Source organism: Gordonia sp. OPL2 (genome assembly GCF_003797825.1).
Classification (GTDB): domain Bacteria; phylum Actinomycetota; class Actinomycetes; order Mycobacteriales; family Mycobacteriaceae; genus Gordonia.
The window spans coordinates 229,644-287,314 of sequence record NZ_RKME01000001.1 but is presented as its reverse complement, the minus strand read 5'-3'; the positions used below and the strand labels follow the sequence as shown (position 1 = coordinate 287,314).

Annotated in this window: 50 protein-coding genes (2 of these 50 cut by a window edge); 20 read left to right on the top strand and 30 right to left on the bottom strand. The window is 68.1% G+C overall.

Annotation, left to right across the window (positions count from 1 at the left end; translation table 11 throughout):
* The 5 genes from EEB19_RS01305 to EEB19_RS01285 form a co-directional block, all read right to left on the bottom strand.
* Window positions 1–278: the beginning of a lipase family protein gene (locus tag EEB19_RS01305; protein ID WP_262365357.1), read on the bottom strand. It extends 877 nt beyond the left edge of the window; only the first 278 of its 1,155 coding nucleotides appear in the window; the start codon lies at window positions 276–278; its stop codon lies beyond the left edge, outside the window.
* A complete protein-coding gene (locus tag EEB19_RS01300) occupies window positions 275–1,669 on the bottom strand; it encodes a hypothetical protein (protein ID WP_187582415.1) in 1,395 nt (464 codons plus the stop codon). The genes EEB19_RS01305 and EEB19_RS01300 overlap by 4 nt, the downstream gene beginning before the upstream one ends.
* A 189-nt stretch (window positions 1,670–1,858) precedes the next feature.
* Window positions 1,859–2,908 carry a methylmalonyl Co-A mutase-associated GTPase MeaB gene (gene meaB, locus EEB19_RS01295; RefSeq protein ID WP_187582413.1) on the bottom strand — a complete coding sequence of 350 codons (1,050 nt, stop codon included), beginning with the start codon at window positions 2,906–2,908 and terminating at the stop codon, window positions 1,859–1,861.
* Complete coding sequence (gene scpA, locus EEB19_RS01290; protein ID WP_187582411.1) at window positions 2,908–5,202, bottom strand: methylmalonyl-CoA mutase; 2,295 nt, start codon at window positions 5,200–5,202, stop codon at window positions 2,908–2,910. The genes meaB and scpA overlap by 1 nt, the downstream gene beginning before the upstream one ends.
* Window positions 5,199–7,118 (bottom strand): methylmalonyl-CoA mutase family protein, encoded by a 1,920-nt coding sequence (locus tag EEB19_RS01285; protein WP_187582409.1) that lies wholly within the window; start codon window positions 7,116–7,118, stop codon window positions 5,199–5,201. Before EEB19_RS01285 ends, scpA begins: the two co-directional genes overlap by 4 nt.
* A 156-nt stretch (window positions 7,119–7,274) precedes the next feature.
* On the opposite strand from EEB19_RS01285, the gene EEB19_RS01280 reads away from it, so the two are divergent.
* From EEB19_RS01280 to EEB19_RS01270, 3 genes are all read left to right on the top strand, one after another.
* A complete protein-coding gene (locus tag EEB19_RS01280) occupies window positions 7,275–7,988 on the top strand; it encodes a TVP38/TMEM64 family protein (protein ID WP_187583059.1) in 714 nt (237 codons plus the stop codon).
* A gap of 124 nt (window positions 7,989–8,112) precedes the next feature.
* Window positions 8,113–8,721, top strand: a complete 609-nt coding sequence (locus EEB19_RS01275) for a hypothetical protein (RefSeq protein ID WP_187582407.1) — start codon at window positions 8,113–8,115, stop codon at window positions 8,719–8,721.
* Window positions 8,718–9,371 carry a hypothetical protein gene (locus tag EEB19_RS01270; protein ID WP_187582405.1) on the top strand — a complete coding sequence of 218 codons (654 nt, stop codon included), beginning with the start codon at window positions 8,718–8,720 and terminating at the stop codon, window positions 9,369–9,371. The genes EEB19_RS01275 and EEB19_RS01270 overlap by 4 nt, the downstream gene beginning before the upstream one ends.
* Before the next feature lie 34 nt (window positions 9,372–9,405).
* Here the strand turns inward: EEB19_RS01270 and EEB19_RS01265 are convergent, their stop codons facing one another.
* Genes EEB19_RS01265 through EEB19_RS01255 form a run of 3 tightly spaced genes read right to left on the bottom strand, consistent with a single transcriptional unit; the run spans window position 9,406 to window position 11,897 of the window.
* Window positions 9,406–10,593 carry an SPFH domain-containing protein gene (locus EEB19_RS01265; protein WP_187582403.1) on the bottom strand — a complete coding sequence of 396 codons (1,188 nt, stop codon included), beginning with the start codon at window positions 10,591–10,593 and terminating at the stop codon, window positions 9,406–9,408.
* Entirely contained in the window at window positions 10,590–11,018 is a 429-nt protein-coding gene (locus EEB19_RS01260; protein WP_187582401.1) for an NfeD family protein, read from the bottom strand. The genes EEB19_RS01265 and EEB19_RS01260 overlap by 4 nt, the downstream gene beginning before the upstream one ends.
* Window positions 11,019–11,066: 48 nt before the next feature.
* Entirely contained in the window at window positions 11,067–11,897 is an 831-nt protein-coding gene (locus EEB19_RS01255) for a DUF3097 domain-containing protein (protein WP_187582399.1), read from the bottom strand.
* 90 nt (window positions 11,898–11,987) lie between these two features.
* Here EEB19_RS01255 and EEB19_RS01250 point away from each other — a divergent pair, with 90 nt between their 5' ends.
* The gene (locus EEB19_RS01250) at window positions 11,988–12,812 is read left to right on the top strand and encodes a hypothetical protein (protein WP_187582397.1); all 825 of its coding nucleotides are present in this window, start codon (window positions 11,988–11,990) and stop codon (window positions 12,810–12,812) included.
* A gap of 45 nt (window positions 12,813–12,857) precedes the next feature.
* Here EEB19_RS01250 and EEB19_RS01245 read toward each other — a convergent pair whose 3' ends face one another.
* From EEB19_RS01245 to EEB19_RS01210, 8 genes are all read right to left on the bottom strand, one after another.
* Window positions 12,858–14,000, bottom strand: coding sequence for a ferrochelatase (locus EEB19_RS01245; protein WP_187582396.1), 1,143 nt, complete (start codon window positions 13,998–14,000; stop codon window positions 12,858–12,860).
* Between the two features lie 5 nt (window positions 14,001–14,005).
* Window positions 14,006–14,845 carry an NADH-dependent enoyl-ACP reductase InhA gene (inhA, locus tag EEB19_RS01240; RefSeq protein ID WP_187582394.1) on the bottom strand — a complete coding sequence of 280 codons (840 nt, stop codon included), beginning with the start codon at window positions 14,843–14,845 and terminating at the stop codon, window positions 14,006–14,008.
* Window positions 14,846–14,900: 55 nt separating this feature from the next.
* Complete coding sequence (fabG1, locus tag EEB19_RS01235) at window positions 14,901–15,632, bottom strand: 3-oxoacyl-ACP reductase FabG1 (RefSeq protein WP_187582392.1); 732 nt, start codon at window positions 15,630–15,632, stop codon at window positions 14,901–14,903.
* Window positions 15,633–15,732: 100 nt separating this feature from the next.
* Window positions 15,733–16,707, bottom strand: a complete 975-nt coding sequence (locus EEB19_RS01230) for a VWA domain-containing protein (protein ID WP_187582389.1) — start codon at window positions 16,705–16,707, stop codon at window positions 15,733–15,735.
* A gap of 6 nt (window positions 16,708–16,713) precedes the next feature.
* Window positions 16,714–17,652: a DUF58 domain-containing protein gene (locus tag EEB19_RS01225; protein WP_187582387.1), complete on the bottom strand. Its 939-nt coding sequence runs from the start codon at window positions 17,650–17,652 to the stop codon at window positions 16,714–16,716.
* Window positions 17,639–18,793: a MoxR family ATPase gene (locus EEB19_RS01220; protein WP_187582385.1), complete on the bottom strand. Its 1,155-nt coding sequence runs from the start codon at window positions 18,791–18,793 to the stop codon at window positions 17,639–17,641. Before EEB19_RS01220 ends, EEB19_RS01225 begins: the two co-directional genes overlap by 14 nt.
* Before the next feature lie 129 nt (window positions 18,794–18,922).
* Complete coding sequence (locus EEB19_RS01215; protein WP_369074055.1) at window positions 18,923–20,437, bottom strand: NlpC/P60 family protein; 1,515 nt, start codon at window positions 20,435–20,437, stop codon at window positions 18,923–18,925.
* Between the two features lie 394 nt (window positions 20,438–20,831).
* Window positions 20,832–21,473, bottom strand: coding sequence for a DUF6676 family protein (locus EEB19_RS01210; RefSeq protein ID WP_222929915.1), 642 nt, complete (start codon window positions 21,471–21,473; stop codon window positions 20,832–20,834).
* A 494-nt stretch (window positions 21,474–21,967) separates the two neighbouring features.
* Between EEB19_RS01210 and EEB19_RS01205 the strand changes: the two genes are divergently transcribed.
* The 8 genes from EEB19_RS01205 (at window position 21,968) to EEB19_RS01170 (ending at window position 33,389) form a co-directional block, all read left to right on the top strand.
* The gene (locus EEB19_RS01205) at window positions 21,968–24,802 is read left to right on the top strand and encodes an aconitate hydratase (protein ID WP_187582383.1); all 2,835 of its coding nucleotides are present in this window, start codon (window positions 21,968–21,970) and stop codon (window positions 24,800–24,802) included.
* Window positions 24,803–24,835: 33 nt separating this feature from the next.
* On the top strand, window positions 24,836–25,402 hold the full coding sequence (locus EEB19_RS01200) for a TetR/AcrR family transcriptional regulator (RefSeq protein ID WP_187582381.1): 567 nt from the start codon (window positions 24,836–24,838) through the stop codon (window positions 25,400–25,402).
* A gap of 58 nt (window positions 25,403–25,460) precedes the next feature.
* Window positions 25,461–27,080 (top strand): GMC oxidoreductase, encoded by a 1,620-nt coding sequence (locus EEB19_RS01195; protein ID WP_187582379.1) that lies wholly within the window; start codon window positions 25,461–25,463, stop codon window positions 27,078–27,080.
* Between the two features lie 104 nt (window positions 27,081–27,184).
* The gene (locus EEB19_RS01190) at window positions 27,185–28,735 is read left to right on the top strand and encodes an acyl-CoA synthetase (RefSeq protein WP_187582377.1); all 1,551 of its coding nucleotides are present in this window, start codon (window positions 27,185–27,187) and stop codon (window positions 28,733–28,735) included.
* 136 nt (window positions 28,736–28,871) lie between these two features.
* Window positions 28,872–30,638 carry a thiamine pyrophosphate-binding protein gene (locus tag EEB19_RS01185; RefSeq protein WP_187582375.1) on the top strand — a complete coding sequence of 589 codons (1,767 nt, stop codon included), beginning with the start codon at window positions 28,872–28,874 and terminating at the stop codon, window positions 30,636–30,638.
* On the top strand, window positions 30,635–31,300 hold the full coding sequence (locus EEB19_RS01180) for an SRPBCC family protein (protein ID WP_187582374.1): 666 nt from the start codon (window positions 30,635–30,637) through the stop codon (window positions 31,298–31,300). Before EEB19_RS01185 ends, EEB19_RS01180 begins: the two co-directional genes overlap by 4 nt.
* A gap of 20 nt (window positions 31,301–31,320) precedes the next feature.
* Window positions 31,321–32,343 carry a 3-oxoacyl-ACP synthase III family protein gene (locus tag EEB19_RS01175; RefSeq protein WP_262365392.1) on the top strand — a complete coding sequence of 341 codons (1,023 nt, stop codon included), beginning with the start codon at window positions 31,321–31,323 and terminating at the stop codon, window positions 32,341–32,343.
* Window positions 32,340–33,389, top strand: coding sequence for an aminotransferase class I/II-fold pyridoxal phosphate-dependent enzyme (locus EEB19_RS01170; RefSeq protein ID WP_262365356.1), 1,050 nt, complete (start codon window positions 32,340–32,342; stop codon window positions 33,387–33,389). Before EEB19_RS01175 ends, EEB19_RS01170 begins: the two co-directional genes overlap by 4 nt.
* Before the next feature lie 30 nt (window positions 33,390–33,419).
* Here the strand turns inward: EEB19_RS01170 and EEB19_RS01165 are convergent, their stop codons facing one another.
* Complete coding sequence (locus EEB19_RS01165) at window positions 33,420–35,048, bottom strand: ABC-F family ATP-binding cassette domain-containing protein (RefSeq protein ID WP_187582370.1); 1,629 nt, start codon at window positions 35,046–35,048, stop codon at window positions 33,420–33,422.
* A gap of 86 nt (window positions 35,049–35,134) precedes the next feature.
* Here EEB19_RS01165 and EEB19_RS01160 point away from each other — a divergent pair, with 86 nt between their 5' ends.
* Window positions 35,135–35,929: an SDR family oxidoreductase gene (locus EEB19_RS01160; protein ID WP_187582368.1), complete on the top strand. Its 795-nt coding sequence runs from the start codon at window positions 35,135–35,137 to the stop codon at window positions 35,927–35,929.
* Entirely contained in the window at window positions 35,926–37,050 is a 1,125-nt protein-coding gene (locus EEB19_RS01155) for a lycopene cyclase family protein (RefSeq protein ID WP_262365355.1), read from the top strand. The genes EEB19_RS01160 and EEB19_RS01155 overlap by 4 nt, the downstream gene beginning before the upstream one ends.
* Before the next feature lie 61 nt (window positions 37,051–37,111).
* On the opposite strand, the gene EEB19_RS01150 is transcribed toward EEB19_RS01155, so the two are convergent.
* From EEB19_RS01150 to EEB19_RS01100, 11 genes are all read right to left on the bottom strand, one after another.
* Window positions 37,112–37,273, bottom strand: a complete 162-nt coding sequence (locus EEB19_RS01150) for a hypothetical protein (RefSeq protein ID WP_187582366.1) — start codon at window positions 37,271–37,273, stop codon at window positions 37,112–37,114.
* Window positions 37,274–37,397: 124 nt separating this feature from the next.
* The gene (locus EEB19_RS01145) at window positions 37,398–40,004 is read right to left on the bottom strand and encodes a polynucleotide kinase-phosphatase (protein ID WP_187582364.1); all 2,607 of its coding nucleotides are present in this window, start codon (window positions 40,002–40,004) and stop codon (window positions 37,398–37,400) included.
* Window positions 40,001–41,383 carry a 3' terminal RNA ribose 2'-O-methyltransferase Hen1 gene (locus tag EEB19_RS01140; protein WP_187583052.1) on the bottom strand — a complete coding sequence of 461 codons (1,383 nt, stop codon included), beginning with the start codon at window positions 41,381–41,383 and terminating at the stop codon, window positions 40,001–40,003. The genes EEB19_RS01145 and EEB19_RS01140 overlap by 4 nt, the downstream gene beginning before the upstream one ends.
* 111 nt (window positions 41,384–41,494) lie before the next feature.
* Window positions 41,495–41,959: a DUF1992 domain-containing protein gene (locus tag EEB19_RS01135; protein ID WP_187582362.1), complete on the bottom strand. Its 465-nt coding sequence runs from the start codon at window positions 41,957–41,959 to the stop codon at window positions 41,495–41,497.
* An 8-nt stretch (window positions 41,960–41,967) separates the two neighbouring features.
* On the bottom strand, window positions 41,968–42,363 hold the full coding sequence (locus EEB19_RS01130; RefSeq protein ID WP_187582360.1) for a metal-sulfur cluster assembly factor: 396 nt from the start codon (window positions 42,361–42,363) through the stop codon (window positions 41,968–41,970).
* Entirely contained in the window at window positions 42,360–42,839 is a 480-nt protein-coding gene (sufU, locus tag EEB19_RS01125; RefSeq protein ID WP_187582358.1) for a Fe-S cluster assembly sulfur transfer protein SufU, read from the bottom strand. Before sufU ends, EEB19_RS01130 begins: the two co-directional genes overlap by 4 nt.
* A 4-nt stretch (window positions 42,840–42,843) precedes the next feature.
* Entirely contained in the window at window positions 42,844–44,139 is a 1,296-nt protein-coding gene (locus EEB19_RS01120) for a cysteine desulfurase (protein ID WP_187582356.1), read from the bottom strand.
* 25 nt (window positions 44,140–44,164) lie between these two features.
* On the bottom strand, window positions 44,165–44,938 hold the full coding sequence (sufC, locus tag EEB19_RS01115; protein WP_187582354.1) for a Fe-S cluster assembly ATPase SufC: 774 nt from the start codon (window positions 44,936–44,938) through the stop codon (window positions 44,165–44,167).
* Window positions 44,939–45,043: 105 nt separating this feature from the next.
* A complete protein-coding gene (gene sufD / locus EEB19_RS01110) occupies window positions 45,044–46,276 on the bottom strand; it encodes a Fe-S cluster assembly protein SufD (protein WP_187582352.1) in 1,233 nt (410 codons plus the stop codon).
* Window positions 46,276–47,757, bottom strand: coding sequence for a Fe-S cluster assembly protein SufB (sufB, locus tag EEB19_RS01105; protein ID WP_262365353.1), 1,482 nt, complete (start codon window positions 47,755–47,757; stop codon window positions 46,276–46,278). Before sufB ends, sufD begins: the two co-directional genes overlap by 1 nt.
* Window positions 47,754–48,572 carry a metalloregulator ArsR/SmtB family transcription factor gene (locus tag EEB19_RS01100; RefSeq protein ID WP_316245453.1) on the bottom strand — a complete coding sequence of 273 codons (819 nt, stop codon included), beginning with the start codon at window positions 48,570–48,572 and terminating at the stop codon, window positions 47,754–47,756. Before EEB19_RS01100 ends, sufB begins: the two co-directional genes overlap by 4 nt.
* 162 nt (window positions 48,573–48,734) lie before the next feature.
* Between EEB19_RS01100 and mptB the strand changes: the two genes are divergently transcribed.
* The 4 genes from mptB (at window position 48,735) to EEB19_RS01080 (ending at window position 53,481) form a co-directional block, all read left to right on the top strand.
* Window positions 48,735–50,570, top strand: a complete 1,836-nt coding sequence (gene mptB, locus EEB19_RS01095) for a polyprenol phosphomannose-dependent alpha 1,6 mannosyltransferase MptB (RefSeq protein ID WP_262365352.1) — start codon at window positions 48,735–48,737, stop codon at window positions 50,568–50,570.
* Window positions 50,571–50,723: 153 nt separating this feature from the next.
* Window positions 50,724–51,665, top strand: coding sequence for an ABC transporter ATP-binding protein (locus EEB19_RS01090; RefSeq protein ID WP_262365351.1), 942 nt, complete (start codon window positions 50,724–50,726; stop codon window positions 51,663–51,665).
* Window positions 51,662–52,453, top strand: coding sequence for an ABC transporter permease (locus EEB19_RS01085; RefSeq protein ID WP_187582349.1), 792 nt, complete (start codon window positions 51,662–51,664; stop codon window positions 52,451–52,453). Before EEB19_RS01090 ends, EEB19_RS01085 begins: the two co-directional genes overlap by 4 nt.
* Complete coding sequence (locus EEB19_RS01080; protein ID WP_187582347.1) at window positions 52,450–53,481, top strand: heme A synthase; 1,032 nt, start codon at window positions 52,450–52,452, stop codon at window positions 53,479–53,481. Before EEB19_RS01085 ends, EEB19_RS01080 begins: the two co-directional genes overlap by 4 nt.
* 57 nt (window positions 53,482–53,538) lie before the next feature.
* On the opposite strand, the gene EEB19_RS01075 is transcribed toward EEB19_RS01080, so the two are convergent.
* Complete coding sequence (locus EEB19_RS01075; RefSeq protein ID WP_187582345.1) at window positions 53,539–53,922, bottom strand: hypothetical protein; 384 nt, start codon at window positions 53,920–53,922, stop codon at window positions 53,539–53,541.
* Between the two features lie 104 nt (window positions 53,923–54,026).
* Here EEB19_RS01075 and EEB19_RS01070 point away from each other — a divergent pair, with 104 nt between their 5' ends.
* Window positions 54,027–54,995 carry a quinone oxidoreductase gene (locus EEB19_RS01070; RefSeq protein WP_187582343.1) on the top strand — a complete coding sequence of 323 codons (969 nt, stop codon included), beginning with the start codon at window positions 54,027–54,029 and terminating at the stop codon, window positions 54,993–54,995.
* A 230-nt stretch (window positions 54,996–55,225) separates the two neighbouring features.
* On the opposite strand, the gene EEB19_RS01065 is transcribed toward EEB19_RS01070, so the two are convergent.
* Window positions 55,226–56,230 carry a heme o synthase gene (locus EEB19_RS01065; protein ID WP_187582341.1) on the bottom strand — a complete coding sequence of 335 codons (1,005 nt, stop codon included), beginning with the start codon at window positions 56,228–56,230 and terminating at the stop codon, window positions 55,226–55,228.
* Between the two features lie 251 nt (window positions 56,231–56,481).
* On the opposite strand from EEB19_RS01065, the gene tkt reads away from it, so the two are divergent.
* A protein-coding gene (gene tkt / locus EEB19_RS01060) for a transketolase (RefSeq protein ID WP_187582339.1) crosses the window boundary here: on the top strand, window positions 56,482–57,671 show its 5' portion. 907 nt of this gene lie beyond the right edge of the window; 1,190 of the gene's 2,097 nt are visible here — the first part of the coding sequence; its start codon is at window positions 56,482–56,484; its stop codon lies beyond the right edge, outside the window.

Here is a 57,671-nt window from a genome sequence, read left to right as displayed (position 1 = left end):
CGCCAGCCACCGGGGCGGGGTGCCTTCGACGGGATCATCACGGTGCCGCGCACCGGGACGAGTCGCCCGTCGGGCGCCTCGGAGAGATAGGTCATGGAGATCACCCGGCCCGCGCCGGCGACCTTGGCATCCGGTCGACCGGTGATGTCCGTCGTACTGAGCACGGTCCCGGCGCCCTGCTGCGGGGCGGCGTGGACGGGTGGCGCCGAGATCAGGCCGATGACCCCGAGGACGATGGCGGCAATGATCGCCACGCTGCGAGTCGGTGTCCGCATCATGCGACCGCGGCCTCCACCTTCTTGTCCTCGGCGAAGCACATCGAGCGCAGGACGTTGTGATACGCGGTGAAACCGAAGTTCAACGGCGCGTAGAACAGTCCGAACGGGCGGGGCACGAGATTGGCGATCCCGGGCAGCGCGATCGGCAGCGCGTTCGCGTAGATGACCTGAGCGACGTAGATGCTGAAGTACATCGTGTAGTACGCCGCGGTCATCGACTTCGTGACCGGGAGGTCCCAGAGCCGGACCTGCGCACCCATGTTCTTGCCCTGATTGAAGTTGTGGACCAGTCCGAGGACGATGTCGAGTGGGGCACCGCCCGTGGCGATTCCGAAACTGTTGTCCCCGATGGTGATCGGGATGTCCGGCGACACGTAGCCACCCAACAGCGAGATGATGCCCTCGATCTGGTTGTAGTCGGCCGGGTCGGCCGGGATGAGATTGACCGGCACCCAGGTGTTGCGCATCCGGTTCTCGACGTCCTTGGAGATGGCGGCGATCGCAGCCCGGGTCGCCGGATCCTTGTTGGCGTCGGTCAGGTACTTCGTCGTGCGGTCGACGATGCGCGACATCGGCTGGTTGCCGATCGGCTCACAGCCCTTCTGATCCGCCAGATCGACCTGTCCGGCGATGTCCTGGATGAACTTCGGCACCGACCCCGAGAACCGCAGATCCTTGATCGGCTTACCCGCCCGGTCACGCTCCTCCTTCGTCATCGACACGAGACAGGAGTTGACCAGTGCACTCGAGATGAACTGGTACACATACCGCGCCCCGTAGATGCCGACGTAGAACGGCAGGGTGACGAGGAAGCGCACATTGATGGGCCCCCAGATCGGCGCGATGTTCGGCACCGCGCTCAGGACGACCGTGAGCGGGATGATGACCGTCGTGTAGATCAGCAACCACGCGGTCTCGACGGCTTGGGCCAAGGTGAGGTTCTCGACCGTGACGGCTTGGAACTGCTTGCCGTGGCGAATGTTCAGCAGCTGCGACACGACGTACAGCGAGATCGGATCGCGGTACTTCATGATGGGGTCACCGCGCTGGGCACCGAGCTGGTTGGGATGGTTCGACACGAGCATGTTCGAGATGCGCAGCCGGTCCATGTCCCGGTGGGTCTGCGCCTTGATCTTGTCCTTGTCGCGCTTCACCTGCGGCGGCAGATACGGCAGGAAGGAATCGAAGATCGCGTCGTAGATCTTGCCGAGTGTGGCGAAATCGGAACCGACACACTGCTTCGCGTTCGGCGAGGACGCGGTCGGCTGAGCCGACGTGGACGGCGGTGAGGCCGGGACCGCGCCGGCCGGCGCCACCAGCGAACCATGACTCTCGGCGAACCCGAAGGTGATGACAGCGGCCAACACGATGATCGTCAGACGGCGTAGCAAGCGCCCAACCTCTCTACCAGAACTTCCCCAGCTCGCCGCCCGCGATCCACATGATCGACCCCCGGCAAGGATCACCTTGATAAGGTGATCCTAAGCAAAGTAACAGGTCGATCTCAGAGCGGCCAAGACTGGTGACCATTTCCACAACAACCGTGTCGCGAAAAGCCCTTCTGGCGGACGACTGTCAGGTCAGGACGGCGAACGACGGTCGAAAGCGTCGACGATGCGCTGCGCCGCCAGGGCAGGTGTGAGGTCGCCGGTGCGTACCTGCTGCTCGACATCCCTGCGGATCGACTTCACCTCCGCGCTGCCCGCCAACCGCGACAACACGATGTCGTCGACCATGGCCCACGTCCAGTCGATCTGCTGCTGATTGCGCCGCGCGGTGAACTGTCCGGCGTCGGACAGGGTCTTCTTGTGCCGCAGGACCGCATCCCAGTACTCGTCGACGCCGGTGTTCTCGATCGCGCTCATCGTCTGCACCGGCGGCACCCACAGCGCATCGTGCGGATAGATGAGCTTGAGAGCGTTGCTCAACTCCCGGGCGGCGCCCTTCGCCTCGTTGAGGTGCTTGCCGTCGGCCTTGTTGACCACGACGACGTCGGCGAGCTCGAGGACGCCTTTCTTGATGCCCTGCAAGGAATCACCGGTCCGCGCGAGCGTGAGGAACGTGAACGTGTCGACCATGTTCGCGACGGCGACCTCCGACTGCCCCACCCCGACCGTCTCGACCAGCACGACGTCGAAGCCGGCCGCCTCGAGCAGCACGATCGACTCACGGGTCGCCTTCGCGACGCCGCCCAGGGTGCCCGACGTCGGGGACGGTCGGATGTAGGCGTCCTTCGACGTGGACAGGCGACCCATCCGCGTCTTGTCGCCCAGGATCGAACCCCCGGTCCGCGTCGACGATGGGTCGACCGCGAGCACAGCCACCTTGTGGCCCTGCTCGATCAGGTACATCCCGAGCGTCTCGATGGTGGTCGACTTACCGACCCCGGGCACGCCGGTGATCCCGACGCGGAACGAGTTCCCCGAGTGCGGGGTCAGCGCCAGCAGCAGTTCCTGCGCGGCCGCGCGATGATCCGGGCGGGTCGACTCGACGAGCGTGATGGCGCGCGCGAGATCGGCGCGCCGATCCTCCAGGACGGCCGCGGCGAGCCCGTCGACGTCGATCGTCCGACGACTCGCCACGGCGTTCGGTCCACCGCCGGGCCCGCCGGCACCGGGTTGATCGGCCATCACTCGGCGGCGACCCCGGTCAGCTCGTGGCCCAGGGTGGCGGCGAGCTTCGAGACCAGTTCCACGGCCGAATCGGCGATCACGGTGCCCGGCGGGAAGATCGCCGAGGCGCCCGCCTCGTACAGGTCGTCGAAGTCACCCGGCGGGATCACGCCGCCGACGACGATCATGATGTCGGGACGCCCGACGTCGGCGAGCGCCTGCTTGAGTGCCGGCACCAGCGTCAGGTGTCCGGCGGCGAGGGAGGAGACGCCGACGACGTGGACGTCGTTGTCCGCGGCCTGCGCGGCCACCTCCTCCGGCGTGGCGAACAGCGGACCCACGTCGACGTCGAAACCGAGGTCGGCGAAGGCGGTGGCGATCACCTTCTGCCCGCGATCGTGCCCGTCCTGCCCCATCTTGGCCACCAGCACGCGGGGACGTCGTCCCTCGGCCTCACCGAACTGTCGGACGATCTCCGTCGCCGCGTCGACGTTGCTCACCTGGCCGGTCTCATGTCGATACACCCCGCTGATGGTCTTGATCTCCGCCTGATGGCGACCATAGACCTTTTCCATCGCATCCGAGATCTCTCCGACCGTGGCCTGATGCCGGGCGGCCTCAATGGCCAGCGCCATCAGGTTGTTCTCCAGCCCGCCCTCGTCGGAGGCCGCGGCACGCGTCAGGTCGGCGAGCGCCGCCTGCACGGCCGTCTCGTCACGTTCGGCACGCAACCGCGCGAGTTTCTCGAGTTGTTCGGTGCGCACCTTCGAGTTCTCGACCTTGAGGACCTCGATCTCCTCGTCGTCGACGACCTGGTACTTGTTCACGCCGACCAGCGGCTGCCGGCCCGAGTCGATCCGCGCCTGCGTGCGTGCCGCCGCCTCCTCGATGCGCAGCTTGGGCAGACCTTCGTTGATCGCCTGCGTCATGCCGCCGGTCTCCTCGACCTCGCGGATGTGTGCACGCGCCTTCTGCGCCAGCTGGTGGGTGAGCCACTCGACGTAGTTCGAACCGGCCCACGGGTCGATCGGCCGGGTGGTACCGGATTCCTGCTGCAGCAGCAGCTGGGTGTTCCGGGCGATACGGGCGGAGAAGTCGGTCGGTAGGGCGATCGCCTCGTCGAGGGCGTTCGTGTGCAGCGACTGGGTATGTCCCTGGGTCGCCGCCATGGCCTCGACGCAGGTGCGGGCGACGTTGTTGAACACGTCCTGAGCGGTCAGCGACCACCCCGAGGTCTGCGAGTGTGTCCGGAGGGACAGCGATTTCGCGTTCGTGGGCTCGAACTGTGCGACCAGTTCGCTCCAGAGCAGCCGCGCGGCACGCAGTTTCGCGACCTCCATGAAGAAGTTCATCCCGATGCCCCAGAAGAACGACAGCCGCGGCGCGAATTTGTCGATGTCGAGACCGGCCTCGAGACCTGCCCGGATGTACTCGACGCCGTCGGCCAGGGTGTAGGCGAGCTCCAGATCGGCGGTCGCACCGGCCTCCTGGATGTGGTAACCCGAGATCGAGATCGAGTTGAACTTCGGCATCTTCTGGCTTGTGTACTCGAAGATGTTCGAGATGATCCGCATCGACGGCTTCGGCGGATAGATGTAGGTGTTACGGACCATGAACTCTTTGAGGATGTCGTTCTGGATGGTCCCCGCCAGCTTCTCGGGCGGCACACCCTGTTCCTCGGCGGCGACGACGTAGAGCGCCAGGATCGGCAACACCGCACCGTTCATCGTCATCGAGACGGACACCGAACCGAGATCGATGCCGTCGAACAGCTGCCGCATGTCGAGGATGGAGTCGATCGCCACGCCCGCCATGCCGACGTCGCCGGCGACCCGCGGGTGGTCGGAGTCGTAGCCACGGTGGGTCGCCAGGTCGAAGGCGACGGACAGACCCTTCTGGCCCGCCGCCAGGTTGCGCCGGTAGAAGGCGTTGGACTCGGCGGCGGTGGAGAAGCCGGCGTACTGACGGATCGTCCACGGCTGGTTGACGTACATCGTCGGGTACGGGCCGCGGACGAACGGCGCCTCGCCCGGGATGGAGTCGAGAGGATACGGATGGTCCCCGTCGCCGGTCACCGCGTCGCGGTCGGCGCGTGTGTAGATCGGCCGGACATCGATCTGTTCCGGTGTCGTCCAGGTGATCTCGTCCGCGCTCTGCCCCTGCGCGCGCGCCAGACGATCGATCGCCGCTGTCGTCGAGCTGCTCGCATCCGGTGCGCCGGTGGCGAGGTCGATTCCGGCGAAGCTGGGCACCGCACCGAACTGTGATTCGTCGTTCGACGCCTGGGCGCTGGTCGGTTCGGTCTGGGTCATGACGTCGCTCCCGCCGGTTCGTGGGTCAGCTTCTCGAGCAGTCCGGTGAGGGTCGCGACGGCGTCGATCCCGACCCGTAGCGAGGCATCCGGCCGGTCGTCGCCGTCGGGCCATTCCTTGTCGGGGCCTGCCAACAGCACCGTCGACAGCCCGGCGGCGCGTGCGGCGGCCAGCGCCGCGGCGCCGTCGTCGGCGTAGCGCTGCTTCGTCCCGCAGACGACCGCGATCGGCGTGCCCGCGTCCGCGACCGCGGCCGCGATGCCGTCGGCCGTCAGCGGGCCCGGGTTGACGGCTGTGATTCCGCCTGCGGCAAGGAGATTGGCGATGAAGGTGGTACGACCGTTGTGCTCGGCCACCGGCCCCAGCGGCAGCATCAGCACGGACGGACGGCGGCCGGTCTGCGCGAGGACCGCGTCGGAGCGGTCGCGCAGTTCCTCATAGGCGCGCCCGACCCGGGCGAGCCTCGGCGAGCCGTGTGGCAGGTCCGTGGTGTCGGCGACGTCGCCGCCGAGGGGGCGTTCGTCGAGATTCGGGAACTCGTTGACACCGGTGACCGAGGTTCGCCGATGGGCGACCGACTCGTCACGTCGAGAGAGCGATGCCCCGACGCGATCGGCGATCCAACCGGACCGGAGTGCCGCGCGATAACCACCGGCGGCCTCGATCTCGGCGAAGACCGTCCACGCGTTCGATGCGAGGTCGTCGGTGAGCGACTCCACGAACCAGGAGCCGCCCGCCGGGTCGAGAACGCGCCCGATGTTCGATTCCTCCAACAGCAGCAATTGGGTGTTCCGTGCGATGCGCCGGGAGAAGGTCGCGCTCGAGGTGCGCCGCTCAGCCGGGATCGCGGCGTCGAAACCGAGCACGGTGACCTGGTCGGCGCCCCCGACCCCGGCACCGAACGCGGCGATCGTGGTGCGGAGCATGTTGACCCACGGGTCGCGCTGGCTCTGCATCGAGAGATCGGTGACGCCGTGGGTGATCGCCGCACCTGCTTCCGGGGCACCGAGCACCTCGGCCACCCGGGCCCAGATCTTGCGCAGCGCACGGAACTTGGCGATGGTGGCGAACTGGTCGTCGTCAGCTGCCACGGCGAAGGTGATCTGGCGCAGGGCATCCGCGGCCGACGAACCGGCAGCGGTGAGGTCCCGGAGATGAGTCACCGCAGCGGCGACGATCAGGGCGATCTCGAGCCCGTTGTCCGCGCCGGCGGTGGCGAAGTCGGTGCCGTCGACGCGGAACGTACGGACCCCGGCAGGGACGTCGACGGCGAGTGCGGTCGCCTCGGCGGCGTCGACGCCCGGCCGCCCGGAGAATGCTGCGGTCAACGGTGACAAGCCGAGCGAGGTGATGGTCGCCGACGTCGACTCGGCCGCTGCGGGTGCGGCCACGGCGTTCGCCCGCGCGGCCAGCAGCGCACGCGCGGCGGTGATGCCGTCTGCTCCTGCTTCGAGGGTGACGGGGATCAGGTCGAGGTAGACGCCGTCGAGGACGGCAGGGAGATCGTCGGCCGAGAGGCCCGCGCCCAGAGACAGCCAGAGGCCACTCGCGCCGTTCGAGAGTGCTTCCAGGAGAGCGTTGTTGACGTCCTCGGCCGGCGTGTCGTCGTCGCCGAAGCGCTCGGTGACCCGCCAGCCGAGGGCGACGTCACGGTCCGGGTCCGCCCCGCGGACGAACGGGAACGCGCCGGGCAGCCCGGACTCGGGCACCTCGTCCTTGCGCGTGTAGAGAGGCCGGATACGTAATCCGTCGGGGGTCGTCGTCGACAGCAATTCCTCGGCACCGGCCGGTAGCTCCTCGACGGTGGATCGCCGGGACTTGGCGAGGACTGCGGCAGCGGCGGACGACCAGGCCTCGTAGGCCTCGTCGAGCGATCGGTCGGACCGATCGGATGTCGACGCAGGGGTCTGCGACATGGGACGTGGCACCTCCGTGATGCTCCGGGTCGAGCGCGTACCCGACTTTAGCCGAACGCTCGCTCGGCCCACACATCCAGGGCATCGTGACCCACACCACCGTTCGCCGGTGAGTACAGTGGGCCGGTGCCTCTCGAGCCCACCACCACCGACGAAATGTCGGATCCGGGCGGCCGGGAGACCCTGGTGACCTCACGCCGGCGGATCGATCGGCGTGTCATCCGGCCCGCACTCACCGCGACCGCGGTCGTCGTGGTGATCCTCCTCGCGTCGTACTTCGTCCCGATGCCGTCCATCTCCAGCGTGCGGTCCTGGGGCGAGGGACTGGGCCCGGCCTTCGTCTGGGTCTTCTTCGGTGCCTACGCGCTGGTGACGATCGCCCCGTTCCCCCGTTCGACATTCACCGTCATGGCGGGCATCTTCTTCGGCCCGGTCGTCGGCTTCACCGGTGCGATCATCGCCTCGACCACGGCCGCGATGCTGTCGTTTGTGCTGGTGCGCAGGCTCGGTCGGGAGCGGGTGCGGCCGTATCTGACCAAACCGGTGGTTCGATCGGTCGAGTACCGGCTCAGTCGCCGGGGCTGGCTGGCCGTCGGCTCGCTTCGACTGATCGCCGCCTGCCCGTTCTCGGTCGCCAACTACTGCTCGGCACTGTCATCGGTTCGCCCCGTCCCCTACATCGTGGCGAGTGTGATCGGCATGGCGCCGGGTACGGCTGCCGTGGTGTTCCTCGGCGATGCGATGGCCGGCCAACGCAATCCCCTCCTGCTGGTCCTGAGTGCGTGCCTGTTCGCGGTCGGCATCCTCGGTCTGATCCTGGACGCACGCCTGCCCGTCGGTGGGTCGACGTCGTCACCGGATCCGGCGTGATCAAGGTGAAGAGCTTGATCACGGAGAATCAAGGCGACGACAAGAGTCAGTAGGAGATAGTCAAGGCTAAGTGCTTGATTTCTCAAGATCAACCCCTTAGGCTTGATCACGGAGGTGATGTCCGGTGTTCGTACTCACCATCGACCAGCGCGGCAGTCGTACCGACATCGACCGGGTCGACGATCTGCTGACCATCGCTGCACGCGAGCCCGGAATGTTCCGTCCGTTCGAACGCACGGCCGGCGACGAGGTCCAGGGCGTCACCGACTCGGCGGCCGTCGCTGCCCGCCTCGCGATCACGCTCGTCGCCGACGGACACTGGAGCGTCGGCATCGGAGTCGGCAGTGTCGATCTGCCCTTGCCGACGTCCACCCGGTCGGGACGTGGTCCGGCATTCGTCGAAGCGCGAGAAGCTGTCGAATCCGCCAAGCGTCGCCGGGTGCCGATCTCGGTCCGGGGCGGTGTGGCACCGTGGACCCGCCATGCCCAGACCGCCGCCCGGTTACTCGCCGACGTCGTGGCCGGTCGCAGCGACCACGGAACCGAGGCGGTCCGGGTGATGCAGACCGGTGTCACCCAGGCCGACGGGGCGGAGATACTCGGCATCACACCGCAAGCGATGTCGCAACGGCTGCGCAGCGCACGCTGGGACATCGACGACGACGGCCACCGACTGGTCACCGAACTCCTGTCCCGGGCCGACGGCGCGACCGATCCGAGAGGCACCGAATGACCGCAGTCGCCATCGTCCTTCTCGTCGCGACCGCCGTGTCCTCGGCGATCCCGGCGGCCCTGCGCGCCCGCGTCGCCCGGCACCGGACCCCACCTCGACGCAATCTGCTCATCGACGTCGTGACCACTGCCGTCGTCACGGCGCTCGCGACGTCGGCGGCGATCGTCGCGGCCGCCGCCGGGCCGGCACACGGCACCGGCCTGGTCATCGCCACCTGTGCCGCGCTGACGGCCGCCGTCACCGGGGGCGGATTCGTCGTCCGGCTCGTCCTTCGGGTCGGCGGGGTCCCGCCCGTCCACGAATCCGTCGACGCCTCGGACATCGTCATCCACGAGCCGGACACCGGCGGACCCGACACCGCCGGACCCGACACCGGGCTCGAAAACACCGACTCCGGGTCCGCCGGAGCCGACACCGCCGGTCCGCTCCGCGGCGGTCGCGTGATCGGCTACCTCGAACGGGGAGCGGTCGCAGCCACTCTCCTCGTCGGATGGCCCGAGGGACTCGCGGTCATCCTCGCGGTCAAGAGTCTCGCCCGTTACCCCGAACTACGTGCACCCCATGCCAGCGAGCAATTCATCATGGGCACCTTCGCATCGGTGCTGTGGGCGGCGGGGATGGCCGGGATCGGATACCTCGTCGGGCACTGACCGTGTCCGGACGAGGCATTCTCCTCGAGGGGCCTCATTCCGCAGGCGGCGTCGACGTCGCCGGGACATCGGCCTGCTGCTGTTGGTACGACAGCTCGCGGGCGGTGCGGGCGGTCACCTCGGGGGCGACGGGCGTCCGCGCCACGGCTTCGGCCTCGGCGACAGCCTGGGCGACCTTGGGATCGGATGCGAGGGAGAACCAGTCCTCGGTCTCGGCCTCGTCGAACTCGCTGGGTTCGTCGTTCGTCGGCTCGTACCGGAACACACCGTCGTCACCCTGGACTCCGAAGGACTTCGCGAAACCCTGTAGCGCAGAACCGAAGTCGGACGGCACCACCCAGACCTTGCTCGCCTCCCCCTTCGCCATCTCGGGAAGTTGCTGCAGGTACTGATAGGCCAGCAGTTCCGGGGTCGGCTTGCTCGCCTTGATGGCGGCGAACGTCTTCTCGACCGCCTTGGCCTCACCCTGCGCCTTCAGATACGTTGCGGCACGGTCACCTTGAGCCCGCAGGATCCGCGACTGCCGCTCTCCCTCGGCACCGAGGATCGCGGCCTGTTTGGCTCCCTCCGCAGCAAGGATCTGGCTCTGCTTGTTGCCCTCGGCGGTCTTGATCGCCGACTCACGCTGACCTTCGGCCGCCAGGATCGTCGCCCGCTTCTCGCGGTCGGCCTTCATCTGCTTCTCCATGGACTCCTGGATGGAGGGCGGCGGCATGATGCTCTTGAGTTCCACCCGGGCCACCCGCAGCCCCCAACGCCCGGTCGCCTCATCGAGGACACCGCGCAACTGACCATTGATCGAGTCGCGGGACGTCAGGGTCTCCTCGAGGGTCATCCCGCCGACCACGTTGCGCAGGGTGGTGATCGTGAGTTGCTCGACACCGGCGATGTAGTCGTCGATCTCGTACACCGCCGACTGCGGATTGGTCACCTGGAAATACACCACGGTGTCGATCGAGAGCGTGAGATTGTCCTCGGTGATGACCGGCTGCGGCGGGAAGGACACCACACGTTCACGGATGTCGACCCGCGCCCGGATCCGATCGATGAACGGCAACAGCAGGGTCAGCTGGCCCGACACCGTCCGTGTATAGCGGCCCAACCGCTCGATGACGGCGGCCTCCGCCTGCGGGATCAGTGCCACCGATTTGACCAGCACCACCACGACGAGCAGCACCAGCAACACCAGTACGGCGAGTCCGAAATACTCCATGTCCGTCATCCTCTCCACACGACCGCGGTCGCACCGTCGATCTGGACCACGGTGACCTCGGCGCCTGCCTCGATCACCTCCCCGGGATTGAGCGTCCGCGCCGACCACACGTCGCCGCCGATCTTCACCCGTCCGTCGCGCTCGTCGACCTGTTCGGTCACCAGCGCCCGCTTGCCCTCGAGAGCTTCGGTGTTGGTGAGCAGGGTGGGTCGGGTCAGCATGTGCCGCCGGGCCACCGGACGGACGACGACCAGGAGCAGGACCGAGACGACCGCGAAGACCACCGCGTCGACCCACAGCGGAGGTTCCAGGGCGTAGTCGACGCCTGCCGCGGCCAGTGCCCCGCCGCCGAGCATGAGCAGAACCAGGTCCCCGCCGAACATCTCGGCGATCACCAGGACTATCGCGGCTGCGAGCCACAGCAGGGCGGCCATGACTCCAGTGTGCCAGAGAACACGATCCGGACAGATCCGGCGAATGCCCTACCGGTCGTCGGACGCGGCGGTCACGAAGTCGATGAGCTCCTCCACCGATCGCAGCAGATCGACCTCGAGGTCACGATAGTCACGGACCCCGGCGAGCACCCTGCGCCAGCCGTCCTGCGGTGTGCCCCACCGCAAATCGCGGCAGATTCCGGTCTTCCAGTCGGTGCCGCGCGGGATCGTCGGCCAGGCGCGGATGCCCACGGACGACGGCTTCACCGCCTGCCACACGTCGATGTAGGGATGGCCGCACACGAGGACGTGCTCACCGAGCTCGCCGGTCAGACGCATCTCCTTGGAGCCGGCGACCAGGTGGTCGACGAGCACACCGGCGCGGCGGTGCGCCGCCGGGCCGAATTCGGCGAGGATCGGCGCGAGATTGTCGAGCCCGTCGAGACTCTCCACGACCACTCCTTCGGCACGCAGGTCATCACCCCACACCCGTTCCAGCAGAGTCGCGTCATGCACACCCTCGACGAAGATCCTGCTGGCGCGCGCGGTTCGGGCGCGGGCCGTCGGCAGCACGCGCGAACCCGATGCGGTGGTGGTCCGGGCCTGCGGCCCACGCGTGCGGGGACGGACCAGGGTGACCGGCTTGCCGTCGATGAGGAAGGCCGCGGGATGCATCAGGAACACGCGGGTGGCGCCGCGCCGGTCCTCCAGCCGGACGAGGTCCCCGGAGTAGCTCTTCTCCAGCCCGACGATCGCACCACAGAACCCGGTGGCCGCGTCCTCGACCACGAGGTCGCGATCGGCGGCGACCTCGGGCGCCCGCGGCTTCGCTCGCCGGGGGCTCGACAGCACGTCACGTCCATAACGGTCATCGGTCACGATGTGCCACGGTAGGCGGCCGACGCAGCGAGTGTGCCGAGCCACGCCGGATTACCCCGATCCTCGTCGAGGGCCTATCGTGGAAAACCTATGACCAGCACCGACTTCATCGTGTCCGGGCCACCGGCGTGGCCCGGCTGTGCGCTGGGCTCGTGGGCGGCCGCCTGGCTGGGCGGACGGTGTGCTCCCGACGACGTGACCGACACGCTGACGGAGTTCGGTGACCGGCACGAGCTCGTCGACGCCGACGAGTTGCTCGACGGACATCCCGCGGATGCCCGTCTCGCGCTGCTGGCTCTGCTGCGTCGCTCCCGGCGGATCGAAGTGCGTCTGCCCACCGCGGGCGATCCGCAGGGCCTCCCCCCGGATCCCGTCACCACCGACGCTCTCGCTGCCGGTGAGGTCCTGCTGCTCGATCACCAGTCCGAGGATGGCGGTGTCACCACCGTGGGACTGATACCGGCTCTCGTCGACGACACCTGCCGATGGACACTGCGCCGCTACACCCACCCGGTGCCGGCGCGTCAACCGGAGTCATTGGCGCAGACCGAGTTCGACCTCCGCGAGGCGATCCGCGACACCGCCGCCATCATCGGTGAGCTCGGATCCGGCGGCACCCGACTGTCCGGCCACGACCTCCGGACCGCGCTCACCCGATTGACCGTGCGTCATCAGGTGATCCTGCCGCCGCACGACGATCACCGCGCGACCCGGGTCATCGACTCCGCGGCACAGGTCGAGGCGATCGTGACCCTGGCGGGGGCGCAGGCGCCGACTTTCGGGACCACTGCGCGCCACCTCGACGCCGGGGACGGCGAGCTCCGACGACTGGCCGGTCTCGCCCGATCCGCCCGCGCGATCGCGGTCAATCAGGTCATCCGCGAACATCTTCCGGCCGGTGCCGTCGATCGCTGACACCGATCGCTGACACCGATCGACGACCTCGATCAGGACGCGACCTCAGTGCGCGGCCGGAGCGGACGGCGTGCGCTGCGGCCGCGCGGTCGGAACGCAGCACTCCGGCCGGCAGATCGCACCGTTGTCCCCGCATCCCATCGCGCTGCGATCACCGTCGCCGTCGGCGTAGGTCTCGATGAGGTCGACGATCAGTTCGATGAACCGGGTGTCGGTCCCGACGGTGTCGGCCCGGACATAGTCGATCCCGAGCTTCTCGGCGAGTTCCGCCGCCTCGTTGTCGAGGTCCCAGATCACCTCGAGATGGTCCGAGATGAACCCGACCGGATAGACGATCACCTGCGTGACTCCCTGCGCTGCAAGCGCTTCCAGGTGATCGCAGATGTCCGGTTCGAGCCACGGGACCTGCGGCGGCCCCGATCTCGACTGCCACACCTGATCGAATTCGGAGTAGCCGGCACGACGCGCGACCGACGTGGCGGCGGCGTGCACCTGCGCGGAGTAGAGGCCACCACCCTCGGCCGCGGGCCCGGAGGCACGGTCGGCCGCGGTCGGGACCGAATGGGCGGTGAAGACCAGGCGCGGCTCGGCCGGGCCGGGAGGCAGCGCTGCGCGTGCACGCGTGACAGCATCCGCGCCGGCCTCGATCATGGCCGCGGCATCCCAGTACTGCGGCAGTTTGCGCAACAGCACGGGATCGTCGGCGCTCGCCGGTTCGAGTCGCTCGAGCGCGGACACGGCCCGCGAGATGTCCTCATGGTACTGACGGCAGCCCGAGTACCCGCCCCATGCGGAGGTCGGGAACACGAGGATCCGACGATGCCCGTCGCGGTACATCCAGGCCAGCGCGTCCTCGATCATCGGCTGCCAGTTGCGGTTTCCGAAATACACCGGCAGATCGTGCCCACGGGCGCGCAGGGCGGAGCGCAGTCCGTCGATCATGTCGAGGTTGAGACGGTTGATCGGCGAGACACCGCCGAAATGCAGATAGTGCTCGGCGACCGCCTCGAGACGATCACGGGGCACACCTCGACCACGGGTGACGTTCTCCAGGAACGGCATCACGTCATCGGGACCGTCGGGTCCCCCGAACGACAGGAACAGGACGGCGTCGAAGGGAGCGGGGTCAGATGTACCAGCATCCGACCGCTTCGTGCCGGACCCGTCCGCGCCGTCGGTGTTCGTCATCTCGCTCACACCTGGTCGGCGAAACCCTCTGGGAACCACAGGTTGTGGCTGGCACCGCCGTCGACGTAGACGATCGACCCGGTGGTGCCCGGCAGCCAATCCGACAGGAGCGCGCAGATCGACTTGGCCACCACGGTCGGGTCGTCGATGTCCCAGCCGATCGGTGACGCGCCGTCCCAGTAGGTGTTGAGCATGTTCAGTTGCTTCGCGTCGTCGGTGGCCGTGCCCGCGATCGCCTTCGCGGCCAGCGTCTTGATCGGCCCGGCCGCGACCAGGTTCGAGCGGATCTTCTTGGCGGTTCCGACTTCGCGTGCGACATAACGGTTCACCGACTCGAGGGCGGCCTTGGCGACGCTCATCCAGTTGTAGTACGGCATCGCCCGCCGCGGATCGAAATCCATCCCGACGATCGATCCGCCCTCGTTCATCACCGGCAGCATCGCCTGTGCGAGAGAGGCGTAGCTCCACGCCGACACCTCGAAGGCCTTCGCGGCATCGGGTCCCGGGCCCTCGAGGAAGGGCACCATGTCCGGTCCCAGCAGAGTCTTCGGGGCGAAAGCGATGGAGTGCAGGACTCCGTCGACGCCCTCGGGTGCGTGTTCCCGGACCCGGTCGGCCAACGTGGACAGTCCCTCCGGATCGGTCACGTCGAGCCCGATGGCCGGCGGTACCTCCTGGGGCAGGCGCTTGGCGATGCGGTCGATCAGCCGGAGCCGTTCCGGGATGCCGGTGATGATCACCTTGGCGCCCTGCTCCTGGGCCATGGCGGCCGCGTGGAAGGCGATCGAGGCGTCGGTGATGATGCCGGTGATCAGAACTGTCTTGCCGTCGAGAATTCCTGCCATGGGTGCGCTCCTGGATGCTTGAGGGGTGTGATGTCGTGGCGAACGGCGACGGGCGTCAGTTGCCCATGCCCATGCCGCCGTCGACGGGGATGACGGCTCCGGTGATGTAGTTGCCCTGATCGGAGGCCAGGAAGCTGATCGCCGCGGCGACGTCCTCCGGTTTCCCGGTCCGGCCGAGTGGGATGGCCTGCTTGGCCATCTCGACGTATCGGTCCTCCATGGCGGCGGTCATGTCGGTCTCGATGAAGCCGGGCGCGACCACGTTCGCGGTGATGTTGCGCGAGCCGACCTCGCGGGCGATCGAACGCGCCAGCCCGATGAGACCGGCCTTGGAGGCGGCGTAGTTCGCCTGGCCGGGAATACCCGACATCGCCACGACCGAGCCCAGGAAGATCATGCGGCCCCACTTCGCCCGCTGCATGCCCTTGGTGGCGCGCTTCGCACAGCGGAAGGCGCCGGTCAGGTTGGCGTCGACGACCTTCTCGAAGGACTCCTCCGACAGGCGCATGAGCAGCATGTTGTCGGTGATGCCGGCGTTGGCCACCAGCACCTCGACCGGCCCCTGGTGTTCGGCCACCTCGTCGAATGCCCGCTCCACCGACGCGTTGTCGGTGACGTCGCACTGCACCCCGAAGAGTCCGTCCGGCGCCCCCGAACCGCGATGCGTCACGGCCACCTTGTGTCCGTCGGCCGCGAGCCTGCGGGCGACGGCGAGACCGATCCCCCGGTTGCCCCCGGTGACCAGGACCGAACGGGAGACCTGCTGAGCTTCGTTGCTGTCTGCCATGGTGGCCAACTTATCCGTTCGTCTTCCTGTGATGGGCGTCAGGTGGGAGATGCCGGCGCCGGAGGCCGCGTCGACGCCGAGCGGTCGGTCGTCTCGTCGCTCAGGGCAGTCGCCGGTTGATCGCCAGCGCGGCGAACGCCGAGAGCAGCGCCAACAAGGTACCGGCGATCAACCACGGACGCGAATTGTCCCCTCTGCGTTTCTCGTAGCCGATCTGCTGCTGCAGGGTCTCGTAGACCTTGTTCAGCTCGGCGAGACTCGCGGCAGTGAAGAACTGCCCGCCACTGAGGTTGGCGATCTTGCGCAGGGACTCGTCGTCGACCGGTACCGGGACCTGATCCCCCTCGAGGTCGACGGTGCCGCTCATCGTGCCGAAGGAGATGGTGGAGATCGGGATCTTCTCCTCCTTCGCCTTGCGGGCCGCGGTGAACGCGCCGCGCGGGTCGTCGGGGTCGTCGGGCACCGTCTCCTTGCCGTCGGACAGCAGGACGACGCGAGCGGGTGGTGCTGCCTCGTCACCGCCGAGGACGGCGTTGAGCGTCTTGATCTGCTGCAGTGCCGCGAAGATGCCCTCGCCGGTGGCCGTCTTGTCGTCGAGCCGCAGCTTGTCGACCGCCTCCTTGGTGGCGTTGTGGTCGGGCGTGGGCGAGACGAGCGTCGATGCCGTGCCCGCATACGAGATGAGGCCGAGGTTGATGCCGTCGGTCAGTTCGTCCGCGAACTTGCGGGCCGCGTCCTGGGCCGCCTTGATCCGGGACGGTGACACATCTGTCGCGTTCATCGACCGGGACACGTCCATCACGAGGATCACCGTCGCCTTGTTACGCGGCACCCGACGATCGGCCTGCGGCGCGGCGACGGCCACGACGAGCAACATCAGTGCGACCAGCAGCAGCGCGATCGGGACGTGTCGCCAACGATTGCGTTGCGGCGGCGCGACACTGTTCAGCAGATCGAGGTTCGCGAACTTCAGCGCGCGTTTGCGACGCATCCGCTGGACATAGACATAGGCCACGCCGAGTCCGGCCACGACCAGGAGCAGCAGGAGCCACCACGGGCTCGCCAGGAAGGACACCCCGCGTCACCCGACCCCGGCGGCCAGGCCGCGTCGGCGCTGCGCGACGAACTTGACCGTGTCGGTGATCCAGTCCCGATCGGTCGACAGGCTCAGGACCGGTCCACCGCAGCTGCGGACGGTCCGATGCACCTTCTGTTGGTGGGCGCGTGCCGCCGCGGCGAAGTCTCGCCGAACCGCCGGGGTGACCGTGATGTCACGTACGTCGCCGGACTCGGCGTCGGCCAGCGTGATCTCACCGATGTCCGGGAGCTCGAGGTCACGTGGATCGAGTACCTCGACGGCGAGCAGTTCATGGTGAGCACCGATCGCGCGCAATGACCGTTCCCAGTCGATGGGACCGAGAAAATCACTGATGACCACGGCGAGCCCGCGGCGGCGCTGCGGCCTGCGCAGTGCTTCGATCCCGGCGTGCAGGTCGCCACGCACCCCGGTCGACGCACGAGTCGTCGTCGCGATGGCCTTGAGGAGGTTCTGCGCGTGCGCACGGCCGCTCCGCGCGGGTACGCGGACGAGCCGGTCACCGGTCACGACGATCGCGCCGTGCCGGTTGCCGCCTCCCGACGTGAGGTGCACGAGGGCGGCCGCCGCGGCGACGGCGAGGTCGCGTTTCGTGCAGTTGACGGTGCCGAAGTCCAGGCTCGCCGAGACATCGACCACCAGCCACGTCTCGAGCTCGCGGTCGGCGATCATCTGCCGGACGTGCGGCTGCGTGGTCCGGGCCGTCACCGACCACTCCATGCGGCGGATGTCGTCGCCGGGCTGATAGGCGCGCGCCTCCCCCGGTTCGGATCCGGGGCCCGGGATCAGCCCGAGGTGCTCGCCCTGCAGGACCCCGTCGAGTTTGCGTCGCACGGTCAGCTCCAGGGTCCGCAACGCAGCGGTCAGCTGCGGTTCGGACAGGAGGCCGGCCCCGAGCGACGGCAGATCGCTATTGGCCGGCATACCGTGGCGCGGCCTGGTTCACCGTCGATCCGTTCGCCTGCCCCGGATACTGCTGTGCCACAGCCTGATTCGGGGCCTGCGGGCCGGGGTGCGCACCGGCCGCGACGGGCTGGGCACCCACCTGCGGCAGCCCGACCGTCTGCAGAACGCGGCCGATGACCTGGTCGGCATCGACCTCGTCGGCCAGGGCGTCGTAGCTCAGGACCAGACGATGACGCAGGACGTCGGGCACGATCTCGACCACGTCCTGGGGGACGACATAGTCACGACCACGGACCAGCGCGAGGGCGCGGGCGGCTGCGACGATACCCAGGGTGGCACGCGGGGACGCGCCGTACGACAGCCACGCGGCGACGTCGGTGAGTCCCAGTTCGGCGGGCCGGCGCGTCGCGTTGATGACGCGCACGACGTAGTCGACGAGTGCGTGATGGACGAACACGTTGGCCGCGGTGCGCTGCAGACGGATCATCGTGTCGGGATCGAGGACCTGCGACGCCGACGGCGGCACATTGCCCATCCGATAGACGATCTCGCGTTCCTCCTCGACCGTCGGATAGTCGACGAGGACCTTGAAGAGGAAACGGTCCCGCTGCGCCTCGGGGAGCGGATAGACGCCCTCGTTCTCGATCGGGTTCTGAGTCGCCATGACCAGGAACGGATCCGGCATCGGGTAGGTCGTGCCGCCGATCGACACGTGACGCTCGGCCATCACCTCGAGCAATGCCGACTGCACCTTTGCCGGCGCACGGTTGATCTCGTCGGCGAGGAGGAAGTTCGCCACCACGGGACCGAGCTCGGTGTCGAACTCCTCGCGGCCCTGACGGTAGATGCGGGTACCGATCAGGTCGGTGGGCACCAGGTCGGGGGTGAACTGTACGCGGGAAAACGACCCACCGACCACCGTGGCGAACGTCTCGACCGCGAGTGTCTTGGCCACGCCGGGCACACCCTCGAGCAGGATGTGCCCCCTGGCCAGGAGCCCGACGAGGATCCGCTCGACGAGTTGATCCTGGCCGACGATGACGCGTTTGACCTCGTAGATCGCCCGTTCCAGCAGTGTGACGTCATCCTGGGACAGCGTGACCGATCCTTCTCGGCCTGCTCCGCCCGTCGGTTCGGCAGGGGGATGCGAAGAGGTCAACCGGTGCTCCTGTTCGTCTACGTGCCGTACGCACCACCCGGTGCGGGACGGCAACGCGGGGCGGCCTGTCGTGTCGCTGCCAGCGTAGTCGCGTTGCCTGAAAGGCGGCCAAGAAGGGTCTTGGGCGCGTCAGAGCAGACGGACCACGTTCGGCATCGCCCCGGCGGTCCGCAGCGGCGACACCTTGACGACGTCGCCCGACTGCGGCGCCTCCACCATCTTGTTGTCGCCGAGATACAGGGCCACGTGCTGGCTCGCGTTGGGACCGTAGAAGATCATGTCGCCGCGCTTCATCTGCGACAGCGGGAACTGCGGACCCGACGTGTACTGGTAGCCGGTGTAATGCGGCAGATCGATGCCCACCCCGGCGAACGCGTAGATCATCAGGCCGGAGCAGTCGAAGCCGACCTTGTTGTAGTCGCCGTAGCTGTCGGCCACGCCACCGTCGCGGATTCCGCGCGTCGGTCCGTTGCCGTCTCCGCCGCCCCAGGCATACGGGACGTTCAGCTGGGAGAGCGCACGATTGACGCTGATCTCGACCGCCTGTGGGCCGCGCAGGCCCGGTCGGACCATGCCACCGCCGCCGCCCGACGAGCTGCCGAACAGGCTGCCGAGGCTTCCCGTGGACAGCGTCGAACTCAACGAGTCCGGTCCGCTGCCGGTCATGTCCGATCCGCCCACGCCGAGCTCGTCGAGAAGCTGGGAATGCGGGAGCTGCTGCTGTCCGACGATCTCGGAGAGGACCTTCTGACCGACGTCGAGGGCCAGCTTCGCCGCCGCCTCGGCGGCCACCGCGAGTGCCTGGTTGTCGCCACCGCCCGGTGTCGACGGCGCGGCCGGTATGCCCGGTGAACTCGGGAAGAGGTTGGACAGCAGCTCGGAGGCGCTCGGACCGTCGACCTGACGTTTGGGCGCCACGCCCCGGATCTTGTCGAGCGAGGCCTGCACCGTGTCGCGCTTCTTGATCAGTTGGGAGCGGCGCTGCTGTTCCGACGAGGCGGCCGACCGGGCCTGCGCCACCGCCGCCAGCGCGTCGTCCTTGCGGGTGCCCGCACTCTTGGTCGCGAACGCCGCCTGGCGCTTGGTGGCCTCGACCGCCGCCACCCTGTTGGCCTGCTGGTTGCGCGCGACCTGCAGACGCTCGACGGTGTCGCGCTGCTGACGACCGACGCGGTCGAGCACCGTCACCCGGTCCAGCACGGACTGCGGGTTGTCGGAGGAGACGTAGTTCGACATCGACCCCTGGGCGCTGCCCTGGCGGTAGACGTCGCGGGCGAAACGATCGAAGGCCTTCTGCGCCTCCGCAACACGCCGGCCGGAGTCGTCGAGCGATCGCTTCGCCGACCTCGCGGCGACGGTGGCGAGCTTCTCGGCGGCCACCGAGTTCTGATAGTCCACCAGCGCGCGATTCACGTTCTCCTGCCGCACCGCGACTGCGTTGTCGAGGTCGGCGATGTTCTGGTTGGCCTTGGCGATCTGATTGATCAGCCCGGAGACCCCCGACTGCTTGCCCGGCGCGGCCTGCGCCGATCCCAGCGCTGCCTGCCCTGCCCCGAAGGCGCCGAGGACGACGATGACCATGAGCGCGCACAGGCGTGCCAGCGGTGGACCCCCGCGCACCACACCGGTTTTACCTCGCCTCACCAGATCTCCCTTGTCGTTCGCGGCATGCCCCGCCACACCCGCTTCGTTGCGACGTCAGTGCCCACCCGTCCCGACCGTCCTCGGCCTGCACCATGCATCACATGCGGCCCCTCGATCACTCGGACACCACACGTGACATCAGAACCGTACGTCACATCAGACACATCGGAAAACCGTCGTCACGAATTACATTGGCGTGATTACCTGCGAAAACGCCGTGAACTGGTCAAAGAACCCACGCCGGGTCGAGGTCTCGAATTCGCAACGAGAGCACCGCACGGGCGGGTCGCCCGGCGGACGTTTCCGGCGAGGGTGTAGACGCGCGAGGCGCGCGGGTTCCGGTGGTACCCGCCGGGACGGTCGGCGTGGGTGTACAGCCGGCGAACGGACCGTGCTAGGGCAGGTCTCGCGAGAGGTCGGTGGTCCCCGGACCGGCCCCGGTCGGGGCGGAGGGATCGTCGGCGGTCCCGGTCGTCGCCGTCGACTCCCCCGAGGCCGTACCGGCCGATGTCACGCGGTCGTGCGCGCGCCGCGAACGCAGCCGCGCCACGGCCGCGCCGATGATGACGACGACGATGAGGACCAGCGTGATCGCTGTCCAGTTCATCGAGGGTCCACTCATCTGGTCCCACATCTGCCGAGCCGCCAGCGGCGGGTCGGTGAGGGTCAGGTTGTCGGTCGCCTCTTCCTGCTGAACCCGGCTGAAGTACGGCGACGAACTTCCGACCGAGTTCGGCCCGAGGACGATCACGGTGCCGCCGACCTCGGTCTGCAGTTCGGTTGCGATGTCGCGGTAGTAGGTGAACTTCGGCTGCGCCGTCGGCAGGACGACGAAGCTCACGTCATAACCCTCGGACTTCGCATGCGCGACGACATCGCGCAGTCCGGGGACCTGGTCGGCCGGCGCCGCGACACCGTCCTCGCGGATCTCGGCGAGCAGCGCATCCATGTCGATGTCCTCGGGGATGACCGCCGGGGCGGGCACGCCCATCGGCGGAAGGGCGAGCACATCCTGCGTCGTCGCACCCGGACTCATCTGGCCATCCTCACGTCAGTCCACCTACCGCCACCGATCACCTGCAGTCCACCGCTACGCACTCATCGCGTGTCGGGGGCGCCGGCGAGGTTTCGCGAGCATTAAATTCGCACGGACAGTTCCGGCTCGCCAAACCTCCTGCTGCACGGTACGACAGAATGGTGGGGTCCGGAGAACCCGGTGCTCGATCATGCGCACGATCGGCGTGTCGTATGCCGGGACGGCTTGTTAACAGTACGCACGTACTGTTAACATGGCGGTGTCGTCGCCGGCCGCGAGCAGCGCCCTGCTGATCGAAATCCGGACGGTGACAGCCAAGCAGCGGGGACGCACGTTGCACACACGCCGACGCAGCCCGTCGGTACCCGGTCCGAGTCGACGAGCCGAGACGATCGTTCGCCGACAGGCCACAACGGTTCCGTCCGGATCGACGAGCGGACCATGGAGAAGCAGGCCGGCGCAGCCCGCCGGCACTTGAGGAGAGTGGATTAGACGTGAGTATCGATTCCTTTGGCGCCCGCGGCACCCTGGATGTGGGCGACAACTCGTACGAGATCTACCGGCTGAACGCCGTGGAGGGCACCGAGAAACTCCCGTACGCGCTCAAGGTGCTCGCAGAGAACCTGCTCCGCACCGAGGACGGCGCGAACGTCACCAAGGAACACATCGAGGCGATCGCGAACTGGGATCCGAGTGCGGACCCGAGTATCGAGATCCAGTTCACCCCGGCCCGTGTGATCATGCAGGACTTCACCGGTGTGCCCTGTGTCGTCGACCTCGCCACCATGCGCGATGCGGTCAAGTCGCTCGGCGGCGATCCCGACAAGGTCAACCCGCTGGCGCCCGCCGAGATGGTCATCGACCACTCCGTGATCATCGAGGCCTTCGGCAATGCGCAGGCCTTCGAGCGCAACGTGGAGATCGAGTACCAGCGCAACGAAGAGCGCTACAAGTTCCTGCGCTGGGGTCAGGGAGCGTTCGACGACTTCCGCGTCGTCCCGCCGGGCACCGGCATCGTCCACCAGGTCAACATCGAGCACCTCGCCCGCTCGGTCATGGTCCGCCCCAACGCCGAGGGCACCGATGTCGCGTATCCCGACACCTGCATCGGCACCGACTCGCACACCACCATGGAGAACGGTCTGGGCGTGCTGGGTTGGGGCGTCGGCGGCATCGAGGCCGAGGCGGCCATGCTCGGTCAGCCCGTCTCGATGCTCATCCCCCGTGTCGTCGGCTTCAAGCTGACCGGCTCCGCCAAGCCGGGCGTCACCGCGACCGACGTCGTCCTCACCATCACCGACATGCTGCGCAAGCACGGTGTCGTCGGCAAGTTCGTCGAGTTCTACGGCAACGGCGTCGGCGAGGTCCCGCTGGCCAACCGCGCCACCATCGGCAACATGAGCCCCGAGTTCGGCTCGACCTGCGCGATCTTCCCGATCGACGGCGAGACCATCAAGTACCTCGAGCTCACCGGCCGCTCGACGGAGACACTGGCGCTGGTGGAGGCGTACGCCAAGGAACAGGGCATGTGGCTGGAGAAGGACGCCGCCGAGGCCCAGTACTCGGAGTACCTCGAGCTCGATCTCGCCGAGGTCGTGCCGTCCATCGCCGGGCCCAAGCGCCCGCAGGACCGCATTGAGCTGTGGGACGCCAAGAACGCGTTCCGCAAGGACATCCACAACTACGTCGAAGAGGGCAACACCCCCGCCCACAACGGGGTCGACGAGGCCAACGAGGAGAGCTTCCCGGCCTCCGACGCCCCGTCGGTCAGCCCGGACGCCGCGAATCTCTCGTTCGCCGACGACGACGCCGAGCCGCTGCACAACGCATCGAAGGGCTCGGAGGGACGTCCGTCGAAGCCGGTGAAGGTCTCCTCGACCGAGCGTGGCGACATGATCCTCGACCACGGCATCGTGACGATCGCGTCGATCACCAGCTGCACCAACACCTCGAACCCGTCGGTCATGCTCGGTGCAGGCCTGCTCGCGAAGAAGGCCGTCGAGAAGGGCCTGACGGCCAAGCCCTGGGTGAAGACGTCGATGGCGCCCGGATCGCAGGTCGTCACCGGCTACTACGAGAAGGCCGGTCTGTGGCCCTATCTCGAGAAGCTCGGGTTCTTCCTCGTCGGCTACGGCTGCACCACCTGCATCGGAAACTCGGGCCCGCTGCCCGAGGAGATCTCGCAGGCGATCAATGACAACGACCTCACCGCGACGGCCGTCCTGTCGGGCAACCGCAACTTCGAGGGTCGCATCAACCCCGACGTCAAGATGAACTACCTGGCGTCGCCGCCGCTGGTCATCGCCTACGCGCTCGCCGGCACCATGGACTTCGACTTCGAGTCGGATCCGCTGGGTCAGGACGCCGACGGCAACGACGTCTTCCTGAAGGACATCTGGCCCTCCAACGAGGAGATCCAGCAGACCATCGCCGACTCGATCTCCTCGGAGCAGTACGCGGCCGACTACGCCGACGTCTTCAAGGGCGACGAGCGCTGGCGGAACCTGCCCACCCCGGACGGCAAGACGTTCGAGTGGGACGACGAGTCGACCTACGTCCGCAAGCCTCCGTACTTCGACGGCATGGCACTCGATCCCGAGCCCGTCTCGGACATCAAGGGCGCACGCGTGCTGGCCAAGCTGGGCGATTCGGTGACCACCGACCACATCTCCCCCGCGTCGACGATCAAGCCCGGTACGCCCGCCGCGCAGTACCTCGACGAGCACGGAGTCGCGCGCAAGGACTACAACTCGCTGGGCGCCCGCCGCGGCAACCACGAGGTGATGATCCGCTCGACCTTCGGCAACATCCGCCTGCAGAACCAGCTGGTCGATGTCACCGGTGGCTACACCCGCGACTTCACCCAGCCGGACGGCCCGCAGTCGTTCATCTACGACGCCGCGCAGAACTACGCGGAGAAGGACATCCCGCTCGTCGTGCTGGGTGGCAAGGAGTACGGCACCGGCTCCTCGCGAGACTGGGCGGCCAAGGGCACGCGTCTGCTCGGGGTCAAGGCGGTCATCACCGAGAGCTTCGAGCGCATCCACCGCTCGAACCTGATCGGCATGGGCGTCATCCCGCTGCAGTTCCCGGAAGGCGAGTCGCACAAGTCGTTGGGTCTCGACGGCACCGAGACCTTCGACATCTCGGGCATCGAGGCACTCAATTCGGGCGAGACGCCGTCGACCGTGCACGTCACCGCCACCAAGGAAGACGGCTCGAGCGTCGAGTTCGACGCCAAGGTGCGCATCGACACCCCCGGTGAGGCCGATTACTACCGCAACGGAGGAATCCTGCAGTACGTGCTGCGCAACATGATCAAGAGCTGACCGCCTTGATCGACGAACGACCAGGAGCACACGGTGCCCAAGGTCAGTGATGACCGGCTGGCCGCGCGTCGTCGAGAGATCCTCGACGGCGCGCGGCACTGCTTCGCGGAGTACGGCTACGACGGTGCCACCGTCAAACGGATCGAGGAATCGACCGGCCTGTCCCGCGGTGCGATCTTCCACCACTACCGGGACAAAGAGGCGTTGTTCCTCGCGCTGGCACGCGAGGACGCCGAACGGATGGCCGATGTCGCGGCCGAACAGGGCCTGGTCCAGGTCATGCGGGACATGCTCGCCCGTCCACAGGACTTCGACTGGCTCGGGACTCGGCTGGAGATCGCCCGAAAACTCCGGACCGACAACACTTTCCGTGCCGAATGGGTGGCCAGGTCGACAGAGTTGGAACAGGCGACCCTACGTCGGCTGGAACGCGGCCGACAGGCCGGCCGGCTGCGCGACGACGTGCCGACCGATGTCCTCCTGAAGTACCTCGACCTGGTACTCGACGGTCTGATCACCCGACTGGCCTCCGGGCAGCCGACCGACGATCTGCACGACGTCCTCGATCTGGTGGAGGAGTCCGTCCGGGCCCACAAGTGATTTCTGACGTGGCCTGGATCACTCAGCTGAGGCTACCCTCATCCGGTATTCTCATCCGGTGAACGAAACCCCTCGGACCGGGAATCCGGTCTCTCGCCGTGCCTTTGTCGGTGGCGTCGCCGGCCTGTCGGCGCTCGGCGCCCTGTCCACCGTCCGATCAGAGGCGTCCGCCGCACCACGAGACGGACGGACCGCCATCGTCATCGGCACCGGGTTCGGCGGGGCCGTCGCGGCCCGCCGGCTCGGCGAGGCCGGCGTGGCGACCACGGTGTTCGAACGTGGCCGTCGGTGGCCGATCCGCCCGGACGGCAACACCTTTGCGACGACGACGAACCCGGACAAGCGCGCGGCGTGGTTCGGCAGTCCCGCCGGACCGAGTGCTGCGACCGCACTGCCGGTGGAGCCGTATCCGGGTGTCCTCGACCACGTGATGGGCAACGGTGTCGAGGCCGTCTACGGCGCCGGCGTCGGCGGAGGATCACTGGTGTTCGGCTCGTTCACACCGGCACCGCGCCGTCAGGACTTCGAGCACATCTTCCCCGCTGCGGCAGGCTATTCCGAGCTCGCGGCCACTTACTACCCGCGCGCCAAGCAGCGGCTCGGCGTCGCACCTCTCCCGGCGGACATCCTCGCCCATCCCCGCTACGTCGGCGCCCGCTCGTGGCTGAAGGTGGTCGCCCGCTACGGCGCCACGCCACATTTCTTCGACTTCGCGATCGACTGGGACATAGTCCGCGCGGAACTGGCCGGCCGCAGGACCGCATCCGTGTCGATCGGCGAGTCCAGTTACGGCAACAACAGCGGCGCCAAGAAGTCCCTGGATCGCACCTATCTCGCGGCAGCGGAGCAGACCGGGAACGTCACGATCAAACCGATGCACGAGGTGTTCGACATCCGACCCCGTTCTCGCAGAAAGGGTTTCGTCGTCTCGGCTCGCGTCCTCGACGAACGCGGACGCACGGTCCGGACGGTGACCGCCGAGGCCGATCACCTCTTCATGGCCGCCGGCTCGTTCCACACCACCCGACTGCTGGTGGAGGCACGCGCGAAAGGCACGTTGCCGCGACTCTCGCCGCGGATCGGTGACGGCTTCGGGGTCAACGGTGACTTCCTCACCATCCGCGCCAACCCGCGTGAGGACTTCGGAGCCATCCAGGGCGGACCCGGGTACGCACGGATCTACGAGGACGACCTACCGGGCGGGCCGGTGTCGATGGTCTATCAGGCCACACCGCTGCCCGCACCGCTGGGCAAGGCGGCCACGACTCACCTCGTCCAGGCACACACCGACGAACGCGGCACCGTCGACTTCGACCACGCCACCCGCCGGGGGCAGCTCAACTATCCGCACCCGGCGGAGCGCAACGATCTCGATCGGCGCGCGAATGCCTTCATCGCGCGCTTCCACGAGCGCACCGAGGGACGGTACGGCTTCGGTGCGAACGGCGTCCACGTGTCGTCGCGCGCCACGGGATTCGGCTCGGCCAGTACGTATCACGGTCTCGGTGGTGTCGTCATGGGAGCCGCGGCCACCATGGACGGCGCGGTACGCGGATACGACAACCTGTACGTCGTCGACGGCTCGTTCATCCCGGGCGCCGTGGGTCTGGTGAATCCGTCGCTGACCATCACCGCCATCGCCGAACGCACCATGGACAGGTTCATCGCGACCCACTGACATCGCTACGCCCCCATGCGGTACTGTGACTCACGACACCCCGATCGATCGCTCGGTAAGAGTGGGCGATCGGGGTGGTCGTCCCTTCGTGAGAGGAGTGCCCCTTGTTCCCTGGAGTCTTCGCGAAGTCCACTCCGGACAAGCCCGCGATCATCCGTGCCGCCACCGGAGAGCGCCTGACCTATCGGCAGCTCGACGAGAACTCGACCCGGCTGGCCAATCACCTCGATGCGCTCGGTCTGCGCCCCGGCGACACGATCGCGATGATCTCCCAGAACGATCTGCACATGTTCGAGGTGTACTGGGCGGCGCTGCGCAGCGGGCTGTACGTCACCGCGATCAACCATCACCTGACCGCACCGGAGACCGACTACATCCTCACCGACTGCAACGCCAAGGTCGTCTTCGCGGGCGCCTCCGTCGCGGACGCCGTCGCCACCACAGCGGACATCCCGGCGCTCGCCACCCCCGGACGCCGACTCGCCTGGGGCGGTGCGATCGACGGATTCGATTCGTACGAAACGGTTCTCGCGGAGGCCTCGAGCTCACCGCGGGCCGATCAGCCCCGTGGCACGGACATGCTCTACTCCTCCGGGACCACCGGTCGTCCGAAGGGGATCAAGACACCTCTTCCACAGGGCCAGGTCGACGAGGTCCCGGACGCCTACACCGCGATCTTCGGCCCGATGTACGGGTTCGACACGGACACCGTGTACCTGTCCCCGGCACCCCTGTATCACGCGGCACCGCTGCGGTATTGCGGCGTGACGAACTCGGTGGGCGGCACCGTCGTCTTCCTCGACCGTTTCGATCCGGAGGCCGCATTGCAGGCGATCGCCGAGCATCGCGTCACACACAGTCAGTGGGTGCCGACGATGTTCATCCGGATGCTGAAGCTGCCCGCCGAGGTGCGCGAGCGGTACGACGTGAGCAGTATGCGGATCGCGGTACATGCAGCCGCACCCTGTCCGGTCGAGGTCAAGCGCGCGATGATCGAGTGGTGGGGGCCGGTCATCCATGAGTACTACGCCTCGACCGAGGCCGCCGGGGCGACCTTCATCGGTCCGCAGGAGGCGCTCGATCATCCCGGCTCGGTCGGCAAACCGCTTCTCGGTGTCGTACACATCTGCGACGAGGACGGCGTCGAGATGCCGGTGGGCGAGGTCGGCCAGGTGTACTTCGAGCGCGACGAGGTCGCGTTCGAGTACCACAATGACCCGGAGAAGACCCGCAAGGCGCAGCATCCCGAGCACCGGAACTGGTCCACGACAGGCGATGTCGGGTACGTCGACGACGATGGCTACCTCTACCTCACCGACCGCAAGGCGTTCATGATCATCTCCGGCGGGGTGAACATCTACCCACAGGAGGCGGAGAACGTCCTCGTCAATCACCCCGCCGTGTACGACGTCGCGGTGATCGGCGTCCCCGACGACGACCTCGGCGAGGTGGTCAAGGCGTGCGTGCAGCTCGATCCGGCCTACTCGCCGTCGGCGCAACTCGCCGACGAACTGATCGACTACACCAAGGATGCGATCGCGGCGTACAAGGCGCCCCGTTCCGTCGACTTCGTCGACGACCTGCCCCGGACACCGACCGGAAAACTCGTGAAAGGTGAACTCCGCAAGCGCTACTGGCCCGCGGCCGTCAGCTGACCCACGACCTCGTCACCCGGTCGACACCTCGCCACCCCACCGGGATCGAGTTAGCTTACGCTAAGCTAACCACCGACACGGAACCCCGGACTGCCGACCGGTTTCGCGAGATCGTCGGGACGATGTGGGGGTGGGGATGGACGTATCCGGAGCGGTCGGCCATCAGTCGGTGGCCGACCGTCTCGTCGCCCGACTCCTGCGCGCCGGGATCACCACGGTGTTCGGCGTGCACGGGGCCAACATCGAGGATGTGTACGACGCCGCGATCCGCAACCCGTGTATGCGTCCGGTCGTCGCCAAACACGAGTTCGGTGCGGGTGCGATGGCTGATGGCCTGGCCCGGATCCACGGGACTGCGACCGCTGTCCTCACGACGTCCGGCGGTGGCGCACTCAACGTGATCCCGGCGCTGGGTGAGGCGTACGACAGCCGGGTGCCGGTACTCGCCGTCATCGGCACTGCGCCGCGGCACACAGTCGGCCGAGGTGGCTTCCAGGACATGCTGTGCCCACCCGACACCATCGACCTGCCTGCCGTCCTCTCCGGCGTCGTCGGATCGTGCGCCGTCGTCGACGACCCGGTCCAGGTCGACGCCGCCGTCGACGATGCGCTGGCGACGTTGTCTCGCGGTCTCCCGGCCGCACTCGTGATCCCGAAGGACGTGCAGTCGGCACGGATCGCAGCAGCTCCGCTCGGACCGGTCGCCCTCCCCGAGCGGGTCGGACCGCCACCCGCGGTCATCCACGATCTCGCCGACCGGTTGGCCCATGCGGTTCACCGCGGCGAACACGTGTGCGTCTGGGCCGGCGAAGAGGCCTCACGTCTCGGTGTGTCGGGGACCGTCGGGCATCTCGCCGATCTGCTCGGTGCGTCGGTCGTCGTGTCACCGGGCGGCCGCGACGTCGGCGGTCCGCGCTGTGCCGGGGTGACCGGGGTGATGGGGCATCCGTCGGCACACGCGGCCGTGCAGGAAGCGGCCATGTGCTTGGTGCTCGGTTGCCGCATGTCGCTGACGGACCGCGCCGGACTCGACGAGACTCTGGCCGCGACCCGCGTGATCCACATCGGCGCGATTGCGCCCCGGATGCCCGGGATCGCCGACCACGTCGAGACGCCCGCGCTCGACCTCGCGCTGGTCGCGCTGACACAGGCTCTGCACGAACGACTTTCCCGGCATCGCGGAACGCATCCCCGCGACCTCGCCCGTCGTCCCGACCTCCCCGCGGTTCCGAGGACATCGCTCCCGACGACCTCGCCATCGGGACCTGCCACCACGCCGACGCTGCGTGAGGTCGTCACGACCATCGGCGAGGTCCTGCCCACCGGGTGTGCGGTGTTCGCCGACGCCGGGAACGCCGGGGCCGGGGCCATCCATCACCTCCCGTTCGGTTCCGGCGGGCGGTTCGTGGTCGCGCTCGGCATGGGCGGGATGGGCTTCGCGATCGCGGCCGGAATCGGCGCCGCGATCGGCGGGGCACGCACCGGCGGTGGTCCCGACCGCACCGTCGTGATCGCCGGTGACGGATCGTTCTACATGCACGGGATGGAGCTGCACACCGCCATCGAACACGGCGCTCCCGTGACGCTGATCGTGCTGAACAACGATGCCCACGGCATGTGTGTCACCCGCGAGAATCTCTACTTCCCGGACACCGCGTCGCCACCCACGACACCGAGCGGGCCCGGCAGAGGTAGCGTCAACCGTTTCCGGCACACCGACATCGCATCCGGACTCGACGCCATGTTTCCCGACCTGATCGTCCGCCACGCCCGTGACGTCGGCACACTCCGCGCGGTCGCGGCGGACCTGATGTCCCGCGCCGGCCCCAACTGCATCGTCGTCGACACCGACCCCGACGAGATCGCCCCCTTCGCCCCCTTCCTGCCGAGAGGAACCTCATGACCACAGGCACGTCCGCACTCTCCGACCTCGGTCCGGCCGCGATTTCGCTCCCCGGCGTCGTCCGCGTCGAGACCCATTCGCGCGCCGCAAGCATGCCCATGCTCGTGGACCGGGTCCGCTCTGTCTATCCCCACCATCAGATCTACGGCGACTTCTGCACCGTGCAGGGTTACGTCGAGGCGCCGCCCCGGGACCTGTACGACTGGTTGTCCGACACGCGCTCACTGGAGGAATGGACATACAGCACAAGAGATTTCGCTGCCACTGATGAACCCGGCCTGTGGGTGGGTCACGATCGCCTCAACGAGGACACCGAGATCTATGTCCGCACCATCGCCAACGCCGACGCGATGACCGTCGACTACCACTGCGCCTGGGACCAGGGAAAGCATCTCTGGATGATCTATCTGATGCGGGTCGTCGACGCCCACACCGTCCTCGACCGTCCGGGGTCGGTGGTGCTGTGGACGAACTGCCGTCATCCGTTCTACGACGACAACCCGTACCCCGAGACCGCACCCGAGGGCCGGACCGAATGGGTCGGCGACCTCTGGGACATGTTCGCGGCCGGACATCAGGTCGAGCTCGACAACCTCACCGCCATCGCCGAGTACCGCCATCGCAACGGTCTCCCCCTGACCCCGGAATGGATGCGTTCGTGACCACACCCACCCCGACCCCTATCACCCTGGCACCGATCGCCCTCGCCGACCTCGCCACCTACCGGCCGGCGAATCGTGTTCCGGCCGAGTACTTCGCGCAGTTCGCCGAGGCCGACGAGCTCGCCGACAACATCATGTTCCGCGCCCCCGCGTTCCGGCACCATGCAGCCGAGAACGAGACGTCCGCGGACATGATCGTCGAGGCGGCCGGGCGGCTCACCGAACGTCACGGCGACGGCTACCTCGACGACGTCGACGTCATCCTGACGCACAGTCAGCTCCCCGAGGTGCCCGTGCGCGGATGCGTGGGCGAGGTCGCGCACCGGCTCGGTCTGCGGCCGACGACGGTGCTCGACGTCCACAACGGCGGATGCGCGGCCTTCGTGCACATGATCGAGATCGCCGGCGCCCTGCTCCGCGCCAACGGAGGTCGGAAGGCCTTGATCGGTCTGGCCCAGAACAGCGCCGGACAGATCTTCACCCAGCAGCAGGTGCGGTCCAAGGCGCAGGCAGCAGTCCCCGGCGACGGTGCCGCCGTGGCCACACTCACCGTGGGCGACGACGGGAACCCGGTGTTGGGCACCGAATGCCGGTCGTTCGGCGAGTACTCGGCGGACATGACGGCCGTCGCCGAGCCGGAGCGGAAGTACTGGGAGGCGGGGCCCGGCCAGATCCACGTCGGATTCACCGAGGCGAAGATCGCAAAGGTCCTTGCCCGGGGCAACCGTATGGTGCCCGAGGTCGCGCTCGAACTGGCGCACCGGATCGGTGTCGCTCCCCGCGACCTCGATCTGTTCGTCACGAATCAGCCGAACCGCATCTTCCTGCGGAACTGGCGCGACGCCCTCGAACTGCCGCAGGACCGTCACCCCGACACGTTCGACGAGTGCGGCAACCTGTTCGGCGTCGGCATCCCGATGACGCTCGATGCGGCCATCGATGCCGGACGGGTCCGGGCCGGCGACGTCATCATGATGTCGGCGTTCGCCCACGCGGGCGATTTCGCGGCTGCCGGTGCGATCCGCTGGAACGCGCGTACGTGACCGCAGTGCTGGGGTCACCGGCGCCGACGGACGGGCCGATCACCGAGATCCGTTGCGACCTCAACGAATCCGTCCATCCACCTCTGCCGTCGGTGCTCGCGGCGCTGCGCGCGGGCGTGGGTGCCGAGAACCGCTATCCCCCGATGCGGCCGGACGCGCTGCGTGGCATCATCGCCGATCATCTCGACGTCGCCGCCGAGCAGGTCACCGTGGGTGCAGGCGCCACCGCGGTCGCCGTCGCGATCCTCGCCGACTGCGCGTCACGGGCCCGTCGGCAGGGTGTGCCCGACGCGCGGATCGCGACCCCGGTTCCGACGTTCGACGGTTTCGGCATGATCGCGGACATGCTCGGCCTGCGGCTCGATCCCACCCCGCTCACCTCCGACGGAGGACCCGACCTCGACGCACTCGCCGACTGCGCGGGACCGCGGACGACCGCGGTGATCGTGTGCTCGCCGCACAATCCGACCGGTGCCGTCGTCGGCGAGACCGCGTTGCGCAGGTTCCTCGACACGATCCCACCCGAGGTGACGGTGATCCTCGACCAGGCCTACGTGGAGTACTCCACGGACCCGCCGGACGTTCGGTCGATGGTCGAGGATCACCCGAATCTGGTTGTCCTGCGGACGTTCTCGAAAGCCTATGGCCTCGCCGGTCTCCGCGTGGGCTACGCAGTGGGATCGAGGTGGACGATCCCCGCGGCACGCGCGCACGAGGTGCCGTTCTCGGTGGGGGCGGCGGCGCACCTCGCTGTCCCCATCGCACTCGGCGCACAGCGGGAACTGGCCGAGCGCGTCCGGGCGACCAGCGCCGAACGCGACCGTCTGACGACGATGTTGCGAGCCATCGGCTGTCACGTCCTACCCGGTCAGGCGAACTTCGTCTACCTTCCCGGCTCCGATGGCCTCGCGATCGGGCGCATGCTGCGCACGGCAGGCGTCGTCACGCGGGAGTTCGCCGAGCATGGGTGTCGTGTCACCGTCGGCGACCGACACACCACCGACCACCTGATGACCGCACTGCGGAGCGCGGCGCTGCTCACGTGAGGGCCCGATCAGCTCGGGATAGGCGGTGGCTCAGGCGAGTTCGATGAGCTCCTGGTATTCGTCGGACCAGTGGTCCTCGGTCCCGTCCGGCAGCAAGATCACTCGCTGCGGATCGAGCGCGGCGGCGGCGCCGGGATCGTGGGTCACCAGCACGACCGCACCCGTGTAACTGCGCAGCGCGTCGAGAACCTGCTCTCGCGAGATCGGGTCGAGGTTGTTCGTCGGTTCGTCGAGCAGCAGCACGTTCGCCGCCGACGACACCAGACCGGCGAGCGTGAGTCGGGTCTTCTCACCGCCCGAGAGCGTACCGGCAGGCTGATCGAGTTGCGCACCGCTGAACATGAACGCGCCCAACAACCCTCGCAGATCCTGTTCTCCCGCATCCGGGGCGGCGTGACGGATGTTCTCCCACACCGAGGCCATGTCGTCGAGGGTGTCGTGTTCCTGTGCGAAGTAGCCGATCTTCAGCCCGTAACCCGGATCCATGGTCCCGGCGTCGGGCTTCTCGACACCGGCGAGCAGTTTCAGCAGCGTCGTCTTGCCCGCGCCGTTGAGCCCGAGTACGACGACCCGGCTGCCCTTGTCGATCGCGAGGTCGACGCCGGTGAAGATCTCCAGCGACCCGTAGTTCTTGGTGAGCCCACTGGCCATCAACGGGGTCTTGCCGCACGATGCGGGCTCGGGGAACCGGATGCGTGCGGTCCGGTCGGCCACCCGCTCCTCGTCGAGCGCGTCGAGCATGCGGTCGGCGCGTTTGAGCATGTTCTGTGCCGCGGTCGCTTTCGTCGCCTTCGCACCCAGCTTCGCCGCCTGGGTGCGCAGCGCACTCGCCTTCTTCTCCGCGTTCGCGCGTTCGCGCTTGCGACGTTGTTCGTCGGTCGCGCGCGCGTCGAGGTAGCGCTTCCAGCCCATGTTGTAGACGTCGGCCTCGCCACGGACGGCATCGAGGAACCAGACCCGGTTGACGACGTCCGCGAGCAGTTCGACGTCGTGGCTGATCACGACGAGCCCGCCCTCGTGGTTCTGCAGGAACCCGCGCAGCCAGGTGATCGAGTCGGCGTCGAGGTGGTTGGTGGGCTCGTCGAGCAGGAGTGTGGTATCGGACTTCCCCGAGCCGTCGGAGGCGGCGAACAGGATGCGCGCCAACTCGATACGCCGGCGCTGGCCACCGGACAGGGTGCGCAACGGCTGCCCGAGGACGCGGTCGGGCAGGCCGAGGCTGTTGCAGATCCGGGCCGCCTCGGATTCGGCCACGTAGCCGCCGAGCGCGGAGAACCGCTCCTCGAGCCGCCCGTACTTCGACACCGCCTTGTCGCGAATCCGGTCGTCGGCGGCCTCGGCCATCAACGCCTGCTGCTTCTCCATCTGGTGCAGGATCGAATCGAGGCCACGCGCCGACAGGACGCGGTCCTTGGCCAGGACGTCGAGGTCACCCTCCTTGGGATCCTGCGGCAGATATCCGAGCTCGCCGCTGCGCAGGATGGAGCCGGCATACGGCTCGGTCTCGCCGGCGAGGATTCGCAGGGTCGTCGTCTTGCCGGCTCCGTTACGACCGACGAGGCCGATCCGGTCGCCGGGCTGGATACGAAGGGCGGAGCCGGGCGCCGACAACAGGGTCCGAGCACCCGCTCGAACTTCCAGGTCGGTCGCGGTGATCACGACGAATCAGTCTACCCACGTCCCGCCACCGGATTTTCCACCCGAGGACGCCACCCGCCGATGGCACTGCCACTACCGTGTGGAGCGTGACCGAACCCACACCCACACAGCTGTCCTCAGACCTGACCGGCAAGTCCGCACTGGTGACCGGCGCGAGCCGCGGCATCGGCCTGGCGATCGCCACCGAACTGGCCCGACGTGGTGCCGCGGTGGTCGTCACCAGCCGCAAACCCGACCCACTCGAGGCCGCCGCGGAGTCGATCCGCGAAGCGGTTCCCGGCGCCACGGTGACCGCGTGCCCGGGTAACACCGGTGACGAAACTCACCGCGCGGAGGCAGTCGCCGCGACGGTCGCGCAGGGCGGTGGAATCGACATCCTCATCAACAACACCGGGATCAACCCGTTGTTCGGTCCGCTGATGGACGCCGACCTGGGTGGGTTCCGCAAACTCCTCGACACCAACGTCGTGGCCGCGCTCGGCTTCATCCAACAGGCCTTCCACGCCGGTATGCGCGAGCGCGGCGGCGCGGTCGTCAACATCTCATCGGTCGCCGGTATCCGCTCCACCGGGGTCATCGCGGCCTACGGCGCGTCGAAGGCGGCGATGATCCGGCTGACGTCCGAACTCGCCTGGGAACTCGGGCCGGCGAACATCCGGGTGAACGCGATCGCGCCGGCCATCGTGCGCACCCAATTCGCCAAGGATCTGATCGCCGGCGACAACGAGGCCCGCGCACTCAAGTCCTATCCACTGGGTCGTCTCGGCGAGCCTGACGACATCGCGCGGGCCGCCGCGTTCCTCGCCTCCCCGGAGTCGGGGTGGATCACGGGGCAGACACTGGCCGTCGACGGCGGAACCCTGTCCACCGGCTCGATGTGACCGCCGGGATCACCGACGTGGCCGTGGTCGGTGCGGGGCCCGCGGGTCGCGCACTGGCCCACCGTCTGCTCCTTCGGGGGATGACCGTCACGATCGTCGATCCCCGTCCGGGCGCGACCTGGCGACCGACCTATGCGTGTTGGACCGACGAGCTGCCGCCGTGGCTGCCGGCCGGTGCCGTGTCCGCCCACGTGTCATCGGTCGAGATCCGCACACCCGACGCAACTCGGATCGCCCGCGGCTACAGCGTGCTCGACAACGCCGGACTACAGCGTGCCCTGACCGTCGATGGGGCACGCATCGTCCCCGAGCGCGCGACCCGGGTCGCTCCCGACCACGTGATCACCGACTCCGGCATCGTCCGGGCGTCCACCGTCGTCGACGCCCGCGGCACGTCCGGCCAGGGACCGCGCCAGACCGCCTTCGGCGTCGTGGTCACCCGGGAGCGGGCACGTCCGGTACTCGGTGCTGCCGAGGCGGTGCTGATGGACTGGGCGCCCCTCGAGGAGGCCGCCGGCGCCACATTCGGCGACTCGGGCGTTCCGTCGTTCCTCTACGCGATCCCGCTCGACGACGAGCGGGTCCTGCTGGAGGAGACCTGTCTGGCCGGGGACCCGCCGCTGTCCATCACCGCGCTGCGTGCCCGGCTCCAGGCGCGCCTGGGCCGGCTCACCGACGACGCCCTCGACACGGAATCCGTCTCGTTCTCGCTCGAGGGCGTCGACTCACCGTGGCGGCGCACGCCGCTGCCGTTCGGAGCACGAGGCGGACTCCTGCACCCGGCAACCGGCTACAGCGTCGGCATGTCGCTCGCCGCGGCGACCGTCGTGGCGGATGCGGTGGCCGCCGGGCGAGATCCTGCCGATGACCTCTGGCCGACCGGCGGCCGGGCGGTCCACCGGCTGCGTACCGCGGGATTGCACGCACTGCTGGCTCTCGACGCAGACCAGACCCGCGAGTTCTTCGCCGCCTTCGCCCGCCTCCCGGTGGCGCGCCAGCGGGCCTACCTGTCCGGACGTACGGACCTGTCCGGCTCCGTCGCTGCGATGCTCACCCTGTTCGGGCGAGCCGACCACCGGACTCGACGCGCGCTGGCCCGCGCCGTCCTGACCGGGCGGTGACACGACCGGGGCGGTGACACGATCGGGGCGGTGACGCTGTCCCGAGGCCGGTCAGGCAACGTCAGTGACGCTGGTCCAGGGTCACCGGGGCGAACGCCTCGGACTCGTCGGTGATGACGTCCCGGTCGGTGGCCGGGTAGTCCTGCGAGTCGTCGTCGACCTCGATCGACTGCTCGATGAGGTCTGCGTCGTCGGCGGACGGGATCGGGTCGTTCACGGTCATCGCGCACCTCTTCCGACATTCGCGTTGGTTGGTACACCTCCACGGTAACCATGTGCGCTGTGACGTCGAGGACTGAGTCGAAAACCGACGTCCAGGACTTTCGTCCGGTGCCATCCCGAGCGGCTCAGAGCCGCGAATCGACCGGCTCGGACTCGCACGCGAGGATCGCGAACACGCATTCGTGGATTCGCCACAGCGGTGCCCCGTCGCGGTGGCGCGCGAGCGCCTCGCGGGCGAGCTGATACTCACGCATCGCCATGGAACGCTTGTGGCGCAGGTCGCGAGAGCGCAGCCGGGACAGGTCGTCGAGATACGACGGCCCGTAGATGAGGCGCAGGTACTCCGCTCCCCGCACCTTCAGCCCGGGTACCACGACCCGATTGCGTGCGTCCCGTACGAGGTTGCCGATCGGTTTGACGACGATGCCCTCTCCCCCGGCCGCCGTCAGATCCGACCACCACGCCGCGCCGTCGGCACGCGAACGCTCCGATCCGACGTCGACGACACGTCGGCGCGTGGTGGTGAACATTCCCGGGTCGGCGTCCACCAGGCGGTCGGCGATCTCGAGATGCCAGGTGTGCGGACGGGTCTCGAACGTCTCGTCGGCTCCGTCCGCTCCGGCGGCGAGCACCTCGAACGGCGCGATGCGGATGTCGTCGATCCCCGCATGCGGCAGGACATAGCGGAGCAGGGCTTCGGCGAACGCCGATACGTCGGTGCTGCGGCGGGTTGTCGCGGCGATCTGCTCCGCAACGTCGAGCCCGCGCTCCGCGGCCCCACGCAACTCCGATGCCAGCAGCGTCAATTCCGGTCCCGCCGCAGCCGGGACGGACGCGAACTGATCACGAATCAGGCTCTCACCCTTGATGTTCCAGGGGAGGATCTCAGCGTCGAGGATCAGTCGACGACATTCCAGCTCGTCGAACACACCCTGCGCCGCGGAGCGGATCCTCGCGAGAAGGGCACCGGTGGCCCCCGGCTCGAAGAACGGTCGGCCTGTCCGTGTGTAGATCGCGCCGAGCCCGCCGTCGTGCACACCGAATCCGAGGCGGGCGGCGTCGTCGTCACGGGTCACCACCACGATCGCCCGCGAACCCATGTGCTTCTCCTCGCAGATCACCTCGGGCACGCCGAGTTCGGCGTAGGCCGCGAACGCCGACTGCGGGTCCTCCAGCAGCCCGGGATCGGCGCTGCCGGCCGGACTCATCGTCGGAGGCAGATAGCGCAACCAGCGGGGGTCCACCGCGTATCGCGACATCACCTCGAGCGCGGCCGCCGCGTTCTCCTCCCGAACGGTCACCGGCGGTCCGAAACGTGTGGCGACGGTACGCTTTCCGACGACGTCGTCGAGGTTCAGGCCGGCCCGCACGCGCGCATCGGCCGCCGAGTCCCCGTATCCCATCGGACGCTCCGAGGGCCAGTACGTCCGGTCGGCAGCGACATCGACGAGTTCGTCCTCCGGATACCGCAGCGCGGTGAGGCGCCCACCGAACACACAGCCGGTGTCGATGCACACCGTGTTGTTGGTCCAGGCAGCGGCCGGAACGGGCGTGTGTCCGTACACCACCCGCGCATCACCCCGGTAGTCGCGAGCCCAATCGACACGGATCGGGTACCCCCACCGGTCCCGCTCGCCGGTGGTCTCGCCGTACATGGCCAGGTTGCGGACACGCCCCGACGTCCGCCCGTGGTACCGCTGGGCCAGACCTGCATGTGAGACCACCAGGCGCCCGTCGTCGAGGACATAGTGGGAGACCAGTCCGTCGAGGAATTCGATGACCGCCGTGCGGAATCCGGCGGTGCACGCATCGAGCTGTTCGATGGACTCGGCCAAGCCGTGCGTGAGCTGCACCGGCTTGTCCGCCCGACCGGCACCCACCCGTTGCCGCAATGCTCGGAGCAGCTTCTCCTCGTGATTGCCGCGGACACAGATCGCCCGGCCCGACGCGACCATCGACATGACCAGCCGCAGCACCCCGGGAGTGTCGGGTCCCCGATCGACCAGATCCCCGACGAACACCGCTCGCCGGCCCTGCGGGTGTTCGACCACGTCGACTCCACCGTCCGGCGACAGCGCGACCGTCCATCCCAGATCGCGCAGCAGTTCCTCGAGTTCGGCACGGCAGCCGTGCACATCGCCGATGATGTCGAACGGGCCGTGCTGGTCGGTGAGGTCGTTGAACAGCCGTGTCCGGGAGACAGTCGCGGCCTCGACCGCCGACGCGCCGTCCAGTCGGTGGACGAAACGAAAACCTTCCTTGCGCAGGTTCTTCCCCTGTTGCCGCATCAGACGGTGCTGACGGATCACGACCTGTTCGCCGACATCCGTGCGCGTGACCGACCGTCGCTTGAGCACATCGAGTTCGACGTCGAGGACCACGGCGACGGCGAACACGTCGTGCTCCTTGGCGAGGCCGAGCAGGCTGCGTCGGTCCTCGGGCCGAACCGACGTGGCATCGACGACGGTCAGCAGTCCGCGGCGCAACCGTCGTGCGGCGACGTCGAACAGCGCACCGAACGCGTCCGCGGTGGCCCCCTGATCGGTCGGGTCGTCGGCGACGAGGCCCCGGAACGTGTCCGACGACAACACCTCGGTGTCACGGAAGTGCTTGTGGGCGAAGGTGGACTTCCCGGATCCGGAGACCCCGACGAGGACGACCAGACACAGATCTGGCAGTTCGATGGTCGTCGGCTCGTCGGTGGTCGGCTGTGTTGATATCGGTGTGGTCATCGGCTCACCTCGTCGATCCGTGTGAACACGGCACTCTGGGTCGGCGCCCCGACCTCGGCGTCGGGATCGCCGATCTCGCCGAGCACCACGGTATAGCGGTACTCGTCGGCGACATCGGCGCACCATCGCGCGAACTCCGCACGGGTGAACTCGAATCGGTGATCCGGGTGCCGGTACTCGTCGGGGCCGAGGCCGTAGCGAGAGTTGTGGTCGCGGTTCGGTGTCGTCACGACGACGGTGGCCGGGGCCATGCCGTCGAAGACCGATGCGACCGCCACGGGCAGCCGCGCCTGGTCGATGTGTTCGATGACCTCCATCAGCACGGCGACGTCGAAACCGCGGCAACGTGTGTCGCCGTACATCAACGACGACTGCCACAGGTCGACATCGCGTCGGCGCTCGAGCCGCTCGGCGGCGCGTCGCAGGGCCGCCACGGACACATCGACTCCCGCCAGACGCGTGCAGGCGCCGTCGGCGGCCAGCGCATCGAGGAGCCGCCCCTCGCCGCATCCCAGGTCGAGGACCGACCGTCCGCGCGCCGCCCGAACCGACTCGACGACGGCGTCGAGTCGTCTGCGGGCCAGACCCTCCCGACGGTCGGCGACCGTCGACCCGGCCTGGCGGGCGCTCTCCTGAGGCAGCGCGACCCGCGAATCGGCCGTGTCCGGACCGATCGGATCGGCTCCGGTGAGCCGGTCGACGGCGAGATCGACCAGCGGACGGACACGTTTGACGTAACCACTGATGATGCGGTCGCGATGCGGGTGTGTGGACAGCCAGCCGTCACCGAGTCGCTCGAGCTTGTCGATCTCGAGTTCGTCGACGAAATAGTGCTTGTCGTCGGCGATCACGGGCAGCAGTACGCAGAGGTGACGAAGTGCGTCACGGACCGTGTGCCGCCCCTCGAGTGTGACGGTGGCATACGGCGAGTCGCCCCACCCCGACGGTGCCAGCGGCTGCCGGGACACCCCGACACTCCAGCCCAACGGCGTGAAGAGCTCGTCGGGTCCCAGCGCTCCCCCGACGGGTACCGACGGCACGGTGATGGCGATCGGCCAGGAATGCTCGACCAACTCGGGACGGGCGCAGCGGCCGGCGAGTGCGTCACCGAACACCTTGCCGATCGCGACAACGAACCGGGACGACGCGGCATACGGGATCGTGCTGACGTGGCGCTGCGCCTCGTCACGGGAACGGACGCCCTCGCCGTCGACGTGCAGTGCCACCCGGCACTCCTGCGCGCTCGCCCGGGGATAGAAGACCCGAGCGGTGCCCTGCGACGTGTCGAAGGACTGCATCCGATCCGGGTGCTTGTGCAACAGGTAGCCGAGGTCGGTGGACGGCGTCTCACCGTCGCCGCGCACCTCGAGAGTCATCATCACACGGCAAACCCTACTGATGCCCGCAACGGGTTTACCGTTCTCGGGGACCGCCTCCGCGTCGGTGCAACCCGTTGTCGCGGACGGCCGGGATCCGGACCCGTGCGACGGTCAACCGCGGGACCGGCGCAGCTCCCGCCACCTGTCGATCAGATCCTCGACGTCGACGGTGTGCGCGGTGACCAGGGTCGGCACTCCGGCCCGCGCCCCCAGATGCGCTTCGCGCACACGGCGATTGAAGTCCGTGAGGATCTCGCGGACCGCGTCCTCGTCGGCGATGGCGACCAACGAGTCCGGGAAATCCTGCGCCTCCTTGCGCAATTGCAACGGCATGGGCAGCAGCGCCGACGAATCCAGATTCTCGTCCCGGATCTTGCGTTTCACCCACCAGTCGGGATCGTCGGCGTCGCTCAGGTCGAGCGGCTTGCCCATCCCGGGCAGGTTGTCGAACTCGCCGCGCTCGGTCGCCTCACGGATCATCTTCTCGACCCGCGACTCATGACGCGGTGGCTGCCAGCGGCGTACACGGCGGAACCGACCCTCGGCGGGCGGTTGTTCGTCGGACGTGCCGGTCATCGCAGGGCTCAGACAGTGAAGCCCAACGCCCGCAACTGTTCACGGCCGTCGTCGGTGATCTTGTCCGGACCCCACGGCGGCATCCACACCCAGTTGATCTCCATGTCCGTGCACAGTCCGCTGTTGACCAGCGCTGCCCGGGACTGGTCCTCGATGACGTCGGTCAACGGGCATGCCGCGGACGTCAGGGTCATGTCGATCTTCGCGACTGCGTCGTCGGTGATATCGATGCCGTAGACGAGGCCGAGGTCGACCACATTGATCCCCAGCTCCGGGTCGACGACGTCGCGCATCGCCTCCTCGACGTCCTCCAGCAGTGGCAGTGAGGTTGTCGGCGCCTCGGGTGGGACCGTGGCCGACGGGGTGCCGGTGGCCGCCGACGTGGTGGTGGTGTCGTCGCTCATGCTGACTGTGCTCCTGACGATTCCGTGGACGGGGTGCCGTCCACTGTTCGGGCCAACGCGTCCTTGAAGGCCATCCATCCCAGCAACGCACACTTCACACGTGCCGGGTACTTGCTCACGCCGGCGAAGGCGATGCCGTCGCCGATGACGTCCTCGTCACCCGCGTCCGCGCCGCGCGAGGTCATCATCGCGCTGAACGAGTCCAGGGTGGCCAATGCGTCGTCGACCGGTTGTCCGACGAGCTGATCGTGCATCACCGATGTCGACGCCTGCGAGATCGAGCACCCCTGGCCGTCGTAGGAGATGTCCTCGACGGTCGCACCGTCGGCGGAGAGGGCGACCCGGAGGGTGACCTCGTCGCCGCAGGTCGGGTTGACGTGATGCACCTCGGCGCCGTACGGGTCGCGCAGTCCTCGGCCGTGTGGGTGTTTGTAGTGATCCAGGATCACTTCCTGGTACATCTGCTCCATGCGCATGGCGCTACCTCACCCCGAAGAACGTCTGGGCACGCACGATCGCGTCCGCCAGCACGTCGATCTCGGGCTGTGTGTTGTAGGCGGCGAACGATGCGCGTGCCGTCGCCGCCACGCCGAATCGCTTGTGCAGCGGCCAGGCGCAGTGGTGACCGACACGGATCGCGACACCGTCGTCGTCGAGAATCTGTCCGAGGTCGTGGGCGTGGATGCCGTCGACCACGAACGAGACCGCACCGCCACGCGACTCCGGGGTGGCCGGACCGATGATCCGGACGCCGTCGATGTCGTGTAGCCGCTCCAGCGCGTAGGCGGTCAGCCGGTGCTCGTGCTCGGCGATGACGTCCATCCCGAGCGCCTCGAGATAGTCCACCGCCGCACCGAGACCGACCACCTGCGACGTCATGGGGACGCCGGCCTCGAACCGCTGCGGCGGCGGTGCATAGGTGGACACCTCCATCGACACCGTCTCGATCATCGATCCGCCGGTGATGAAGGGCGGCAATGCCTCCAGCAGGGCCGCCTTGCCGTAGAGGACGCCGACACCCGACGGCCCGAACATCTTGTGCCCGGAGAACGCCGCGGCATCGACGTCGAGATCCGCGAGATCGACCGACATGTGCGGAACCGACTGGCAGGCGTCGAGCACCACCAGCGCGCCGACCGCACGTGCGCGCCGGACCAACTCGGGGACGTCGGCGACGGCACCGGTCACATTCGACTGATGCGTGAACGACACGACCTTGACGGTCTCGTCGAGATCCAGCGAGTCGAGATCGATGCGTCCGTCGTCGGTGACGCCGTACCACCGCAGCGTGGCGCCGGTCCGACGGCAGAGTTCCTGCCACGGCACGAGATTCGCGTGGTGTTCGAGTTCGGTGATCACGACCGTGTCGCCCGGACCCAGGCGGGAGCCATCGAGCAGCGGAGCCGATCGGTCGTCGCCGAGCGTGTAGGTGATGAGGTTGAGCGCCTCGGTGGCGTTCTTGGTGAACACGACGGTGTCCGGGGTCGCCCCGACGAAATCGGCGATCTTCGCGCGGGCGATCTCGTAGGCGTCGGTCGCCTCCTCGGCGAGCTGATGCGCACCACGATGCACCGCGGCATTGTGCGTGGTCAGGAACTCTCGCTCGGCGTCGAGTACCTGGACGGGTCGCTGCGACGTCGCCCCCGAGTCCAGATACACCAGGGGTTTGTCGTCGCGGACGGTGCGCGTCAGAATCGGGAAGTCCGCACGCAACCGCTCGACATCCAGCGACGACGACGGAGTTGTCGACGAGACGGTTTCGGGTGACAGGGTCACGAGGATGCCTCCTTCACCGGCAGGGTCAGCCTGCGGCAGCCGCCGAGGTGAACCGGATGTAGCCGTTCTCTTCGAGCTCGTCGGCGAGCTCGGGTCCGGCCGACTCGACGATCCGACCGTTGACGAACACATGGACGAAATCGGGCTGGATGTATCGCAGGATCCGGGTGTAGTGGGTGATCAGCAGGACGCCACCGTGCTCGCGCTCCTTGTAGCGGTTGACCCCCTCGCTCACCACACGAAGAGCGTCGACGTCGAGGCCGGAGTCGGTCTCGTCGAGGATCGCGATCCGCGGCTTGAGAAGGTCGAGCTGCAGGATCTCGTGGCGCTTCTTCTCGCCGCCCGAGAATCCCTCGTTGACGCTGCGCTCGCCGAAGGACGGGTCGATGTCGAGAGACGTCATCGCCTCCTTGGTCTCCTTCACCCAGTGGCGCAGCTTCGGGGCCTCACCGCGCACGGCCGTGGCGGCGGTCCGCAGGAAGTTCGACATCGACACGCCCGGCACCTCGACGGGGTACTGCATCGCGAGGAACAGTCCGGCACGGGCACGCTCGTCGACGCTCATCTCGAGGACGTCCTCGCCGTCCAGAGTGATCGAACCCTGCGTCACCTGATACTTCGGATGACCGGCGATCGCGTAGGACAGGGTCGACTTGCCGGACCCGTTGGGGCCCATGATGGCGTGCGTCTCCCCCGACGACACCGTCAGGTCGACGCCCTTGAGGATGTGGATGGGCTCGGCGTCGGCGTCGCTCTGTGCGACGTCGACGTGCAGGTCACGGATTTCCAGAGTGGTCATGTGGGTGTCTTTCTCAGGCTGTGATCTCGATACGACCTCGGCTCGCGCCTCGGTCCACTCGATCAGCGGTCGGGTTCTCGGTCGTGTGGGGCCGGTGGCGTCGGCTCAGGCGCCGGCGAGTTCGAGTTCGGACTCGATGGCTGCCTCGAGCCGCTCGCGCAGGTCCGGCACAGAGATCTTCGCGATGATCTCGCGGAAGAAGCCGCGGATCACCAGGCGTCGTGCCTGGTCCTCCGGGATTCCTCGCGCCTGCAGGTAGAACAGCTGCTCGTCGTCGAAGCGTCCTGTCGCGCTGGCGTGTCCGGCGCCGACGATCTCGCCGGTCTCGATCTCCAGGTTCGGGACCGAGTCCGCCCGGGCATTGTCGGTCAGGACCAGGTTGCGATTCAGCTCGAAGGTGTCGGTGCCCTCGGCGGCCGGACGGATCAGCACGTCGCCGATCCACACCGTGTGCGCCTCCCGCGTCCGGTCACCGCTCGTATCGCCCTGCAGCGCACCCTTGTACACCACGTTCGACCGGCAGTGCGGCTGACTGTGATCGACGAGCAGACGCTGCTCGAGATGCTGTCCCGCGTCCGCGAAGTACAGTCCCCAGAGTTCGGCATCGCCACCGGGGGCGTCGTAGTGCACGACCGGCGAGAGACGGACCAGGTTGCCGCCCAGGCTGATCGCGAAGTGCCGGACCACGGCGTCGCGGCCCACCCGGATGTGATGTGCGGCCACGTGCACGGCGTCATCGGCCCAGTCGTGGACGTTGACCACGGTGAGCGATGCCTGGTCGCCGACGACGAACTCGATGTTCTCGGCGTAGGTGCCGCTGCCGTCCTGGTCGAGGACGACCACGGCACGGGCGAACGGCTCGAGCCGGATCTGGACGTGACCGAAGGCCACCTCGCCTTCACCCGGACCGGTCAGCTTGACCACGACCGGTTCACCGAGTTCGACCTCGCGACCCACGGTGACGATCGTCGCGTCGCTGAACGACGAGAAGGCCTGGGCGGCAACACGATCGAACGGGACGCCACCGTCGCCGAGGCGGTTGTCGTCGCGACCGACGGTCTCCACCGTCACGCCCTCGGACGCGCCGGACACCTCGATCGTCGGGTCGGCGGTCCGCTGCGCGGAGCCGTCGTGCAGGCCGCGCAGACGACGGAACGGGGTGAACCGCCACACCTCTTCACGAGGGCTGGGCACCTCGAACGCGTTCACGTCGAACGACGTGAACATCTCGCCCTTGTTGACCGGGGCGGCTTCGCCGCCGTTCACGGGGGCGGCTTCGCCGCCGTTGACCGGGGCATCCGCGCCCGGCGTGGTGACCGGAATCGTGGGATCTGCCATCAGCCGACGGCTCCTTCCATCTGCAGTTCGATCAGGCGGTTGAGTTCGAGCGCGTACTCCATCGGGAGTTCCTTGGCGATCGGCTCCACGAATCCGCGGACCACCATCGCCATCGCCTCGTCCTCGGTCAGGCCGCGGCTCATCAGGTAGAACAGTTGATCGTCACTGACCTTCGACACCGTCGCCTCGTGGCCCATGGTCACGTCGTCCTCACGGATGTCGACGTACGGGTACGTGTCGCTGCGCGAGATCGTGTCGACCAGCAGCGCATCACATTTCACCGTCGACCGGCTGCCGTGGGCGCCGTTGTTGACCTTGATCAGCCCTCGGTAGGACGCACGTCCACCACCGCGGGCGACCGACTTCGACACGATGTTGCTCGAGGTGTTCGGTGCCAGGTGCACCATCTTCGAGCCGGTGTCCTGGTGCTGCCCCTCGCCCGCGAAGGCGACCGAGAGGACCTCACCCTTGGCGTGCTCGCCGGTCAGCCACACGGCCGGGTACTTCATCGTCACCTTGGACCCGATGTTGCCGTCGATCCACTCCATCGTGGCGCCGGCCTCGGCCTTGGCGCGCTTGGTGACCAGGTTGTAGACGTTGTTCGACCAGTTCTGGATGGTCGTGTAGCGGCAGCGTCCGCCCTTCTTCACGATGATCTCGACCACCGCGGAGTGCAGCGAGTCGGTCTTGTAGATGGGTGCGGTGCAGCCCTCGACGTAGTGCACGTAGGCGCCTTCGTCGACGATGATCAGGGTCCGCTCGAACTGACCCATGTTCTCGGTGTTGATCCGGAAGTAGGCCTGCAGCGGGATGTCCACGTGGACGCCCGGCGGCACGTAGATGAACGAGCCACCCGACCAGACGGCGGTGTTCAGCGCGGAGAACTTGTTGTCGCCCGCGGGGATGACGGTCCCGAAGTACTCCTGGAAGATCTCCGGGTGCTCCTTGAGCGCGGTGTCGGTGTCGAGGAAGATGACGCCCTGCTCCTCGAGATCCTCACGGATCTGGTGGTAGACGACCTCGGACTCGTACTGGGCGGCGACACCCGACACGAGGCGCTGCTTCTCGGCCTCGGGGATGCCCAGTTTGTCGTAGGTGTTCTTGATGTCCTCGGGAAGGTCGTCCCACGTGGCGGCCTGCTTCTCCGTCGACCGGACGAAGTACTTGATGTTGTCGAAGTCGATGCCGTCGAGCTCGGCGCCCCAGTGCGGCATCGGCTTACGGTCGAAGATGCGCAGGGCCTTGAGCCGCTGCTCGAGCATCCACTCGGGCTCGCTCTTCTTGCCCGAGATGTCGGCGACGACCGCTTCGGACAGGCCGCGCTGCGCGCTCGCGCCCGCCACATCGGAATCGGCCCAGCCGTAGCCGTACTTGCCCAGGGACGCGATGGTCTCTTCCTGGGTCAGCGGCGCCGGCTTCGTGGGGGCCGACCCTGCGTCTGTCGCAGAGGTGTCGGTCACGGTGGGGTCGGTGACTGTCATCGCGAGGCCTTTCGACTCGTCTTCTTCGGGTGAGCGGATGCGGGCTGTGCATCGCTCTCTGTCGTGGCGGAGCCCCCTGCGGGCGGGACCCTGGTGCCTTCCGGCGGTGGATGGAGCGGGACGTGGGTCGTGCACGCGCAGTCCCCGTTGGCGATGGTCGCCAGGCGCTGCACGTGCGTCCCCAGGAGTTCGGTGAAGACCGCGGTCTCCGCCTCGCACAACTGCGGGAACTCGGCGGCGACGTGGGCGACCGGACAATGATGCTGGCAGATCTGCATCCCCGTGCCGACCTCGCGGGTGTTCGCCGCGAAACCCGCGCTCGTGAGTGCATCCGCGATGTCGTTGACGGTGTCCGCGACCGATCCCGACCTCTCGGCGGGGATTACGTCCGCGACGATCTTCTCGACCCGGTCGCGTGCGAATTCCTCCACGGCCTCCTCGCCGCCCACGGAGCGGAGCTTGCGCATCGCGGCACCGGCGAGGTCGTCGTAGGCGTGGCGCAGCTTGCCGCGGCCCGTCGCGGTGAGCTGGAACCACTTGGCCGGGCGACCACGTCCCCGGCGCCCGAATCCCGACGACGACGTCTCGACGTCACCGGCCTCGGCCAGCGCATCGAGGTGGCGTCGGATGCCCGCGGCACTGATGCCGAGCCGATCAGCGATCTCCGTCGCCGTCAGCGGCCCGTCCTCGACCAGCAGGGAAACCACTGCAGCCCGGGTCTGCCCGTCGTGATGACCGGCCAGGCCCCCACCTGCGTCGGAGGGGCCCGACGGCGCGGCTGCGGGCAGCGCTGTATTGCTCCTCATGGTTTTCACAACACAAGTGTGTCGTAATTACTTCCCGGGTGCCAGCAAGGATGCCCTTAGTCGGACATCGCGTCCGGTGGCGCCGACAACACGCACCGCGGCCCGGGCACAGGCGAACCGGCCGATCATCCGCTACCGGGCCGGTCACCGCAGGGCACTAGAGTCGTCGGCGTGCCAGAAACCACGGTGACGCGGAGTCGGGGCCGCTCGCTGCGTGAGCGCCTGCGCCCCGCGGCCGACTACCTCGGACTCAGCCGGTCCCCGGGCGCCGGGCCGACGCCGCCGTCCGCAGACACCGAACGCCGAGGTGACTACGGCAAGGCCGTTGCGCGCCTGCACGACGACGAGCGAGAGGTCGGACCGCTCAACGCGGCCGAGAACCGTCGCCTCCTGCGGATCAAGTTGTTCGGCGCCACCGGATCGGTGCTGTTGCTCATCGGCTCCCTCGGGACCGGAGCCGTCCCGGTCCTGCAGAATCCGGTCGCCGGCATGCGGGTGCTCTCGCTGCCGTCGCGGATGTGGAGCACCGCGCTGACCCTGTCGATCGGCGGCACGATCATGCTCGTCGTCGCCTGGCTGCTGCTCGGGCGTTTCGCCGTCGGCCGATTCAGCGTCGAGGTGCTGGGAGGTCGCAGCCCCGAACGGCGGATGACCCGCCGTCAGGCCGATCGCACGCTGATGTTGTGGATCGCGCCGATTGTGGTCGCCCCGCCCCTGTTGTCGAAGGATGTCTACTCCTACCTGGCACAGAGCGCCATCGCCTTCAAGGGGATGGATCCGTACGTGGTGAGTCCGGTGCGCGGGCTCGGCGTCGACGACGTACTCACGCGCTCGGTCCCCAACCTCTGGCGCGACACCCCCGCGCCGTACGGACCACTGTTCCTGTGGATCGGCAAGGGCATCACCGCGGTGACCGGTGACAACATCACCGCGGCCATCTTCCTGCACCGGCTGCTGGCCCTGGTCGGGATCGCACTGATCGTCTGGGCGCTGCCCCGGCTCGCGAGACGGTGCGGCGTGTCGTCGGTCGCGGCCCTGTGGCTCGGCGCGATGAACCCGCTGCTCATCCTCCACCTGGTCGGCGGCATCCACAACGAGGCGCTGATGCTGGGCATGATGCTCGTCGGCATCGAACTCTGCTTCCGGGCCATCTACGGCAGTGACCGATTACGCAGACCGGGATCGTTCTGGCCGTCGGCGGCCGGATGGACGCTCGTCGCCGGCGCAGCGGTGTTGTCGGCGTCGGCGATGATCAAGGTGACCTCGATGCTGGCGCTCGGCTTCGTCGGCATCGCCCTCGCGCAACGGTGGGGCGCCTACCTGCCCGCACTGAGACATGCGCCCATCGGGCAGTGGTGGGAGCGATCCCGGCGATCGATCGTGGCGCTGACCGCCTCCGCAGGCGTGCTCGCTGTCGTTCTCGTGGTGGTCATGGTCGCGATCTGTGTCGGCACCGGTCTCGGGTTCGGGTGGACGAGCACCCTGTCCACCGGTGGTGTGGTGCGGTCATGGATGTCGATGCCCACCCTGCTGTCGGTGACGACCGGACGCATCGGACTCGCCCTCGGCCTCGGCGACCAGACGCAGGCGATCCTCGAGGTGGGCCGCCCGCTCGGGCAGTTGGTCGCGGCGGTGTTCATCATCCGGTGGATGCTGGCGTCGCTGGGCGGTCGCCTGCATCCGCTGGGCGCACTGGGTGTGTCAATGGCCACAGTCGTGGTGTTCTTCCCGTTCGTCCAGGCGTGGTACCTGCTGTGGGCGGTCATCCCGCTCGCGGCGTGGGCGACCCGTCCGTGGTTCCGGCTCACGACCATCGCGGTCTCGGCGATCATCGCGATCGTGGTGATGCCGACGAGTTCGAACACCAGCGGAGTCGTACTCGCCCAGGGACTTCTGGCCGGGGTCATCATGGTCGCCGTGATGACGGCACTCTTCTTCGAGGACCTGCCCGTGCACCGATGGCTACGCGCACGGCGGGTCCGCAACCATCGCGAGGAGAAGGTCTGATCGGCATCGTCACCCGCCGTCGGCGGCCCGTCCGCAATTTTTGGCCGACGGGCACGAAAGCATAGTCTGGCCAGTGTGCGCGGCACGACGATGCGAGAGCGATACCACGGAGATGATCGACGGCCTGATCATCGACCGGTCGATGGTCGCACCGTGACCGCCGCGGATTCGTCGGACCTCGCCTTGCGCGTCACCGGCCTGATCAAACGCTACGGGGAGCGGACCGCCGTCGACGGTCTCGATCTGGAACTGCCGACCGGTTCGGTGCTCGCACTGCTCGGCCCCAACGGCGCGGGCAAGACGACCACGGTCGAGGTCTGTGAGGGGTTCCTGACCGCCGATTCCGGATCGGTGTCGGTCCTCGGGCACGATCCCGCCGTAGACAACGACATCCTGCGCCGTCGTATCGGGGTCATGTTGCAGGGTGGCGGCGCCTATCCGGGGGCGCGGGCCGAGGAGATGCTGCGACTCTGCGCCGCCTACAGCGCAGACCCGATCGATCCGGGCTGGCTGCTCGAGGTCCTCGGACTCGCCGACTGCGCGCGCACCTCGTTCCGACGACTGTCCGGCGGGCAGCAGCAACGACTGTCGCTGGCCTGCGCCATCGTCGGACGGCCCGAACTGGTCTTCCTCGACGAACCCACCGCGGGTCTGGACGCCCATGCCCGGATCATGGTGTGGGAGTTGATCGATCGCCTCCGCGGTGACGGTGTGTCGGTGCTGCTGACCACCCATCTGATGGACGAGGCCGAAGAGCTGGCCGACCGGGTCGTCATCATCGACAACGGCCGTGTCGTCGCCTCCGGGACCCCTGCCGACCTCACCAGTCGTGGTGCCGAGAACGAACTACGGTTCTCCGCGCCCCGTGGTCTCGACCTGTCGCTGCTGAAGCTCGCGCTCCCGGAAGACCACCGGTGCACCGAGACCGCACCGGGCTGCTACCTCGTCGACGGCGGGCCGGTGACACCGCAGGTGCTGGCCACGGTCACCGCGTGGTGCGCGAAGATCGACGTGCTGGCGACCGACCTGCGGGTCGAGACACGCAGCCTCTCCGACGTCTTCCTCGACCTCACCGGACGGGCTCTGCGCTCATGACCACCGCCAACCGCTTCGCACCCGGCACCTTCACGCCGCGTCCCCGCGCCGCCTCGCTCCCGGCGATCCTGATCGCCCAGTCGCGTATGGAGCTGACGCTCCTGCTGCGCAACGGCGAGCAGCTGCTGCTCACCATGTTCATCCCGATCACATTGCTGGTCGGCCTGTGCCTGCTGCCGGTCGACACCGGCCTCGGCTCGTCGACAGCCGAGCGGGCCACGACCTTCGTACCGGCGATCATGACCGTCGCGATCATGTCGACGGCGTTCACCGGCCAGGCGATCGCCCTGGGCTTCGACCGGCGTTACGGCGCGCTGAAACGACTGGGTGCGACTCCCCTGCCGCGGTGGGGCATCATCGCCGGCAAATCGATCGCCGTGACGATCGTGGTGGGCCTGCAGTCGGTCATCGTCGGCGGGATCGGACTCGCGTTCGGATGGCGCCCCTCGCTGGTGGGACTGCTCCTGGGTGCGGTCCTGATCGCCGTGGGGACCGTCACGTTCTCGGCGCTGGGTCTCCTGCTCGGCGGCACGTTGAAGGCCGAGGTCGTCCTGGCCCTCGCCAACCTGCTGTGGTTCGCGCTGGTGGGTGTCGGCAGTCTCGTGGTGATGGGTGACCGTGTGCCCGAGGCGGCGCAGTGGGCGGCCCGATGCGTGCCGTCGGGCGCGCTGACCGAGGCGCTCGGACAGGCCACGCACGGGTCGGTGGACGTGTTCGGAATCTGTGTGTTGGTGGCGTGGGCGGCTGTCGCAGCCGTGTTCGCGGTGAGGTGGTTTCGGTTCGAATGACAGTGTCCAACGAGTCTTCATCCACGACAGGGTCTTCCGCGGCGACGGCGTCGTCGGCGGTACACACCTCTGAGGGGGCCGCCGTCCGGTCGTCCGGCGGACGGTTCGACCGCGTTCCCGGATTCGGCCGTCCCACAGCACGGTTCGTGTACTGGTGGGCGATCGCGTTGCTGGCCGCCAACGTCGGCATCGTGGCGACCGGCGGCGCCGTGCGTCTCACCGGCTCGGGGCTGGGCTGCCCGACGTGGCCCCGCTGCACCGACGACTCCTTCGTCCCGCACGGGGCACTCGGTGTCCACGGTGTCATCGAGTTCGGCAACCGGATGCTCACCTGGGTGCTCATCGTCATCGCGATCGCGGCGTTCACCGCGGTCCTCCGTTACGCCCGCGCCCGGCGACGGGAGCGGTGGCTGGTCACCGTGCTCGCCTTGGGCATCCCGTTCCAGGGCGTCATCGGCGGCATCACCGTGCTCACCAAGCTCAATCCGTGGGTCGTCTCGCTGCATTTCGTGTTGTCGATGATCCTGGTGTCCGGCGCCACCGTGCTCGTCTTCCGATTGCGGCCCAGCGCCCCGCCGACCGCCCCGGCAGGTCCCGGAACCCGCCTCGGCCGCAGTCTGGCCGTGCTGCAGTATCTGGTCACGTGGGCGGTGATCTACCTGGGCACCGTGGTCACCGGATCGGGACCCCACGCCGGTGACACCGAGGCTCCTCGCAACGGCCTCGCGCCCGACCACGCGACGCAGCTGCATGCCGACTCGGTCTTCGTGCTGATCGGTCTGGCGGTGGCGATCGCGGTGTTCACCCGAGTGCTCGCCGTCGACGAACAGAAGACGGCCTACACGTTCCTCGGGCTGCTCGCGGTCCAGGGTGTGGTGGGCGTCGTGCAGTACAACACGGGGCTGCCGATCGTGCTCGTGATCATCCACATGACCGTCAGCGCGCTGTTGTTGATCTGCGCGACCTGGCTGATCCTGCAATTCGGAACGCGGACCGTCGTCGCCGAGCAGCCGTCCGCGACTCGGTAGCACCGGGCACCTGGGCCGTTCCGCAAGTTCCGGCCGTGATCGGTCGGACGGCAACGATCAGAGAATGGCGCTGTTGCGTGCCTTCGGGAAACGCTTCTGGTGGGCCACCCAGCCGGCCATCTTGCGATAGTGCGAGGGCGACACGTTCGCCGCGGAGGTCAGGTCCCGGTCCCACTCGGCTGTCTCGAGTCCGTCGATGGCTGCGACCACGGCCTCGGCCGTCGCGATGTCGGTGACGACGCGGTCGCCGAGGATTCCGCCCTTCTCCCCGACGAGGGTGATCCGCACTCCGGCGGCCCCGATGGGCTGGAGGACGGCTTTCGCCGATCCGCCCTCACGCGAGATGAATCCCCGCACGGATGCCACGACGTCCTGCGGTGCCGCCACGGCGGGCGCCTCGGCGTCGGTCCCGGTGCTGTCCGAATCCTGCTGCTCGCTCATGGTGTTCGAATATACCGGGGTCGATGTCACCGGCCTCGCCGACCACCTGGCGCGGACGACGTCGGGTGCAGGAGCGCGTACCGGGCATGCGGTAGAACTGACCCATGCACGCAATTCAGGTGGTTCGACACGGTGGTCCCGAGGTCCTGGAGTTCGGGACGGTCGACGATCCGATCCCGGCGCCCGGCGAGATCCTGGTCCGCACCGCCGCCGTCGGCGTGAACTTCATCGACACCTATCTGCGACGTGGCCTGTACCCCTCCACGCCGCCCTACATCCCCGGCGCGGAGGGTTCCGGTGAGGTCGTGTCGGTCGGCGCCGACGTCGAGGGCATCGACGTCGGTCAGCGTGTCTGCTGGGTCGACAGCCCCGGTAGCTACGCCGAACTCGTGGCCGTACCCGCATCGCGAGCCGTTCCGGTGCCCGACGGTGTCGGTGACGACGTCGCCGGCTCCGCGATGCTGCGCGGACTCACCGCGCACTACCTGCTCGACGGCAGCGCGCATCCCGGCTCCGGCGACACCGTTCTCGTCCACGCGGGTGCCGGCGGTGTCGGACTGATCCTGACCCAGCTCGCCAAGCGCCGCGGCCTGCGCGTCATCACGACGGTGTCGACCGCCGAGAAGGCCGAGCTGTCGTCGGCGGCCGGGGCCGATCACGTGCTGCGCTATGGCGACTCGCTGGCCGAGGACGTCCGGTCGCTGACCGACGGTCGCGGTGTCCCGGTGGTCTACGACGGTGTCGGCGCGGACACCTTCGAGCAGTCGCTCGCCTCCACTGCGATCCGCGGGATCATCGTTCTCTTCGGAGCCGCGTCCGGACCGGTGCCGCCGTTCGATCTGCAGCGTCTCAATCCGGCCGGTTCACTGTCGGTCACCAGGCCCACGTTGGCGCATTTCATCGCCGATACCGACGAGTTGCGGTGGCGTGCGGGTGAGTTCCTCGGCGCGATCGCCGACGGCGACATCGATGTCCGCGTCGGTCAGCACTACCGCCTCTCCGACGCCCAGCAGGCACACCACGATCTCGAGAACCGCGCCACCACCGGCGCGACCGCACTGCTGCCCGACTGACGCCCGGGTCACGGCCTCGATCAGCGCCCGACCGCACCCCGATCGGCGGAACCGGGCACGATCGGCGAGGTCCTGGGCACGATCGACGAAGCCCTGGGCACGATCGACGAAGCCCTGGGCACGATCGACGAAATCCTGGGCACGATCGACGAGATTTCGGGCACGGTCGGCGAGATGCGGCTCGGTGCCTCGGCGGGCTCGAGGCCCACGGACGACGACGCGCCGCAGACTCAGAAGTAGCTGGTGATCAGCGGGAGGTTGACGACCGCGTCGATGGCGAGGCCACAGAAGAGGATCGCGAGGTACTCGTTGGACTGGAGGAAGATCTTCAGCGGCGCCACCTCGGCGCCGGCACGGGTCTCCTTGTACAGCTTCTGCACCCGGCTGGCGAACCATCCGCCCGACAGGACCGCGACCGCCGCATAGATCCAGCTCGTCCCGGCGATCAGCACGAGTGAGCTGATGACGGTGGCCCAGGTGTAGATGACCATCTGCCGGGTGACGCGTTCCTCGGTGGCGATGACCGGCAACATCGGGACGCCCGCGGCGCGGTAGTCCTCCTTGTAGCGCATCGCCAGCGCCCATGTGTGCGGCGGTGTCCAGAAGAAGATCACCAGGAACAGCACGATCGGCTGCCAGCCGATCGTCCCGGTCACGGCGGCCCAGCCCACCAGGGTGGGCATGCATCCCGCGGCCCCGCCCCAGACGACGTTCTGCCAGGTGCGGCGTTTGAGGATCATCGTGTAGACGCCGACGTAGAACGCGATCGTCGCCGTCACGAGCAGCGCACTGAGCAGATTGGCGGCCCACCAGAGCACACCGAACGATCCGAGCCAGAGCACGATGCCGAAGATCAGTGCGCTTCGCGTCGACACCGCGTGCCGGGCCAACGGTCGACGGGCCGTGCGCTTCATCTTCTGGTCGATGTCCGCGTCGGCGACCATGTTGAGCGTGTTCGCACTCCCGGCACCGAGCCAGCCGCCGAGCAGGGTGGCGGCGATCAGTGCGATGTCGACGTGGCCGCGGTCGGCCTGCAGCATCACCGGGATGGTCGCCACCAGGAGCAGCTCGATCACGCGCGGCTTGGTCAGCGCGACGTATGCGAGGACGGTGGCCCGGACCCGGGACGGAACCGACGGTGTCGCGTCGGTCGGTGGGACTGCGGGAGCCGTCTCGCCATGGGTACCACGGGATGCGGCGGACAGATCTCCGCTCACACGATCCCCAATCCTCACGGCTACTCCTCGTCTGCCCGGGCGGCGCGGCAACGCAGCCGCGGGCTACTACACAGCATGGTAGACCGTGGGTTCGGCGATCGAAGAATCGAGTCCCGCCCACCTTCACGTCACTCACCGCGCCGCCTGGAAGTGCGGCCGATTACTCTGGACCCCGTAGCTGCCGAAGCACACCATCGGCCGATCAGATCCCGCCCACCCTCGCAACCGATAACCATCGCAACCGACCAGGTACAGGAGACAGCACGACCGTGGCGCTCACAGATGACATCAGTGCACTGACCAAGCCGTCCTACCCGGACGACTGGACCGACGTGGACACCCGAGCCGTGGACACCGTCCGGATCCTGGCCGCGGACGCCGTGCAGAAATGCGGCAGCGGTCACCCCGGCACCGCGATGAGTCTCGCTCCCCTCGCCTACACCCTCTTCCAGCGCGTGATGCGCCATGATCCCGCCGACACCGACTGGGTGGGCCGCGACCGGTTCATCCTCTCGTGCGGCCACTCGAGCCTGACGCTGTACATCCAGCTGTATCTCGGCGGGTTCGGCCTCGAACTCGACGACATCGAAGCGCTGCGGACCTACAAGTCCAAGACCCCGGGACACCCGGAGTTCCGTCACACCCGGGGCGTCGAGATCACCACCGGGCCGCTCGGCCAGGGACTCGCCTCGGCCGTCGGTATGGCGATGGCGTCGCGACGCGAGCGCGGGCTGTTCGATCCGTCTCCCGCGTGGGGCGAGAGCCCGTTCGACCACTACATCTATGTAGTGGCCTCGGACGGCGACATCGAGGAGGGCGTGACCTCGGAGGCGTCGTCACTGGCCGGGACCCAGCAACTCGGCAATCTGATCCTCTTCTACGACGACAACAAGATCTCCATCGAGCACGACACGAAGATCGCTCTGTCCGAGGACACCGCCAAGCGGTACGAGGCGTACGGCTGGCACGTGCAGGTCGTCGAGGGCGGCGAGGACGTCGTGGCCATCGAGAATGCCGTCGCCGAGGCCAAGAAGGTCACCGACCGGCCGTCGATCATCGTGCTGCGGACCATCATCGGCTACCCGGCACCGACGAAGATGAACACCGGTGCGGCGCATGGCGCCGCGCTCGGCGACGACGAGGTCGCCGCGACGAAGAAGATCCTCGGATTCGATCCGGACAAGAACTTCGAGGTCACCGACGAGGTGATCGGTCACACCCGGGCTCTCGTCGACCGCGGCCGCAAGGCCCATCAGGAGTGGGAGTCCGACTTCAACGCGTGGGTGGCCCGCGAGCCCGAGCGCAAGGAACTGTTCGACCGCGTCAGCCAGGACAGACTGCCCTCGGGCTGGGCCGATGTGCTGCCGACCTGGGAGGTCGGCGACTCGGTGGCCACGCGTTCCGCGTCCGGCGACGTGCTCAGCGCGGTGGGCCCGGTGCTCCCCGAGTTGTGGGGCGG

What these genes read in the sequence shown, in the direction of transcription:
- EEB19_RS01185 (WP_187582375.1), top strand. Translation starts at nt 28,872, where the DNA reads ATGGACGTATCCGGAGCGGTCGGCCATCAGTCGGTGGCCGACCGTCTC.
- sufC (WP_187582354.1), bottom strand. Translation starts at nt 44,938, where the DNA reads ATGACCACTCTGGAAATCCGTGACCTGCACGTCGACGTCGCACAGAGC.
- EEB19_RS01260 (WP_187582401.1), bottom strand. Translation starts at nt 11,018, where the DNA reads ATGGCCGCCCTGCTGTGGCTCGCAGCCGCGATAGTCCTGGTGATCGCC.
- EEB19_RS01145 (WP_187582364.1), bottom strand. Translation starts at nt 40,004, where the DNA reads ATGACCACACCGATATCAACACAGCCGACCACCGACGAGCCGACGACC.
- meaB (WP_187582413.1), bottom strand. Translation starts at nt 2,908, where the DNA reads ATGGCCGATCAACCCGGTGCCGGCGGGCCCGGCGGTGGACCGAACGCC.
- EEB19_RS01225 (WP_187582387.1), bottom strand. Translation starts at nt 17,652, where the DNA reads ATGCCGGCCAATAGCGATCTGCCGTCGCTCGGGGCCGGCCTCCTGTCC.
- inhA (WP_187582394.1), bottom strand. Translation starts at nt 14,845, where the DNA reads ATGGCAGGAATTCTCGACGGCAAGACAGTTCTGATCACCGGCATCATC.
- sufU (WP_187582358.1), bottom strand. Translation starts at nt 42,839, where the DNA reads ATGCGCATGGAGCAGATGTACCAGGAAGTGATCCTGGATCACTACAAA.
- EEB19_RS01285 (WP_187582409.1), bottom strand. Translation starts at nt 7,118, where the DNA reads ATGTCGCAGACCCCTGCGTCGACATCCGATCGGTCCGACCGATCGCTC.
- EEB19_RS01265 (WP_187582403.1), bottom strand. Translation starts at nt 10,593, where the DNA reads ATGACGGACATGGAGTATTTCGGACTCGCCGTACTGGTGTTGCTGGTG.
- EEB19_RS01070 (WP_187582343.1), top strand. Translation starts at nt 54,027, where the DNA reads ATGCACGCAATTCAGGTGGTTCGACACGGTGGTCCCGAGGTCCTGGAG.
- EEB19_RS01180 (WP_187582374.1), top strand. Translation starts at nt 30,635, where the DNA reads ATGACCACAGGCACGTCCGCACTCTCCGACCTCGGTCCGGCCGCGATT.
- EEB19_RS01210 (WP_222929915.1), bottom strand. Translation starts at nt 21,473, where the DNA reads ATGAGTCCGGGTGCGACGACGCAGGATGTGCTCGCCCTTCCGCCGATG.
- scpA (WP_187582411.1), bottom strand. Translation starts at nt 5,202, where the DNA reads ATGACCCAGACCGAACCGACCAGCGCCCAGGCGTCGAACGACGAATCA.
- sufB (WP_262365353.1), bottom strand. Translation starts at nt 47,757, where the DNA reads ATGACAGTCACCGACCCCACCGTGACCGACACCTCTGCGACAGACGCA.
- EEB19_RS01130 (WP_187582360.1), bottom strand. Translation starts at nt 42,363, where the DNA reads ATGAGCGACGACACCACCACCACGTCGGCGGCCACCGGCACCCCGTCG.
- EEB19_RS01080 (WP_187582347.1), top strand. Translation starts at nt 52,450, where the DNA reads ATGACAGTGTCCAACGAGTCTTCATCCACGACAGGGTCTTCCGCGGCG.
- EEB19_RS01135 (WP_187582362.1), bottom strand. Translation starts at nt 41,959, where the DNA reads ATGACCGGCACGTCCGACGAACAACCGCCCGCCGAGGGTCGGTTCCGC.
- sufD (WP_187582352.1), bottom strand. Translation starts at nt 46,276, where the DNA reads ATGGCAGATCCCACGATTCCGGTCACCACGCCGGGCGCGGATGCCCCG.
- EEB19_RS01150 (WP_187582366.1), bottom strand. Translation starts at nt 37,273, where the DNA reads ATGACCGTGAACGACCCGATCCCGTCCGCCGACGACGCAGACCTCATC.
- EEB19_RS01280 (WP_187583059.1), top strand. Translation starts at nt 7,275, where the DNA reads ATGTCGGATCCGGGCGGCCGGGAGACCCTGGTGACCTCACGCCGGCGG.
- EEB19_RS01250 (WP_187582397.1), top strand. Translation starts at nt 11,988, where the DNA reads ATGACCAGCACCGACTTCATCGTGTCCGGGCCACCGGCGTGGCCCGGC.
- EEB19_RS01085 (WP_187582349.1), top strand. Translation starts at nt 51,662, where the DNA reads ATGACCACCGCCAACCGCTTCGCACCCGGCACCTTCACGCCGCGTCCC.
- EEB19_RS01270 (WP_187582405.1), top strand. Translation starts at nt 8,718, where the DNA reads ATGACCGCAGTCGCCATCGTCCTTCTCGTCGCGACCGCCGTGTCCTCG.
- EEB19_RS01075 (WP_187582345.1), bottom strand. Translation starts at nt 53,922, where the DNA reads ATGAGCGAGCAGCAGGATTCGGACAGCACCGGGACCGACGCCGAGGCG.
- EEB19_RS01245 (WP_187582396.1), bottom strand. Translation starts at nt 14,000, where the DNA reads ATGACGAACACCGACGGCGCGGACGGGTCCGGCACGAAGCGGTCGGAT.
- fabG1 (WP_187582392.1), bottom strand. Translation starts at nt 15,632, where the DNA reads ATGGCAGACAGCAACGAAGCTCAGCAGGTCTCCCGTTCGGTCCTGGTC.
- EEB19_RS01140 (WP_187583052.1), bottom strand. Translation starts at nt 41,383, where the DNA reads ATGATGACTCTCGAGGTGCGCGGCGACGGTGAGACGCCGTCCACCGAC.